This window comes from Mycobacterium paraseoulense, assembly GCF_010731655.1.
In the GTDB taxonomy this organism is placed as follows: domain Bacteria; phylum Actinomycetota; class Actinomycetes; order Mycobacteriales; family Mycobacteriaceae; genus Mycobacterium; species Mycobacterium paraseoulense.
Genome location: NZ_AP022619.1, coordinates 2748441 through 2806111, shown reverse-complemented (window position 1 = coordinate 2806111; position 57671 = coordinate 2748441). Strand labels below are relative to the sequence as shown.

46 protein-coding genes (2 of these 46 cut by a window edge) are annotated in these 57671 nt (G+C 68.7%); 28 read left to right on the top strand and 18 right to left on the bottom strand.

Features of this window, described 5'->3' with window-relative positions:
* A protein-coding gene (locus tag G6N51_RS12800; protein ID WP_083172127.1) for an HhH-GPD-type base excision DNA repair protein crosses the window boundary here: on the top strand, positions 1-253 show its 3' portion. Its footprint begins 320 nt before the window's first position; 253 of the gene's 573 nt are visible here — the last part of the coding sequence; its start codon lies beyond the left edge, outside the window; the stop codon is at positions 251-253.
* A gap of 29 nt (positions 254-282) precedes the next feature.
* Complete coding sequence (locus G6N51_RS12795) at positions 283-429, top strand: DUF1059 domain-containing protein (RefSeq protein WP_067277197.1); 147 nt, start codon at positions 283-285, stop codon at positions 427-429.
* 72 nt (positions 430-501) lie between these two features.
* Here the strand turns inward: G6N51_RS12795 and G6N51_RS12790 are convergent, their stop codons facing one another.
* Positions 502-1620, bottom strand: coding sequence for an Rv1157c family protein (locus G6N51_RS12790; RefSeq protein WP_142274979.1), 1119 nt, complete (start codon positions 1618-1620; stop codon positions 502-504).
* 35 nt (positions 1621-1655) lie between these two features.
* Complete coding sequence (locus tag G6N51_RS12785; protein ID WP_083172125.1) at positions 1656-2330, bottom strand: hypothetical protein; 675 nt, start codon at positions 2328-2330, stop codon at positions 1656-1658.
* 112 nt (positions 2331-2442) lie between these two features.
* Here G6N51_RS12785 and G6N51_RS12780 point away from each other — a divergent pair, with 112 nt between their 5' ends.
* Positions 2443-3744 carry a mannosyltransferase gene (locus G6N51_RS12780; protein ID WP_083172205.1) on the top strand — a complete coding sequence of 434 codons (1302 nt, stop codon included), beginning with the start codon at positions 2443-2445 and terminating at the stop codon, positions 3742-3744.
* Here G6N51_RS12780 and G6N51_RS12775 read toward each other — a convergent pair.
* The gene (locus tag G6N51_RS12775; RefSeq protein ID WP_083172124.1) at positions 3741-4025 is read right to left on the bottom strand and encodes a 4a-hydroxytetrahydrobiopterin dehydratase; all 285 of its coding nucleotides are present in this window, start codon (positions 4023-4025) and stop codon (positions 3741-3743) included. The two genes, G6N51_RS12780 and G6N51_RS12775, sit on opposite strands and share 4 nt — an antisense overlap.
* A gap of 24 nt (positions 4026-4049) precedes the next feature.
* Between G6N51_RS12775 and G6N51_RS12770 the strand changes: the two genes are divergently transcribed.
* From G6N51_RS12770 to G6N51_RS12740, 7 genes are all read left to right on the top strand, one after another.
* Positions 4050-4454 (top strand): (deoxy)nucleoside triphosphate pyrophosphohydrolase, encoded by a 405-nt coding sequence (locus tag G6N51_RS12770; protein ID WP_083172123.1) that lies wholly within the window; start codon positions 4050-4052, stop codon positions 4452-4454.
* A gap of 404 nt (positions 4455-4858) precedes the next feature.
* Positions 4859-8557, top strand: coding sequence for a nitrate reductase subunit alpha (locus G6N51_RS12765; RefSeq protein WP_083172122.1), 3699 nt, complete (start codon positions 4859-4861; stop codon positions 8555-8557).
* Positions 8558-8582: 25 nt separating this feature from the next.
* On the top strand, positions 8583-10205 hold the full coding sequence (narH, locus tag G6N51_RS12760; protein WP_083172121.1) for a nitrate reductase subunit beta: 1623 nt from the start codon (positions 8583-8585) through the stop codon (positions 10203-10205).
* Positions 10202-10867: a nitrate reductase molybdenum cofactor assembly chaperone gene (narJ, locus tag G6N51_RS12755; RefSeq protein ID WP_083172120.1), complete on the top strand. Its 666-nt coding sequence runs from the start codon at positions 10202-10204 to the stop codon at positions 10865-10867. Before narH ends, narJ begins: the two co-directional genes overlap by 4 nt.
* On the top strand, positions 10860-11591 hold the full coding sequence (narI, locus tag G6N51_RS12750; protein ID WP_083172119.1) for a respiratory nitrate reductase subunit gamma: 732 nt from the start codon (positions 10860-10862) through the stop codon (positions 11589-11591). The genes narJ and narI overlap by 8 nt, the downstream gene beginning before the upstream one ends.
* Positions 11592-11742: 151 nt before the next feature.
* The gene (typA, locus tag G6N51_RS12745) at positions 11743-13632 is read left to right on the top strand and encodes a translational GTPase TypA (RefSeq protein ID WP_083172118.1); all 1890 of its coding nucleotides are present in this window, start codon (positions 11743-11745) and stop codon (positions 13630-13632) included.
* A 51-nt stretch (positions 13633-13683) separates the two neighbouring features.
* Complete coding sequence (locus G6N51_RS12740) at positions 13684-15558, top strand: ABC transporter family substrate-binding protein (protein ID WP_276055452.1); 1875 nt, start codon at positions 13684-13686, stop codon at positions 15556-15558.
* Positions 15559-15586: 28 nt separating this feature from the next.
* On the opposite strand, the gene G6N51_RS12735 is transcribed toward G6N51_RS12740, so the two are convergent.
* Positions 15587-16201, bottom strand: coding sequence for a TetR/AcrR family transcriptional regulator (locus G6N51_RS12735; RefSeq protein ID WP_083172116.1), 615 nt, complete (start codon positions 16199-16201; stop codon positions 15587-15589).
* Positions 16202-16280: 79 nt separating this feature from the next.
* Here G6N51_RS12735 and mshB point away from each other — a divergent pair, with 79 nt between their 5' ends.
* The 4 genes from mshB (at position 16281) to G6N51_RS12715 (ending at position 21156) form a co-directional block, all read left to right on the top strand.
* A complete protein-coding gene (mshB, locus tag G6N51_RS12730; RefSeq protein WP_083172115.1) occupies positions 16281-17183 on the top strand; it encodes an N-acetyl-1-D-myo-inositol-2-amino-2-deoxy-alpha-D-glucopyranoside deacetylase in 903 nt (300 codons plus the stop codon).
* A 93-nt stretch (positions 17184-17276) separates the two neighbouring features.
* Positions 17277-17738 carry a hypothetical protein gene (locus G6N51_RS12725; RefSeq protein WP_083172114.1) on the top strand — a complete coding sequence of 154 codons (462 nt, stop codon included), beginning with the start codon at positions 17277-17279 and terminating at the stop codon, positions 17736-17738.
* A gap of 109 nt (positions 17739-17847) precedes the next feature.
* Positions 17848-20466, top strand: coding sequence for a bifunctional FO biosynthesis protein CofGH (locus G6N51_RS12720; RefSeq protein ID WP_083172113.1), 2619 nt, complete (start codon positions 17848-17850; stop codon positions 20464-20466).
* A gap of 30 nt (positions 20467-20496) precedes the next feature.
* Positions 20497-21156, top strand: coding sequence for a maleylpyruvate isomerase N-terminal domain-containing protein (locus G6N51_RS12715; protein ID WP_083172112.1), 660 nt, complete (start codon positions 20497-20499; stop codon positions 21154-21156).
* Positions 21157-21167: 11 nt separating this feature from the next.
* Here the strand turns inward: G6N51_RS12715 and G6N51_RS12710 are convergent, their stop codons facing one another.
* Entirely contained in the window at positions 21168-21500 is a 333-nt protein-coding gene (locus tag G6N51_RS12710; protein WP_083172111.1) for a hemophore-related protein, read from the bottom strand.
* A gap of 368 nt (positions 21501-21868) precedes the next feature.
* Between G6N51_RS12710 and fdxA the strand changes: the two genes are divergently transcribed.
* From fdxA to pks2, 4 genes are all read left to right on the top strand, one after another.
* Positions 21869-22195 carry a ferredoxin gene (fdxA, locus tag G6N51_RS12705; RefSeq protein WP_068096492.1) on the top strand — a complete coding sequence of 109 codons (327 nt, stop codon included), beginning with the start codon at positions 21869-21871 and terminating at the stop codon, positions 22193-22195.
* Between the two features lie 44 nt (positions 22196-22239).
* Entirely contained in the window at positions 22240-23325 is a 1086-nt protein-coding gene (dapC, locus tag G6N51_RS12700) for a succinyldiaminopimelate transaminase (RefSeq protein WP_142274976.1), read from the top strand.
* 89 nt (positions 23326-23414) lie between these two features.
* Positions 23415-25778 (top strand): APC family permease, encoded by a 2364-nt coding sequence (locus G6N51_RS12695; RefSeq protein ID WP_083172204.1) that lies wholly within the window; start codon positions 23415-23417, stop codon positions 25776-25778.
* Between the two features lie 271 nt (positions 25779-26049).
* Positions 26050-32382, top strand: a complete 6333-nt coding sequence (gene pks2 / locus G6N51_RS12690) for a sulfolipid-1 biosynthesis phthioceranic/hydroxyphthioceranic acid synthase (protein WP_163750706.1) — start codon at positions 26050-26052, stop codon at positions 32380-32382.
* 14 nt (positions 32383-32396) lie between these two features.
* On the opposite strand, the gene G6N51_RS12685 is transcribed toward pks2, so the two are convergent.
* Together G6N51_RS12685 and G6N51_RS12680 are read right to left on the bottom strand one after the other, a co-directional pair.
* A complete protein-coding gene (locus G6N51_RS12685; RefSeq protein ID WP_232078551.1) occupies positions 32397-33524 on the bottom strand; it encodes a PPE family protein, SVP subgroup in 1128 nt (375 codons plus the stop codon).
* A 136-nt stretch (positions 33525-33660) separates the two neighbouring features.
* Positions 33661-34866: a PPE family protein gene (locus G6N51_RS12680; RefSeq protein WP_083172955.1), complete on the bottom strand. Its 1206-nt coding sequence runs from the start codon at positions 34864-34866 to the stop codon at positions 33661-33663.
* Between the two features lie 1252 nt (positions 34867-36118).
* On the opposite strand from G6N51_RS12680, the gene G6N51_RS12675 reads away from it, so the two are divergent.
* From G6N51_RS12675 to G6N51_RS12640, 8 genes are all read left to right on the top strand, one after another.
* On the top strand, positions 36119-37594 hold the full coding sequence (locus G6N51_RS12675; protein WP_083172956.1) for an MFS transporter: 1476 nt from the start codon (positions 36119-36121) through the stop codon (positions 37592-37594).
* A 361-nt stretch (positions 37595-37955) separates the two neighbouring features.
* Entirely contained in the window at positions 37956-39383 is a 1428-nt protein-coding gene (locus G6N51_RS12670; protein ID WP_083172957.1) for an MFS transporter, read from the top strand.
* A gap of 56 nt (positions 39384-39439) precedes the next feature.
* On the top strand, positions 39440-40129 hold the full coding sequence (gene cysC / locus G6N51_RS12665) for an adenylyl-sulfate kinase (protein WP_083172958.1): 690 nt from the start codon (positions 39440-39442) through the stop codon (positions 40127-40129).
* A gap of 79 nt (positions 40130-40208) precedes the next feature.
* Entirely contained in the window at positions 40209-41468 is a 1260-nt protein-coding gene (gene sat, locus G6N51_RS12660; RefSeq protein WP_083172959.1) for a sulfate adenylyltransferase, read from the top strand.
* The gene (locus G6N51_RS12655; RefSeq protein ID WP_083172960.1) at positions 41465-41782 is read left to right on the top strand and encodes a DUF6955 family protein; all 318 of its coding nucleotides are present in this window, start codon (positions 41465-41467) and stop codon (positions 41780-41782) included. The genes sat and G6N51_RS12655 overlap by 4 nt, the downstream gene beginning before the upstream one ends.
* 554 nt (positions 41783-42336) lie before the next feature.
* Positions 42337-43272 (top strand): sulfotransferase domain-containing protein, encoded by a 936-nt coding sequence (locus G6N51_RS12650; protein WP_083172961.1) that lies wholly within the window; start codon positions 42337-42339, stop codon positions 43270-43272.
* 82 nt (positions 43273-43354) lie between these two features.
* On the top strand, positions 43355-44332 hold the full coding sequence (locus G6N51_RS12645) for a hypothetical protein (protein ID WP_083172962.1): 978 nt from the start codon (positions 43355-43357) through the stop codon (positions 44330-44332).
* 2 nt (positions 44333-44334) lie between these two features.
* A complete protein-coding gene (locus tag G6N51_RS12640; protein ID WP_083172963.1) occupies positions 44335-45672 on the top strand; it encodes a cation:proton antiporter in 1338 nt (445 codons plus the stop codon).
* Between the two features lie 4 nt (positions 45673-45676).
* Here G6N51_RS12640 and fadD21 read toward each other — a convergent pair whose 3' ends face one another.
* Complete coding sequence (gene fadD21 / locus G6N51_RS12635) at positions 45677-47416, bottom strand: fatty-acid--AMP ligase FAAL21/FadD21 (RefSeq protein WP_083172964.1); 1740 nt, start codon at positions 47414-47416, stop codon at positions 45677-45679.
* A 5-nt stretch (positions 47417-47421) separates the two neighbouring features.
* The gene (locus G6N51_RS12630) at positions 47422-49035 is read right to left on the bottom strand and encodes a PucR family transcriptional regulator (RefSeq protein ID WP_083172965.1); all 1614 of its coding nucleotides are present in this window, start codon (positions 49033-49035) and stop codon (positions 47422-47424) included.
* Between the two features lie 81 nt (positions 49036-49116).
* On the opposite strand from G6N51_RS12630, the gene pruA reads away from it, so the two are divergent.
* Complete coding sequence (gene pruA / locus G6N51_RS12625) at positions 49117-50748, top strand: L-glutamate gamma-semialdehyde dehydrogenase (RefSeq protein ID WP_083172966.1); 1632 nt, start codon at positions 49117-49119, stop codon at positions 50746-50748.
* Positions 50748-51710, top strand: coding sequence for a proline dehydrogenase family protein (locus G6N51_RS12620; RefSeq protein WP_083172967.1), 963 nt, complete (start codon positions 50748-50750; stop codon positions 51708-51710). The genes pruA and G6N51_RS12620 overlap by 1 nt, the downstream gene beginning before the upstream one ends.
* A gap of 124 nt (positions 51711-51834) precedes the next feature.
* Here the strand turns inward: G6N51_RS12620 and G6N51_RS12615 are convergent, their stop codons facing one another.
* The 9 genes in view from G6N51_RS12615 to G6N51_RS12575 are tightly spaced (at most 15 nt apart) and all read right to left on the bottom strand, a layout consistent with a single transcriptional unit that may run on beyond the window.
* On the bottom strand, positions 51835-52440 hold the full coding sequence (locus tag G6N51_RS12615; RefSeq protein WP_083173015.1) for a TetR/AcrR family transcriptional regulator: 606 nt from the start codon (positions 52438-52440) through the stop codon (positions 51835-51837).
* Positions 52440-52733, bottom strand: a complete 294-nt coding sequence (locus G6N51_RS12610; protein WP_232078365.1) for an MDR/zinc-dependent alcohol dehydrogenase-like family protein — start codon at positions 52731-52733, stop codon at positions 52440-52442. Before G6N51_RS12610 ends, G6N51_RS12615 begins: the two co-directional genes overlap by 1 nt.
* A 13-nt stretch (positions 52734-52746) precedes the next feature.
* Complete coding sequence (locus G6N51_RS12605; protein ID WP_083172968.1) at positions 52747-53916, bottom strand: lipid-transfer protein; 1170 nt, start codon at positions 53914-53916, stop codon at positions 52747-52749.
* A complete protein-coding gene (locus G6N51_RS12600; RefSeq protein ID WP_083172969.1) occupies positions 53913-54380 on the bottom strand; it encodes a MaoC family dehydratase in 468 nt (155 codons plus the stop codon). Before G6N51_RS12600 ends, G6N51_RS12605 begins: the two co-directional genes overlap by 4 nt.
* A complete protein-coding gene (locus tag G6N51_RS12595; RefSeq protein ID WP_083172970.1) occupies positions 54377-55489 on the bottom strand; it encodes an acyl-CoA dehydrogenase family protein in 1113 nt (370 codons plus the stop codon). The genes G6N51_RS12600 and G6N51_RS12595 overlap by 4 nt, the downstream gene beginning before the upstream one ends.
* A 9-nt stretch (positions 55490-55498) precedes the next feature.
* Positions 55499-55897, bottom strand: a complete 399-nt coding sequence (locus tag G6N51_RS12590) for a Zn-ribbon domain-containing OB-fold protein (protein WP_083172971.1) — start codon at positions 55895-55897, stop codon at positions 55499-55501.
* Positions 55897-56442 (bottom strand): FAS1-like dehydratase domain-containing protein, encoded by a 546-nt coding sequence (locus G6N51_RS12585; RefSeq protein WP_083172972.1) that lies wholly within the window; start codon positions 56440-56442, stop codon positions 55897-55899. Before G6N51_RS12585 ends, G6N51_RS12590 begins: the two co-directional genes overlap by 1 nt.
* Positions 56443-56457: 15 nt before the next feature.
* The gene (locus G6N51_RS12580; RefSeq protein WP_083172973.1) at positions 56458-57645 is read right to left on the bottom strand and encodes an acyl-CoA dehydrogenase family protein; all 1188 of its coding nucleotides are present in this window, start codon (positions 57643-57645) and stop codon (positions 56458-56460) included.
* Positions 57645-57671: the final stretch of a cytochrome P450 gene (locus G6N51_RS12575; protein WP_174814383.1), read on the bottom strand. 1131 nt of this gene lie beyond the right edge of the window; only the last 27 of its 1158 coding nucleotides appear in the window; the start codon falls outside the window, past its right edge — the gene reads right to left on this strand; it ends in the stop codon at positions 57645-57647. The genes G6N51_RS12580 and G6N51_RS12575 overlap by 1 nt, the downstream gene beginning before the upstream one ends.

The following is a 57671-nucleotide window of genomic DNA, read 5'->3' as shown; positions in this document are numbered from 1 at the left end:
CGACCCGGATGGCGCCGAGCTGCTGCGGCGCATCAAGGGGTTGCCCGGTTTCGGCGAGGTCAAGGCGCAGATCTTCCTGGCGTTGCTGGGCAAGCAGTACGGCGTCACCCCGAAAGGCTGGCGCGCGGCGGCCGGGCAGTTCGGCAAGGACGGCACGCACATCTCCGTCGCCGACATCGTCGACGCCCAATCGATGGGCAAAGTCCGGTCCTACAAGAAGCAGATGAAGGCAGCAGCCAAGACGGCGAAGTAGCTGGGTGACCAGAAGGGAAGGGCGGCAACGTGAAGACACACCTGACGTGTCCGTGCGGGGAAGCCATCGTCGGCAAGGATGAGGACGAGCTGGTCGAGCTGACCCAGGCTCATCTCGCCAGCGATCATCCGGGCCTCGAGTACGACCGCGACGCGATCCTGTTCATGGCGTACTAGCCGTTCGTCCGACGCGAGCGCGCGTGGCCCCGGTGGGGAACACGCGCGCTCAGGCAGGCAACAGTGGTGGCCCTACGGCACCACCGTGGAGCCGATGGTGGGCATGAACTGGCACTGCTTTTCCTTGGTGGTGACCTGCCCGAAAATGGTCGACATGATGCTGCCGGACCCGGTGTCGGCGATCGCGGTCAGCGTCGTCGGCCCGTCGGCGTTGATGTCGGTGCGCGGCTTGAGCGCGACCGTCCCCGACTTGCCCGTCGTCAGGTTCACCCACGTGACGTTCAACGGCAGCTTCTGCACCTCGGCGGGTCCGGGGGTGCCGACGGCGGTGAACACGTAGGCGGTCTGCCCGGGACCCGGGCCGGGCGTCGGGATCTTCGCCGGACCCGCCACCGACAGCGCGGTGGCGATCGCGGTGGTGCCGTCCGCCAGGCAATTGGTGCCGATCGAGGGATACATGAAGTCCTGGGTGGGCGGAGCATCGGGGCCGAATCCCGGAGCCGCCGCCGGTGCGGCGGCGGGCGCGGGAGCCGGCGCGGCGTCGGGCGCCGGGGTGGCGGCCGGTGCCGCCTCGGCGGGCGCCGGGGGTACCGGTGCGGGCGCCGCGACGGGAGCGATGGTGCCGGGCGCAGGCGCGGACGCGGGTGGGGCCGCGACCGGTCCCGGACCGGCGGCGTGTACGGGGTCGATGCCGGCCGGCAGGTGCGACTGGGCGCTCGGTTCGACGCCCGAGGCCGGCGGGGCCGCGACCGGTCCCGGACCGGCCGCGTGTGCGGGGTCGATGCCGGTCGGCAGGTGCGACTGGGCGCCCGGTTCGACGCCCGCCGCAGGCACGTGCGGCACGGGCGAGCCGTCCGGCAGGGCGGCGCCGGGCTCGGCCAGGAACTGGTTCACCGACGCGGCCACGTTCCGGGACTCGGTGGGGGCGCCCTGGTTGTGACTGAAAGCTTGCGCTGCGGCCATGAGCAGCTGGGTCGCCTGCCCGGGATTGCCGGCCGCTTGCTGAATGATCGGGCTCAGCTGCGATAGCGCCGGCAGGCCCGGGAGTTCTTGGGTCGAGCTCGGTTGCGGTGCCGCCGGGTCGGCTGCCGCGCTCGGGCAGAACCCGAACGCGGCAGCCGATGCCGTGACGACAGCGGCCAATCCTTTGGACAGATTCCAACTGGTTGCCACGGTGCGTCCTCCGGTCATTAGGTAGTGGCTGGCTTTGCTGTCTGGCTAACTACTCAGGGCAGGGCGGCGAGCAGCGGCGCCACCGGGTTGGCCCCGGTTGCCGGTGCGGCGGGTGCGGCCGGTGCGGCCGGTGCGGCCGGCGCCCCGGCCAGTGCCGGCAGGTCCTGCGGCAGGGTCATCTGCGCGGGCATGTTGACCGGCAGGTTGGGCAGGAACGCCGGCATGTCGACCTTGGCCTGCGGGAGCTGCGGGGTCGGCGGTGTGGCGGGCGCGGTCGGCGTCGACAGCCCCGGGATGGCCGGCAGTCCGGGAATGGACGACGTGGCGGGGGCGGCGGGCGCCGCGGGAGCCTGCTGCGTCAGGCCGGGAATCAGCCCCTGGAGACCCTGCGCGGCCGGGGCGGAAGGTGCCGAGGGCGTCGGCGCCTGGGCCAGGCCGGGAATCGAGGGGACGGCCGCCGTCGCCGGTGACGTTGCGGCGGCCGACGGAACTCCCGGGAACGTGATGCCGGGCGCGGCCGGCGCGGCTGGCGGGGTCGCACCGAGGGCGGTGGCGAGGTTCTGCAGGATCTGCGGCGCGTTGGCCGCCGAACTGATCAGCTGCTGCGGAATGTTCGGAATGGGCGGGGCCGGCACGGGGTCGGCGTGGGCGATACCGCCCGTGAGTAGGGCTGCGGACGAACCGACGACGACGGCCGCGGCACGCATGTAAGTCCAGATGGTTGGCATGACTCTCCCTGGTTGTGGAAAACGGGTCCGCCGCCGAAGTTACGTTGATACTGATGGGACTCAAGTGACACGTGTGGCATTTATTTGATCGTTACTGATACGAGTGACGGCGGTGACCGAACGCCCCGCGACCAGGCGCGCCGGGTCAGCGAGGTCCGCCCGGGCCGCGCGGCGCGCGTCCATCGCTAGAGTCGGGCGGATAGACACCACCTCGGCCGCCCCGGCGGCACCCCCGCACCGGCGCTACGCGAGCCTGATTCGGGCGGCGGCACCCGCGCTGCTGGTCGCCAGCGTCGCGGCGCGACTGGGCTGGACCTATCTGTCGCCCCACGGGGCGAACTTCGTCGACCTGCACGTCTACCTCGGCGGCGCCGCCGCGATCAACCACCCCGGCACCCTGTACAGCTATGTTTACGCCGACCAGACGCCGGACTTCCCGCTGCCGTTCACCTACCCGCCGTTCGCGGCGGTCGTCTTCTATCCGCTGAGCCTGCTGCCGTTCGGGCTGGTCGCCTTCGCGTGGCAGGTCGCGACGATGGCCGCCCTGTACGGCGCGATCCGGATCAGTCAGCGCCTGATCGGCATTGCGGCCGGCGCCGACGGCCGCCGCCTGGCCATGGCCTGGACGGCGGTCACCATCTGGATCGAGCCGCTGCGCAGCACGTTCGACTACGGGCAGGTCAACGTGTTGCTGATGCTCGGGGTGCTGTGGGCGGTCCTGACGACGCGGTGGTGGCTGTCGGGCCTACTTGTCGGCGTGGCGGCCGGCATCAAGCTGACGCCGGCGATCGCCGGCGTCTACCTGGTCGGCGTGCGCCGGTGGGCCGCGGCGGCCTTCTCGTTCGTGGTCTTCGTCGCCACCATCGGCGTGTCCGCCCTGGTGGTCGGAGACCAAACCCGCTACTACTTCACCAAGCTGCTGGGCGACGCGCACCGCGTGGGGCCCATCGCCACGTCGATCAACCAATCCTGGCGCGGCGGCATCTCCCGGATCCTCGGTTACGACGCCGGCTTCGGCGCGCCGGTGCTGGCCGCCATCGCCGTCACCGCGGTGCTGGCCGTCCTGGCGTGGCGGGCCCTGGACACCTCGGATCGGCTGGGCAGATTGCTGGTGGTCGAGCTGTTCGGGCTGTTGCTTTCCCCGATTTCCTGGACGCACCACTGGGTGTGGCTGGTGCCGTTGATGATCTGGGCGATCCACGGCCCGCTGCGCGAGCGTGCCGGCTCGCCGATCGTGGGCTGGGGCTGGCTGGCGCTCACCATCGTCGGCCTGCCGTGGCTGCTGCTCTTCGCGCAGCCGACCATCTGGCAGATCAGCCGCCCGTGGTATCTGGCCTGGGCCGGCCTGGTCTACATCGCGGCGGCCGTGGCGACCCTGGTCTGGATCGCCGCTGCCGGCCGATCGAAGGGCTAGCCGCCGACGATCTCGTCGATGTCGTGCGCCATCGCCACGTCCTTGTCCGTGATACCCCCCGCGGAATGCGTCACCAGAGCGAAAGTCACCGTCCGCCAACGGATGTCGATATCCGGGTGATGGTCCTTGCTCTCCGCGTGCTCACCCACCCGGCGCACCGCGTCGATGCCGGCGAGGAAACTGTCGAACTTGATCGACCGGCGCAGCGCACCGTCGACGCGCTCCCATCCGTTGAGATCGGGCAGTGCGGCGTCCACCTGCTCATCCGTTAACACAGCCATGAACCGACCGTATACCGTCTGGCCATGCCGACCCAGATCGTCGTCGCCGGGGCCGTCATCCGCGGGGCCAGGGTCCTGGTGGCGCAGCGCGTCCGGCCGCCGGAGCTGGCCGGTCGGTGGGAATTGCCCGGCGGCAAGGTCGCTCCGGGGGAGACCGAGCCCGGCGCGCTTGCCCGCGAGCTGGCCGAGGAGCTGGGACTGGCGGTCGGCGACGTTGCGGTGGGCGGCCGCCTGGGCGACGACGTCGCGCTGGACGGTATGACGCTGCGGGCGTACCGCGTGCACCTGCTCGGCGGCCAACCGCGTGCCCGTGACCACCGGGCGGTGCGCTGGGTGACGGCGGCCGAGCTGCCCGACGTCGACTGGGTGCCCGCCGACCGCGGCTGGGTCCCCGACCTGATGCGGACGCTGGCCGCATCGGCCTCATAACAAGTCCACAGCCTTCCCGCAGCTAACATTCAGCGCCGTGGAAGGTCGCGAAGGTGAACTTGGGATATAACAACGAAGCTTGTAATAACGACTTGACCTGGAAGCGCGCGCCGGACGCGATCCGTCGTCACGGCTTCCACGCCGGCTATGTCTAGGTCCGCAAAACCTATGCTGACCAGACCATATTTGATTGACGGCCCGCGCGCGGCGACGGTGATCGGCCGGTCCGCCGCACCGTATGCTGGTGCCCGATTGCTCCCCGGCCCGCGGGCCCGCCGACAACGACGGCATCGGCGTTCGGGGCCGGCGCGACCGATGACCCCGGTGTGCGACACGGGCGCACCTGCGGTCGAAAGAACGGCCCGGCTACGACTCGAGGCAGCACGGAGTAGAAGGGATACCTGTTGACTGTCACACCACACGTTGGTGGAGCGCTCGAGGAATTGCTGGAGCGCAGCGGACGGTTCTTCACGCCGGGCGAGGTCTCGGCCGACCGGCGGACGGTGACGCGTCGGGGCGGCCGCGAGGCCGACACGTTCTACCGCGACAGGTGGAGCCACGACAAGGTGGTGCGCTCGACGCACGGGGTCAACTGCACCGGTTCGTGCTCCTGGAAGATCTACGTCAAGGACGGGATCATCACCTGGGAGACTCAGCAGACCGACTACCCGTCGGTCGGCCCGGACCGGCCGGAATACGAGCCGCGCGGCTGCCCCCGCGGGGCGTCGTTCTCCTGGTACAGCTACTCGCCCACCCGGGTGCGCTACCCGTACGCCCGCGGCGTGCTGGTCGAGATGTACCGGGAGGCCAGGGCGCGGCTCGGCGATCCCGTGCTGGCGTGGGCCGACATCCAGGCGGACCCCGAACGCCGGCGCCGCTACCAGCGGGCCCGCGGCAAGGGCGGACTGGTTCGGATCACCTGGGCCGAGGCCACCGAGCTGATCGCCGCCGCTCACGTGCACACCATCAAGACCTACGGCCCCGACCGCGTCGCCGGCTTCTCGCCCATCCCGGCGATGTCCATGGTGTCCTACGCCGCGGGGTCGCGGTTCTTCGAGCTGATCGGCGCCCCGATGACGTCGTTCTACGACTGGTACGCCGACCTGCCGGTGGCCTCGCCGCAGGTGTTCGGCGATCAGACCGACGTCCCCGAATCCGGAGACTGGTGGGACGCGGCCTATCTGATGATGTGGGGCTCCAACGTGCCGATCACCCGGACCCCCGACGCGCACTGGATGGCCGAGGCGCGCTACCGCGGCACCAAGGTGGTGACCGTCAGCCCCGACTACGCCGACAACACCAAGTTCGCCGACGAGTGGATGCCGTGCGCGGCCGGCACCGATGGGGCGCTAGCGATGGCGATGGGGCACGTCATTCTCTCGGAATGCTATGTGCAGAAGGAGGTTCCGTTCTTCAGCGACTTCGCACGCCGCTACACCGACCTGCCGTTCCTGATCAAGCTGGAAGAGCGCGGCGACATGCTGGTGCCCGGCAAGAACCTGACCGCGGCGGACCTCGGGGAGGCTGTCGAGAACGCGGCGCTCAAGCCGGCGGTGCTGGACGAGTCCAGCGACTCGGTGGTGGTGCCCCACGGCTCGTTGGGATTCCGCTACGGCGAGGACGGCGTCGGCAAGTGGAACCTCGACCTGGGCACCCTGGTGCCGGCGCTGAGTGTGCGAAATGCCGACGGCGCCAACGGCGATGGCGACACCGCGGTGGTGCACCTGGCCAGCTTCGACACCCTCAACGGCGAAGGCAGCACCATCGCCCGCGGTGTCCCGGTGCGCCGCGTCGGCACGCACCGCGTGTGCACCGTGTTCGACCTGATGCTCGCCCAGTACGGGGTGGCCCGCCCGGGGCTGCCTGGCGAATGGCCCACCGGCTACGACGACCCGACCCAGCAGAACACCCCCGCGTGGCAGGAGGCGATCACCGGGGTGTCGGCCGCGCAGGCCATCCGCGTCGCCAGGGAATTCGCGCGCAGCGCGGAGGAATCCGGCGGCCGGTCGATGATCATCATGGGCAGTGGCATCTGCCAGTGGTTCCACGGCGACGCCATCTATCGGGCGGTGCTCGCGCTGCTGATGCTGACCGGCTCGATGGGACGCAACGGCGGGGGCTGGGCGCACTACGTCGGCCAGGAAAAGGTGCGGCCCCTCACCGGGTTTCAGACGATGGCGATGGCCACGGACTGGGTGCGCCCGCCGCGGCAGGTGCCGGGCGCGTCCTACTGGTACGCGCACACCGACCAGTGGCGCTATGACGGCTACGGCGCCGACAAACTGGCCAGCCCGCTGGGCCGGGGACGATTTGCCGGCAAGCACACGATGGACCTGCTGGCCTCGGCGACGGCCATGGGCTGGAGCCCGTTCTACCCCCAGTTCGACCGGTCCAGCCTGGACGTCGCCGACGAGGCGCGCACCGCGGGCCGCGACGTGGCCGACTACGTCGCCGAGCAACTTCGCGACCGCAAACTCAAGCTATCCGTCACCGATCCCGACAATCCGGTCAACTGGCCTCGGGTGCTTACGGTTTGGCGGGCCAACCTGATCGGGTCGTCGGGCAAGGGCGGCGAATACTTCCTGCGCCACCTGCTGGGCACCGATTCCAACGTGCAGGCCGAACCGCCGACCGACGGCGTGCCGCCCGCCGACGTGGTGTGCGAGGGGGACATCCCCGAGGGCAAGCTCGACCTGATGATGTCGATCGACTTCCGGATGACGTCGACGACGCTGGTCTCGGATATCGTGCTGCCGGCGGCGACGTGGTACGAGAAGGCGGACATCTCGAGCACGGACATGCACCCGTTCGTGCACGCGTTCAGCGCCGCGACCGACCCGCCCTGGGAGACCCGTTCGGATTTCGAGGCTTTCGGTGCGATCGCGCGCGCGTTCAGTGCGCTGGCCAAGCGTCACCTGGGCACCCGCAGCGACGTGGTCCTGACCGCGCTGCAGCACGACACGCCCGACGCGATGGCCTATCCCGACGGCACGGAACAAGACTGGCTGCACAGCGGCGCGACGCCGGTGCCCGGGCGGACCATGCCCAAACTCACCGTGGTGGAACGCGATTACGGCGCGATCTACGACAAATGGCAAACCCTGGGCCCGCTGGTCGACACGTTCGGGCTCACCACCAAGGGCGTCACCGTGCACCCGTTCCGGGAGGTCGAGGAGCTGGCGGCCAAGTTCGGGGTGATGAATTCCGGTGCGGCAGCGGGCCGCCCGGCCATCACCACCGCCGCGCGGATGGCCGACGTGCTGCTGCTGCTGTCCGGGACCACCAACGGCCGGCTCGCCGTCGAGGGCTTCCGCGAGCTGGAAAAGCGGACGGGCCAGCGGTTGGCGCACCTGGCCGAGGGCAGCGAAGACCGGCGCATCAGCTACGCCGACACCCAGGCGCGTCCCGTCCCGGTGATCACCAGCCCCGAGTGGTCGGGCAGCGAGGCCGGCGGGCGCCGCTACGCGCCGTTCACCATCAACATCGAAAACCTGAAGCCGTTCCACACGCTCACCGGGCGGATGCACTTCTATCTGGCCCACGACTGGGTCGAGGAACTCGGCGAGCACCTGCCGGTGTTCCGCCCGCCGCTGGACATGGCGCGGCTGTTCGGGCAGCCCGAGCTCGGTCCCACCGACGACGGGATCGGGCTGACCGTGCGGTATTTGACGCCGCATTCAAAGTGGTCGTTCCACTCCACCTACCAGGACAACCTCTACATGCTGTCGTTGTCACGGGGCGGACCGACGATGTGGATGAGTCCGGGCGACGCGGCCAAACTGCAAGTGCGCGACAATGATTGGGTCGAGGCGGTCAACGCCAACGGCATCTACGTGTGCCGGGCCATCGTCAGCCACCGGATGCCCGACGGCGTGGTCTTCGTCTACCACGTGCAGGAGCGCACGGTCGACACACCCCGCACCGAAACCAACAACAAGCGCGGCGGCAACCACAACGCGCTGACCCGCGTCCGCATCAAGCCCAGCCATCTCGCCGGGGGTTATGGCCAGCACGCGTTCGCCTTCAACTACATGGGACCGACCGGCAACCAGCGCGACGAGGTCACCGTGGTGCGCCGTCGCAGTCAGGATGTGACGTACTGATGCGCGCACGGGAAGCGAGGCCCTCATGAAAGTCATGGCGCAGCTGGCGATGGTGATGAACCTCGACAAGTGCATCGGCTGCCACACCTGCTCGGTCACCTGCAAGCAGGCCTGGACGAACCGCCCCGGCACCGAGTACGTGTGGTTCAACAACGTCGAAACCCGCCCCGGCCAAGGCTATCCGCGCACTTACGAAGACCAGGAGCGGTGGCGCGGTGGCTGGATTCGCGACAAGAAGGGCCGGTTGCGGCTGCGCGACGGCGGCCGCATCCACAAGCTGTTGCGCATCTTCGCCAACCCCCGGCTGCCCATCATCGACGACTACTACGAGCCCTGGACCTACGACTACGAGAACCTGACCACCGCGCCCGCGGGTGACACGTTCCCCACGGCCGCGCCGAAGAGCCTCATCACCGGCGAACCGATGAAAATCTCGTGGGGACCGAACTGGGATGACAACTTGTCCGGGTCGCCGGAGATCCTGGCCGGCGACCCGATCCTGAAGAAGGTCAGCGAGGACGTCAAGCTCGCGCTCGAAGAGACCTTCATGTTCTACCTGCCCCGGATCTGCGAGCACTGCCTCAACCCCTCCTGCGTGGCGTCGTGCCCGTCGGGCGCGATGTACAAACGCAGCGAGGACGGCATCGTCCTGGTCGACCAGGACCGCTGCCGCGGCTGGCGGATGTGCGTCTCCGGATGTCCTTACAAGAAGGTGTATTTCAACCACAAGACAGGCAAGGCCGAGAAGTGCACGCTGTGCTACCCGCGGATGGAGGTCGGCCTGCCGACCATCTGCTCGGAGACGTGCGTGGGCCGACTGCGGTATCTGGGCCTGGTGCTCTACGACGTCGACCGCGTGCTGGAGGCGGCGTCGGTGGAGAACGACACCGACCTGTACGAGGCGCAGTGCCGAATCCTGTTGGATCCCAACGATCCCGAGGTGATCACCGCCGCCCGCGCGGAGGGCATCTCCGACGAGTGGATCGAGGCCGCACAGCGCTCGCCGGTGTACGCGCTGATCAACGACTACAAGGTCGCGCTGCCCCTGCACCCCGAATACCGCACCATGCCGATGGTCTGGTACATCCCGCCGCTGTCGCCAGTGGTCGACGCGGTCAGCCGGGACGGCCATGACGGGGAGGAGCTGGGCAACCTCTTCGGCGCGCTGGACGCGCTGCGCATCCCCATGCAGTACCTGGCCGAACTGTTCACCGCCGGTGACACCGCTGTGGTCGAGGGCGTGCTGCGGCGGCTCGCGGCGATGCGTTCCTACATGCGCGACATCAATCTCGGGCGCGAAACCCAGCCGCAAATCCCGCATTCGGTGGGGATGACCGAAGAGCAGATCTACGAGATGTACCGGCTGCTGGCGATCGCGAAATACGAAGAACGGTACGTCATTCCGACCGCGTTCGCCCCGCAGGCCCGTGACCTCGAGGACATGGGTTGCTCGTTGACGGGCGACGGCGGCCCGGGCATGTACGAGTCGGGCGAACCGGTGCCCGTGTCCGTGGAGACGTTCCACGCGCTCAAGCGGCCGGGCGGCGAGGAGCCGGTCAACGGTCACCGGTCCGCGCGGGTGAACCTGCTGAACTGGGACGGCCGCCAGGTGCCCGCGGGGATGTTCCCCGAAGAGCAGAAGCGATGAGGCTGCTGGCCGGGCGCCGGGGACGCGCCGACATCCTGCAGGACCGGCTGGTGTGGCAGGCCGCATCGCTGCTGCTGGCCTACCCGGACGACGAGTTGCCGGGTCGGCTGGACACCGTCGAGGAGCTGCTCAGCCACATCGGCGGGCCCGCGGCGGCGCTGCTCGCGCAGACGCTGGCCGCGCTGCGCGCTCGCGAACCCATGGCCGCCGCGATGGACTACGTCGCCACGTTCGACATGCGGCGCCACTGCACGATGTACCTGACGTACTGGACCGCCGGCGACACCCGCAACCGCGGCCGGGAGATGGTGGAGTTCGCCGCCACCTACCGGGAATCGGGGGTGCAGCCCCCGCACGCCGAGGCGCCCGACCACCTGCCCGTCGTGCTGGAATTCGCCGCCACCGTCGATCCCGGGGCCGGGCGGCGGCTGCTGGCCGAGCACCGCGTCCCGATCGACGTGTTGCGGGGCGCGCTCGCCGACGCGAAGTCGCCCTACGAGCCCACCGTGGCGGCGGTGTGCGCGACGCTGCCGGCCGCGACCGATCAGGACGTGCGCCGCGCGCAGCGCCTGGCCAAGGCCGGGCCGCCCGCGGAAGCCGTTGGGCTGCAACCCTTCAACTTGACCGTGCCGCCCCGACGCGAAGGAGCGCCAGGTGTTTAGCAACGTGTTGTTCTGGGACATCGCGCCCTACGTCACGCTGACGGTGTTGATCGTCGGCACCTGGTGGCGCTACCGCTACGACAAGTTCGGCTGGACCTCCCGCTCCTCGCAGATCTACGAGTCGCGGCTGCTGCGGATCGCCAGCCCGATGTTTCACTTCGGCATCCTGGCGGTCTTCGCCGGGCACGTGATGGGGCTGTTCATCCCGCCGCGGGTGACGCACCTGCTCAAGGTGAGCGACCACGCCTATCATCTGCAGGCGGTCATCGCCGGGTCGGTGGCGGGGATTGCCACCCTGGCCGGCATCGGGTTGCTGATCTACCGGCGGTTCACCCGCCCGGCGGTGTCCATGGCCACCACCCGCGGCGACAAGGTGATGTACGTGGTGCTGGTGCTGGCCATCGTGGTGGGCCTGTACTGCGACCTGATCGGCACCGGCCCGCACGGCGGCGAGTTCCACTACCGCTACACGGTCGGCCTGTGGTTCCGCCGGATCTGGATCTTCCAGCCACACGGCGAGGTGATGATCAACGCGCCGCTGGACTACCAGCTGCACGCCCTGATCGGCATGGTGCTGTTCACCCTGTTGCCGTTCACCCGGCTGGTGCACATGTTGAGCGCGCCGGTCGCCTACCTGTTCCGGCCCTACATCGTCTACCGCAGCCGCGACGAGGCGACCAAGGGCGAATTGGTCGGCACGGCGCCCCGCCGCAGGGGCTGGTAGCGGGCCGGCCACCGAGTGTGCGGCCCGGGCTTTCGGTGTGCGGCCACGGCGCCGACACGCCGTGCCGGGCCGCCCTGCACGCACACCGGACCGCGGCCCCGGGCGCCTGCCAGTTCGCTTTGTACGGCCCTCCGCTGCCACAATCACCGACGTGCCATTCCGTAACGTCGCCATCGTCGCCCACGTCGACCACGGCAAAACGACCCTGGTGGACGCGATGCTGCGGCAGTCCGGGGCGCTGCACCACCGCGGTGACGACACCCAGGAACGCATCATGGACAGCGGTGACCTCGAGAAGGAAAAGGGCATCACCATCCTGGCCAAGAACACCGCCGTGCATCGCCACAACCCGGACGGAACGGTCACGGTCATCAACGTGATCGACACCCCGGGCCACGCCGACTTCGGCGGTGAGGTGGAGCGCGGGCTGTCGATGGTGGACGGGGTGCTGCTGCTGGTCGACGCGTCCGAGGGGCCGCTGCCCCAGACGCGGTTCGTGCTGCGCAAGGCGCTTACCGCGCACCTGCCGGTGATCCTCGTCGTCAACAAGACCGACCGGCCCGACGCGCGCATCGCCGAGGTGGTGGACGCGAGCCACGACCTGCTGCTGGACGTCGCATCGGACCTCGACGACGAGGCGGCCAAGGCCGCCGAGCACGCGCTGGGCCTGCCGACGCTCTACGCGTCCGGGCGGGCCGGCGTGGCCAGCACCACCCAGCCGGCCAACGGCGAGATTCCCGACGGCGACAACCTCGACCCCTTGTTCGACGTCCTGATGGAGCACATCCCCGCGCCGGCAGGGGATCCCGAGGCGCCGCTGCAGGCGCTGGTGACCAACCTCGACGCGTCGGCCTTCCTCGGAAGGCTCGCCCTGATCCGCATCTACAACGGCAAACTGCGCAAGGGCCAGCAGGTCGCCTGGATGCGCGAGGTCGACGGGCTGCCCGTCATCACCAGCGCCAAGATCACCGAGCTGCTCGCGACCGAGGGCGTCGAGCGCAGCCCCACCGAGGAGGCGATCGCCGGTGACATCGTGGCGGTGGCCGGCCTGCCCGAGATCATGATCGGTGACACGCTGGCCGACCCCGACCACGCCCACGCGCTGCCGCGGATCACCGTCGACGAGCCGGCGATCTCGGTGACGATCGGCACCAACACCTCGCCGCTGGCCGGGAAGGTGTCGGGCCACAAGCTGACCGCGCGCATGGTCCGCGGCCGGCTCGACCAAGAGCTGGTCGGCAACGTGTCGATCCGGGTCGTGGACATCGGCCGGCCCGACGCGTGGGAAGTGCAGGGCCGCGGCGAGCTCGCGCTGGCGGTGCTGGTCGAGCAGATGCGCCGGGAGGGCTTCGAGCTCACGGTCGGCAAGCCGCAGGTGGTGACCCGCACGATCGACGGCAGGCTGCACGAGCCCTTCGAGGCGATGACGATCGACTGCCCAGAAGAGTTCGTCGGCGCGATCACCCAGCTGATGGCGGCCCGCAAGGGCCGCATGGAGGAGATGACCAACCACGCGGCCGGCTGGGTCCGGATGGATTTCATCGTCCCCAGCCGCGGCCTGATCGGCTTCCGCACCGATTTCCTGACGATCACCCGGGGCACCGGCATCGCCAACGCCGTGTTCGACGGCTACCGGCCGTGGGCCGGGGAGATCCGGGCCCGCCACACCGGGTCGCTGGTCTCCGACCGCGCCGGCACCATCACGCCGTTCGCCCTGATTCAGCTCGCCGACCGTGGCCAGTTCTTCGTCGAGCCCGGCCAGGACACCTATGAGGGCATGGTCGTCGGAATCAACCCGCGCGCCGAGGATCTCGACATCAACGTCACCCGGGAGAAGAAGCTCACCAACATGAGGTCGTCGACCGCGGACGTCATCGAGACCCTGGCCAAGCCGCTCGAGCTCGACCTGGAACAGGCCATGGAGTTCTGCGCGCAGGACGAGTGCGTGGAGGTGACCCCGGAAATCGTCCGGGTGCGCAAGGTCGAGTTGGACGCCACGACCCGGGCGCGCAGCCGGTCGCGCGCCAAGGCACGGGGTTAGCCGCGCGTGCTCGGGCGGGCCGCCGGGCGGCTGCTCGATACCCTGATCGGCATGCCGACGCGTGCCCGCCGCTTGTTTATGACGGTCGGCGTGGTCGTCTCGCTGTCCGGACTGGCGCTCGCGGCGTGCACGGTCAACCCCCCGCCGGCGCCGCAGAGCACGGACACGCCGCACAACTCGCCGCCGCCGCCGCCGCGGCCGACGCAGATCATCATGGGCATCGACTCGATCGGCGCCGGCTTCAACCCGCACCTGCTGTCCGACCTGTCCCCGGTGAACGCGGCGATCAGCGCGCTGGTGCTGCCCAGCGCGTTCCGGCCGGTGCCCGACCCTGGCACGCCGACCGGTTCCCGCTGGGAAATGGACCCGACCCTGCTCGACTCCGCCGAGGTCACCAGCCAGAACCCGTTCACGGTGACCTACAAGATCCGGCCGGAGGCGCAGTGGACCGACAACGCCCCGATCGCCGCCGATGACTTCTGGTACCTGTGGCGGCAGATGGTCAGCCAGCCCGGCGTCATCGACCCGGCCGGCTACGACCTGATCACCGGCGTGCAGTCGCTCGAGGGCGGCAAGCAGGCGGTGGTCACCTTCGCCCAGCCGTATCCGTCGTGGAAAGAGCTGTTCAGCAACATCCTTCCGGCGCACATCGTCAAGGACGTGCCGGGCGGGTTCGCGTCCGGGCTGGCCCGGGCGCTGCCGGTCACCGGCGGCCAGTTCCGCGTGGAGAGCATCGATCCGCAGCGCGACGAGATCCTGGTGGCCCGCAACGACCGCTACTGGGGATCACCGGCCAAGCCCGCGCTCATCCTGTTCCGGCGCGCCGGAGCGCCTGCGGCGCTGGCCGATTCGGTCCGCAACGGCGACACCCAGGTGGCCCAGGTGCACGGCGGATCGGCGGCGTTCGCGCAGCTGTCCGCCATCCCCGACGTGCGCACCGCCCGGATCGTGACGCCCCGGGTCATGCAGCTGACGTTGCGGGCCAACGAGCCCAAGCTGGCCGACGCGCAGGTGCGCAAGGCGATCCTGGGGCTGCTCGACGTCGACCTGCTGGCGGCGGTGGGCGCGGGCAGCGACAACACGGTCACGCTCGACCAGGCCCAGATCCGCGCGCCCAGCGACCCGGGCTACGAACCGACCGCACCGCCCGCGATGACGACGCCGGCGGCGCTGGGGTTGTTGGAGGGATCCGGTTACAAGGTGGAGGGCAACTCGTCGGCGTCGCCGGCGCCGACCCCGGCGAACAACGGGCCGCCCGAAGTAATCCGCGGCCGGATCAGCAAGGACGGCCAACAGCTGTCGCTGGTCATCGGAGTGGCGGCCAACGACCCGACGTCGGTGGCCGTGGCCAACACCGCGGCCGACCAGTTGCGCAATGTGGGCATCGCCGCCAGCGTGCTCGCGCTGGACCCGGTGACGCTGTATCGGGACGCGCTGAACAACAACCAGGTGGACGCGATCATCGGCTGGCACCAGGCGGGCGGGAGCCTGGCGACGCGCCTGGCGTCGCGGTACGGCTGCCCGGCGCTGCAGGCGACGCAGGTACCGACGTCGACGGGGCCGACCACCACCCCGTCCTCGCCGACCACCACCGCGCCCGCCACCTCCGCCACGACACCGACCTCGACCCCGCCCAGCCGCCCGGCGGACCCCAACGCGCTGGTGCAGGCGCCGTCGAACCTCACCGGGATCTGCGATCGCAGCGTGCAGTCGAACATCGACGCCGCGCTCAACGGCACCAAGAACATCAACGACGTGATCACCGCGGTCGAGCCGCGACTGTGGAACATGTCGACCGTGCTGCCGATCCTGCAGGACACCACGATCGTGGCCGCGGGCCCCAGCGTGCAGAACGTCAGCCTCTCGGGTGCAGTGCCGGTCGGGATCGTCGGCGACGCCGGCCAATGGATCAAGACCGGGCCCTGAGCCGGCCTCGCCGGTCTGTGGTCGCGCCCTAGTCGGAGGCCGCCCGCGCCTTGCGCGGCGGTATCACCGCGTCGACGATGAGCGCCAGCTCCCGGCGGTTCGGCGGCGATCCGGTCAGCAGGAAATGCTGGTTGATCAAGGCCGGGCCGATGCGTGCGGTCAGCGGGGTGATCATCTCCGGATCGAGGTCACCCTCCGCCACGGCGGCCTGCAGGATCGATTCGACGATCTGCAGGCGCGGGGCCACCACGGCGTCGGCGAAGATGGCGCGCATCTCCGGTTCGTGCAGGAGCTGGTTGACGGTGGCCATGCCCGGGAAAGCGGTCTTCCCGGCGCAGACGTCGCGGTGGGCGGTGAACACCGTCAGCAGGTTCTCCCGGGCCGAGCGGCCGGGCCGGGCCTCGGGCACGGGCGGCAGGGTGTGGACCAGGGCGGCATGCACCAGCTCGCACTTGGTGGTCCAGCGCCGGTACAGGGCCGCCTTGCCGGTGTGGGCGCGCGCCGCGATCCCCTCCATCGTCAGACCGCCGTAGCCGACCTCGGCCAGTTCGGCCAGAGTGGCCTCGTAGAGCGCCCGTTCGAGGACCTCGCCCCGACGGCGGCTCCGGCCGCCGGCCGGGGCGGTCTGGGTTAGCTGCGGCATCCCTCGATAGTAGCCGTATGCGTTCCTATCGGCTGCGACGAGACCGTCGACGCCGGGCGCCGCGCGGTAGGGTGCGTCCATGCCCGAGACGCCACGGCTGCTGTTCGTCCACGCGCATCCGGACGACGAGAGCCTCAGCAACGGCGCCACCATCGCCCACTACACCGCCCGCGGGGCGGACGTCCGCGTCGTCACCTGCACGCTCGGCGAGGAGGGCGAGGTGATCGGCGATCGCTGGGCGGAGCTGGCCGTCGATCGCGCGGATCAGTTGGGGGGCTACCGCATCGGCGAGCTCACCGACGCGCTGCGTGCGCTGGGCGTCGGCGCACCCCATTACCTGGGCGGCGCGGGGCGCTGGCGCGACTCGGGCATGGAGGGCACGCCCGGGCGGCGGCGCCGTCGGTTCATCGACGCCGACGAGCGCGAGGCCGTCGGCGAGCTGGTCGCCGTCATTCGCGAGCACCGCCCGCACGTCGTCGTGACCTACGACCCCGGCGGCGGCTACGGCCACCCCGACCACGTGCACACCCACACCGTCACGACGGGCGCCGTGGCCGCCGCCGGCTCCGGCGACTTTCCCGGCGAGCCGTGGACCGTGCCGAAGTTCTACTGGTCGGTGTTCGCGACGAGCGCCTTCATGGCGGGGCTGCACGCCCTGACCGGCGAGGATCTGCTGCCCGGGTGGACCATCCCGCCGGAGGAGGAGTTCGGCTTCGGGTACGTGGACGCCGACATCGACGCCGTCATCGAGCCGGCCCCCGAGGCGTGGGCGGCGAAGAGGGCGGCGCTGGCCGCCCACGCCACGCAAGTGGTCGTCGGGCCCACCGGCCGGGCCTGTGCCCTGTCGAACAATATGGCGCTGCCGATCCTGGCGGAGGAGCACTACGTGCTGGCCGCCGGCGCAGCGGGGGAGCGCGACGGGCGGGGCTGGGAAACAGATTTGCTTGCCGGGCTTGATTTCACCCCGGTCGTCACGCGGTAGGCTTGCCAATCAGGCAGCCACGGAAGGATTTCGCATGGACCCCGACCTGGACCCTAATCAGCAGCATTGGCAGGACCGGCTCGACAGCCTGCAGTGGGTTATCGGCTCGATTCTCTCCAACATCGACAGCGTTCCGACCTGACCGCAACAAAGCCGCGCGCCGCGTCCCTCGAAGACGGCGGCGCGACGGACCCCGCGATCCGTTTCGTGGTCCTGGCGCTGCTCGCCGTCGACGGAGTCCTCTCCGCACTCGCCGGGGCCCTGCTGCTGCCTTCCTATATCGGGGCGGTTCCGTTTCCCATCAGCGGATTGATTTCGGGTCTGGTCAATGCCGCACTGGTCTGGGCCGCCGGCCGGTGGACCACGTCGTCGCGGCTGGCCGCGCTGCCGCTGTGGACCTGGCTGCTCACGGTGGCGGCGATCAGCATGGGCGGCCCGGCCGACGACGTCATCCTGGGGGGTCGTGGGCTGATGGCCTACGGGGCCCTGCTGCTGATCGTGCTGGGTGTCGCCCCGCCGCTCTGGGTGCTGTGGCGGCGCGGCCACCCGTCCTGACGTTCGTGCGCCCCTCGGGGCCGGGACGTCCCCGCTCGCCGGGGTGGACCTGCCGCTACTGTTGACTGTTGCGCAGACCGGGCCCGCACGGGTCGGAAGAAAATTTCACATGTTGGGACACGCGGATGAAATTCGATCGTGGGGAAGTTACACGAAGGTGCCGCTGACTCCGGGCGAGGAGCCTACCGCTCTTCCTAATCCTGTGGTTTTGCCGAAGACCAGCGCCTCGGCGTTGCGGCGGGTGCTGCGCCGCGCCCGAGACGGCGTTGCGCTCAACGTCGATGAGGCCGCGGTCGCGATGACCGCGCGCGGCGAGGACCTCGCGGATCTGTGCGCCAGCGCCGCGCGGGTGCGCGACGCGGGGTTGGTGTCGGCCGGCCGGCGCGGCCCCGGCGGCGGGTTGCCGATCACCTATTCGCGCAAGGTGTTCATCCCGGTCACCCATTTGTGCCGCGACACCTGCCATTACTGCACCTTCGTCACGGTGCCGGGCAAGCTGCGCGCGCAGGGGTCGGGCATGTACCTCGAACCCGATGAGATCCTCGACATCGCCCGCCGCGGAGCCGAATTTGGTTGCAAGGAAGCACTTTTCACTCTCGGCGACCGGCCCGAGGATCGATGGCCGGAGGCGGGGCAGTGGCTCGGCGAACGGGGGTACGACTCCACGCTGTCCTACGTGCGGGCCATGGCCATCCGGGTGCTCGAAGAAACCGGGCTGCTGCCGCACCTGAACCCCGGCGTGATGAGTTGGTCGGAGATGGCCCGGCTGAAGCCGGTGGCGCCGTCGATGGGGATGATGCTCGAGACGACGTCGCGACGGCTGTTCGAGACGAAAGGCCTTGCGCACTACGGCAGCCCGGACAAAGACCCGGCGGTACGGCTGCGCACGCTCACCGATGCGGGCCGGCTGTCCATTCCGTTCACGACCGGCCTGCTGGTCGGCATCGGCGAGACGCTGACCGAACGTGCCGAGACCTTGCACGCGATCCGCAAGTCGCACAAGGAGTTCGGGCACGTCCAAGAGGTGATCGTGCAGAACTTCCGGGCCAAGGAACACACCGCGATGGCCGCCGTTCCCGACGCGGGGATCGAAGATTACCTGGCGACGGTGGCGGTCGCACGGTTGGTGCTGGGCCCCGGCATGCGCATCCAGGCGCCGCCCAACCTGGTCTCGGGCGACGAGTGCCTGGCGCTGGTGGGTGCCGGGGTCGACGACTGGGGCGGGGTGTCGCCGCTGACGCCCGATCACGTCAACCCGGAGCGGCCGTGGCCCGCGCTGGACGAGCTGGCCGAGCTGACCGCGCGGGCCGGATACGAACTGGTTCAGCGCTTGACCGCCCAGCCCAAGTACGTGCAGGCGGGGGCGGCGTGGATCGACCCGCGGGTGCGTGGACACGTGCTGGCGCTGGCCGACCCGGCGACCGGCCTGGCCCGCGACGTCAACCCGGTGGGCCTGCCCTGGCAGGAGCCCGACGACGTCGCGTCGGCCGGGCGCATCGACCTCAACGCCGCGATCGACACCGAGGGCCGCGCCACCGAGGCGCGCAGCGATCTGGACAGCGCCTTCGGCGACTGGGAATCGATCCGCGCGCACGTGCACGAGCTGACCGCGCGGGCCCCCGAGCGCATCGACACCGATGTGCTCGCCGCGCTGCGGGCCGCCGAGCGCGATCCCGCCGGCTGCACCGACGGTGAGTATCTGGCGCTGGCGACCGCCGACGGGCCGGCGCTGGAAGCCGTTGCCGCGCTGGCGGACTCACTGCGCCGCGACGTCGTGGGTGACGACGTGACGTTCGTGGTGAACCGCAACATCAACTTCACCAACATCTGCTACACCGGGTGCCGGTTCTGCGCGTTCGCTCAGCGCAAGGGCGACGCCGACGCGTACTCGTTGTCCACCGGGGAGGTGGCCGACCGCGCCTGGGAGGCGCACGTCGAGGGCGCCACCGAGGTCTGCATGCAGGGCGGCATCGACCCGGAGCTGCCGGTCACCGGCTACGCCGATCTGGTCCGCGCGGTCAAGGCGCGGGTGCCGTCGATGCACGTGCACGCCTTCTCGCCGATGGAGATCGCCAACGGCGTGACCAAGAGCGGGCTCAGCGTGCGCGAGTGGCTGATCAGCCTGCGCGAGGCCGGGCTGGACACCATCCCGGGCACCGCCGCGGAGATCCTCGACGACGAGGTGCGCTGGGTGCTGACCAAGGGCAAGCTGCCGACGTCGGAATGGATCGACATCGTGACCACCGCGCACGAGGTGGGCCTGCGGTCGTCGTCGACGATGATGTACGGGCACGTCGACAGCCCGCGGCACTGGGTCGGCCACCTCAACGTGCTGAGGGGCATTCAGGACCGCACCGGCGGGTTCACCGAGTTCGTGCCGCTGCCGTTCGTGCACCAGAGCTCACCGCTGTACCTGGCCGGCGCGGCCCGGCCCGGGCCCACCCACCGCGACAACCGTGCCGTGCACGCGTTGGCGCGAATCATGCTGCACGGCCGCATATCCCAGATCCAGACCAGTTGGGTCAAGCTGGGTGTCGAGCGCACACAGGTGATGCTCAACGGGGGGGCCAACGATCTGGGCGGCACGCTGATGGAGGAGACCATCTCGCGGATGGCCGGGTCGGAGCACGGGTCGGCCAAGACCGTCGAGGAGCTGACCGCGATCGCCGAGGGCATCGGGCGCCCGGCGCGCCAACGCACCACCACGTACGCGCCGCGGGCGGCTTAGCGGCTGGAGGCGGCGGGTATACCCGATGCCGTGAACCGACGGATCGACTCCGACCGGTTCCCGGAGTGGGGGCCGTTCGCCGACGCGGTGCAGCGGCGACGGCCCGATGCGGGCACCTGGTGCGACGCCTGGACGGTGCGCGACATCGTCGTCCATCAGGCCGGAAACGCCGAGGAACTCGCCCGAGTGCTGGCCGCCCACCTGGAAGGCGAAGCCATCGGCACCCGGGGTTTCGACGAGCGCGAGGGCCCGCTGCGCGCTTTGAACGACGCGGACCTGTGGGACGCGCTGCTCGAGCGGATGGCCGGCCTCGGCCGCGTCGCGGCGGCGGCCGACGAGGTGCCCCGGGACACCGATGTCGCCTGGACGGGCCGCACGATGAAGGTGCCCTGGTTCGCCGAACACATGCGCGAAGAACTCGTGCTGCACGGTTGGGACATCACCGGGGACGACGCGGCGGCCCGGGCGCGGGTGCGGGCTCCCGGTACCGAAGACGTCGTCCTCGGCGCGGAAGCCGGCACTACCACGATCGAACTCGCCGAGCCCGAAGGCGCCGCCACGCTGGAGACCGATCCGGCCGCCCACGTCCTGCTGCTATGGGGCCGTAAGCCCGCGGACCCGTCGCGAATCCGCAGCCGCGTCGGACCGGAGACGCTCGGCCGCGTGCGCTGCCTGCTCAGCGGTTACTGAACCGCGTCGACTCAGAAGTTGTTACAGGTGACCGCGACCTGGTTGATGTCGTCGTAGTACTTCATCGCCGACGGCATGGCCTGGATCTGCTGGGCCATCTGCTGGCGCTTCGGCGGCGGCGAGGCCAGGAAGCTGCGGATGTAGGACTGCGCCATCGGCGAGCTGTTCAACTGCGCGGCGGCCGCCGGATCGGCGGCGTTGAGCGCGGCGATGACCTGCCCGTAGTTGCACGTGGTGTTGATGATCGCGTCCGACGGATCCGCGGCAGCGATTCCCGCGCCGGCGGTCAGCGCCACGGCCGCACTACCGACGGCAACGGTCAATTTGGTCAACGACAGCCTCATGGTGGACACCTTCCCCGATTAATGCACCGCTACAAAGGCGACGACATCTGCCAGCGGCTGCCGTCCGAATCGAGATTACCAGGCGCCGCGAGTGTGCTTCCAGCGCAATGACTATCGGTGGGCCTCGCTGGGGCGTGACTTTGTGCAGGTCAGGGGTCCGTGGCGACCGTTCGCCCTCGGCGAAACGGACCCCGGTCGCGGCACCCGAGACTGGCAGTCTTAAATCGTCAGTTTAACGGGCGTGCCAAGTGGTTGACGTGTATGTGCAACGTCTAGTATCAGTAACCGAAAGCTTTGTCTGGAGCGGCCGGTGCACCGGGCGCGAGCCGAAGAGCAGCCCACCGAAGTAGTACATGGAGGAGACGTCTGTGACCTACACGATCGCCGAGCCCTGTGTCGATATCAAAGACAAGGCTTGTATCGAGGAGTGCCCGGTCGATTGCATCTACGAGGGCGCGCGGATGCTGTACATCCACCCCGACGAGTGCGTCGACTGCGGGGCCTGCGAACCGGTCTGTCCCGTCGAAGCGATCTACTACGAAGACGACGTGCCCGAGCAGTGGAGTCAGTACACGCAGATCAACGCGGACTTCTTCACCGAGCTGGGATCGCCGGGCGGTGCGGCCAAGGTCGGCATGACCGAGAACGACCCGCAGGCAGTCAAGGACCTGCCGCCCCAGGGCGAGGGCGACTGAGCGGGCCGGTGCTCCATGAGCCCGGGGTAAGGCCGCGCCGACGGGTGTCGGCGTCCCTGCCGGAGTTCCCCTGGGACACCCTGGCCGACGCGAAGGCACGGGCCGGCGCCCATCCCGACGGGATCGTCGACCTGTCGGTCGGTACGCCGGTCGACCCGGTCGCGCCCGTGATCTCCGAGGCGCTGGCCGCCGCCGGGTCCGCGTCCGGGTATCCGGCCACCGCCGGCACCCCGCGACTGCGCGAATCCCTGGTCGCCGCGCTGGCCCGCCGCTTCGGCATCAGCGGTCTCACCGAGGCCGACGTGCTACCCGTGATCGGCAGCAAGGAGCTCATCGCCTGGCTGCCGACGCTGCTGGGGTTGGGGCCCGCCGACGTGATCGTGGTGCCCGAGCTGGCCTACCCGACCTATGACGTCGGGGCCCGGCTCGCCGGGGCGCCGGTGCTGCGCGCCGATTCGCTCACCCAGATTGGCCCACGAACGCCGGCGCTGGTCTACCTCAACTCGCCGAGCAACCCGACCGGCCGCGTGCTGGGCGTCGACCACCTGCGCAAAGTGGTCGGCTGGGCGCGCGACCGCGGCAGTGTCGTGGCATCCGACGAGTGCTATCTGGGCCTGGGCTGGGAGGCGCAGCCGCTGTCGATCCTGCATCCGTCGGTCTGCGACGGCGACCATGGCGGCCTGCTCGCGATCCACTCGCTCTCGAAGAGCTCGTCGTTGGCCGGTTACCGGGCCGGGTTCGTCGCGGGAGACCACGAGCTGGTCGCCGAGCTGCTGGCGGTGCGCAAACACGCCGGGATGATGGTGCCGACGCCGGTGCAGGCGGCCATGGTCGCCGCCCTGGACGACGACGCCCACGAGCTGGCGCAGCGGGAGCGGTACGAGCGGCGGCGGACCGCGCTGCTGCCGGCGCTGCGCTCGGCCGGGTTCGCCGTCGACCACTCCGAAGCCGGCCTGTATCTGTGGGCCACCCGCGGCGAGCCTTGCGGCGACAGCGTCGCGTGGCTGGCCGAACGCGGCATCCTGGTGGCGCCCGGCGCCTTCTACGGCCCGGGCGGCGCGCAGCACGTGCGCGTCGCGTTGACGGCCACCGACGAGCGGATCGCCGCGGCCGTGCAGCGGCTCGCCTAGCTCGGCGACGACCGTTCGCCGCCGGAGCGGCGGCGAACGTGCACAATGCATCGGAGGTGTTTCCCCCGCTCAGGTTAAGGACGGTGGTCGTGACCACTTCGGCCGGCAAGGTGCGCATCCCCCTTTCGGTCGGCGACGTCGTCAAGCGAGTGTTTCTGGGCAAGCCCCTGATCACCGAGGACATCGCTTCCGAAAAGCTGTCGAATCCGGTTGCCCTGGGCGCGCTTTCGCCGGACGCGGTCTCATCCGTGGCGTACGGTCCGGAGCAGATCCTGATCGAACTGCTGCCGCACGCCGGGCTGGCCGCCTTCCTGCTGTTGCTTCCCATCACCGGCGTCATCCTGCTCATCCTGGTGCTGGTGGCCGCCTCGTACCGGCAGGTCGTCATGGCCTACACCCGGGCGGGTGGCTCCTACATCGTCGCGCGGGACAACTTCGGGCCCCGGGTGGCGCAGATCGCCGCCGCCGCGCTGCTGATCGACTACGTGGTCACCGTTGCGGTGCAATCGGCGGCCGGGACGGTTGCGGTGGTCTCGGCGTTCCCCGCGCTGGGTCCCTACAGCCTGGAGTTCACGGTCGTTGTGGTGCTTGCCATCTGCTACGCGAACCTGCGCGGGTTGAAGGAGGCGGGCCTGCCGTTCGCGGTGGCGACTTACTCCTTCATCGCCATGGTCGGCCTGACCATCGTGGTGGGCGTGATCCGCGCAATCGCCGGGGACCTACCGATTTACGATCCCGCGCGCATGGCCGGAACCGTGCCGGTCCACCAGGGCAACGGGCTGGTGCTGGGCGCCACTGTTCTGGTGTTGCTGCGCGCATTCGCCAACGGAGGTTCGTCCCTGACGGGGGTCGAGGCCATCTCCAACACGGTCGACTACTTCCGAAAGCCCCAGGGCCGCAACGCACGCCGCGTGCTCACCGCCATGGCCACCATCCTCGGCCTCCTGCTGGCCGGCGTCGCCTACCTGGCGCACGTCACCCACGCAACGCCGTATCTCACCGAATACCCGTCGGTGCTGTCGCAGATCGGCCGCGCCGTCTTCGGCAACGGCGTCATCGGCGACGTCTTCTACATCCTGGTTCAGGCTTCGACCGCCGCGATCTTGTTCACGGGCGCGAATACCAGTTTCAACGGATTCCCGGCCCTGGCCAGTTTCGTCGCCGACGATCGCTTTCTGCCGCGCCAGCTCACCAAACGCGGTCACCGGCTGGTCTTTTCGAACGGCATCATCACCCTGACGGCACTGTCGGTGCTGCTGCTGGTGGTGACCGGCGGCTCGGTCAACGCGCTGGTTCCCTTCTATGCGATCGGCGTGTTCACCGGCTTCTCGATGGCCGGCTACGGAATGACCAAACACCATCTGAGGCAGCGCGAACCGGGATGGCGACGCCGCCTGGCGATCAATCTCTCCGCGGCGATCCTGTCGACGATCGTGGTGGGCATCTTTGCCGTGGCGAAATTCACCGAGGGCGCGTGGCTGGTGGTCGTCGTCTTCCCGCTGCTGGTGTTCATGCTCATGCGGCTCAACCGCGAATACCGCGCCGAGGCGGCCATTCTCGAGATGTTCCGCACCGACCGACCGGAGTTGGTGAAGTACGCGCGGCACCGGGTGTTCGTCCTCGTCGATTCCGTCGACCTGGCCGTTATCGAAGCGCTGCGCTACGGCAGGGGACTACGGGCCGACGAGCTGACCGCGGTGCACTTCATGGTCGACCCCGCCCACGCCGCCCAACTGCGAAAGCGCTGGGATCACTTCGATCTCGACACCCCGCTGCGGGTGGTGGACTGCCCGGACCGGCGCATCAGCCGGGCCGCCCAGCTACTGGTCGCCAAGGCGCGCGAGGAACAACCGCACACCAATGTGACGGTGCTGCTGCCGCGCCGAACGTTCGCGCGGCTGCTGGGCCGGCTGCTGCACGACCGCACCGCCGACAAGATCGCCCGCGCGGTGAGCATGGTCCCGGATGCGGCGGCGACGATCGTGCCCTACGACGTGGAATCGCGCATCAAAGAGGCCTACCCCGACACCTTCGAGCAGCGGATCGCCCAGGAGATCGACAAGCTCGAAGCCTGGGTGTCCAAGGGCGAGGACCAGGAGTTGGACTCCTACGAGCACCCCGAGCGGCCGGCGTCGGTGATCCTGGTGGCCGGGCTGATCTCGGGGCAACGGGCCACCGTCGAAGGACGGGTCAACGAAGTCGAGGACGTCACCGAGCGCGGGCGGACCTTCCGGCGGGTCGTCGTCGGGGACAGCAGCGGGGAAATGACGGTCACCTTCCGGCCCGGCCACGGGGGCGCCGACATTCAGCCCGGCCAGCTATTGCGGCTCAGCGGGAAGGCCCGCCAAACCGGCAACCGGCCCATTTCGATGGTCGATCCGCTCTATCACGTGATCGAGGACCCCGCGAAGTCCGCCGACGCCGGCGAAGCCGAAGAAACCAGCAAAACGTAATGCTCCGCCGACCAACGGCATAACCGCGCGCGGGCAAATCTCGCCACGCGGACACCCCGCCGCCCAAAGGATCCGGAGAATCAGCGAATCCATATGGCGCGCACGCGCTTTCGCCTGTTGCCGGTGGATCCCACCTTGCGGGTGGAATCGACGGGCCGAGCGCCCGGCGGAGCCGGAAACGGGATGAGGTGCGCGCCGACGGAGTTCGGGTCGGTAAGCTGGCACCCGCACGACTGCGCAACGCCGTTGGGGGAGAACAGGGGACTGCACATTGCGTGCCGCAACCGCCGCACCCGTTGCTGTCATCGGTATGGCCTGCCGACTTCCCGGTGGAATCGATTCCCCGCAACAGCTGTGGGAAGCGTTGCTGCGCGGCGATGATCTGGTGGGCGAGATCCCCGCCGACCGGTGGGACGCGGACCTGTACTACGACCCCGAACCCGGCGTGCCGGGCCGCTCGGTGACGCGGTGGGGGGCCTTCCTGGACGACGTCGGCGGCTTCGACTGCGACTTCTTCGGCATGACCGAGCGCGAAGCCACCGCGATCGACCCGCAACACCGCCTGCTGCTGGAGACGTCGTGGGACGCCATCGAGCATGCGGGCCTCGATCCCGCGCGGTTGTCGCACTCGCAGACCGGCGTCTTCGTCGGACTGACCCATGGCGACTACGAGCTGTTGTCGGCCGACTGCGGCGCCGCCGAGGGGCCGTACGGATTCACCGGCACCAGCAACAGCTTCGCGTCGGGACGCGTCGCGTACACGCTGGGATTGCACGGGCCGGCGGTCACCGTGGACACCGCCTGCTCGTCGGGCCTGATGGCCGTCCACCAGGCCTGCGGCAGCCTGAACAGCGGTGAAAGCGACTTCGCCCTGGCCGGCGGCGTCGTCGTGACCCTGGAACCGCGTAAGTCCGTCTCGGGCTCGCTGCAGGGCATGCTGTCGCCGACCGGCCGCTGCCACGCCTTCGACGCGCAGGCGGACGGATTCGTGTCCGGCGAGGGCTGCGTCATGCTGCTGCTCAAGCGGCTCGACGACGCGCAACGCGACTCCGATCGCATCCTGGCGGTGGTCCGCGGCACCGCCGCCAACCAGGACGGCCGCACCGTGAACATCGCGGCGCCGTCGGAAACCGCCCAGGTGGCCGTCTACCGGAAGGCCCTGGAGACGGCCGGTGTCGACGGCACGACGGTGGGCTTCGTCGAGGCGCACGGGACCGGGACCCCGGTCGGGGACCCGATCGAATACGCGAGCCTGGCGGCCGTGTACGGCACCCAGGGGCCGTGCGCGCTGGGCGCGGTGAAGACGAACTTCGGCCACCTGCAGTCGACCTCCGGCCCGTTGGGCCTGATGAAGGCGATCCTCGCGCTGCAGCACGGCACGGTGCCCCCCAACCTGCACTTCACCCGCCTGCCCGAAGAGATGGCCCGGGTCAAGACCGAACTGTTCGTGCCGCAGGCCAGCACGCCCTGGCCCACCGACGGCCGGCACCCGCGGCGCGCCGCGGTGTCGTCCTACGGGATGTCGGGCACCAACGTGCACGCCGTCCTCGAACAAGCACCAGAGCAGGCCCCCGTGGAGACGGCCGAAAGCCAGGCGGCCGCGCCGACCGCCGACGGGCCGTTGTTATTTCCGGTGTCGGCCACGTCCGCGGAGCAGTTGCGCGCCACCGCGGCCCGCCTCGCGGCCTGGGTGGATGAGCACACGGGCGGCGCCGGCACGGCGGGCCTCCGGGACCTCGGCTACACCCTGGCGCGACGCCGCGCGCACCGGCCGGTGCGCGCGGTGGTCTCGGCGAGCGACTTCGGCGAGCTGAGCGCGGCGCTGCGCGACATCGCCGGCAGCGACATCCCCTACGAGCCCGCCGTCGGGCAGGACGACCTGGGGCCGGTGTGGGTGTTCTCCGGGCAGGGGTCACAGTGGCCGGCGATGGGCGCCGAACTGCTGGCCACCGAGCCGGTGTTCAACGCCACGATCGCCGGGTTGGAGCCGTTGATCGCCGCGGAGTCGGGGTTCTCGGTCACCGCGGCCATGTCGGCGCCGGAGGTGGTGACCGGAATCGACCGGGTGCAGCCGACGATCTTCGCCATGCAGGTCGCGCTGGCCGAGACGATGAAGTCCTACGGGGTGCGTCCCGGCGCCGTCATCGGGCATTCGCTCGGTGAATCGGCGGCGGCGGTCGTGGCGGGCGGGCTTTCGCTGCGCGACGGGGTGCGCGTCATCTGCCGCCGCTCGAAACTGATGGCGCGGATCGCGGGTAGCGGCGCCATGGCGTCGGTCGAGCTGCCCGGCCAACAGGTGTTGTCGGAGCTGTCCATTCGCGGGATCTCCGACGTCGTGCTCTCCGTGGTGGCGTCGCCGACATCCACGGTCGTCGGCGGCGACGCGCAGGCGATCCACGAATTGGTCGCGGCCTGGGCAGAGCAGGACGTGATGGCGCGGGAGGTGGCGGTGGACGTGGCCTCGCACTCGCCGCAGGTGGAGCCGATCCTCGACGAACTCCTCGAGGCCCTCGCCGATCTCGAGCCGTTGGAGCCGGACGTTCCCTACTACTCGGCCACGCTGTGGAACCCCCGCGAGCGGCCGTCGTTCACCGCCGACTACTGGGCCGAAAACCTGCGCTACACGGTGCGATTCGCCGCGGCGGTGCAGGCCGCCCTCAAGGACGGCTACCGCGTCTTCGGGGAACTGGCGCCGCATCCGCTGCTCACCCACGCCGTCGAGCAGAACGCCGGCAGCCTGGACATGCCCATCGCGGCGCTGGCCGTCATGCGCCGGGAGCAGGAGCTGCCGGTCGGCTTGCGGGGCGTCGTCGCCGACGTGCACAGCGCCGGTGCGGCGGTGGATTTCTCGGTGCAGTACCCGACCGGGCACCTGGTGGACGCCCCGCTCCCGACGTGGACCCACCGCAGGCTGATGCTCAGCCGGGAGGCGACCGAGCAGGCGCACGGCGCCTCGGTCCAGGCCGTCCATCCGCTGCTCGGCGCGCACGTGCACCTGCACGAGGAACCCGAGCGCCACGTCTGGCAGGGCGACGTCGGCATCGAGGCGCACACCTGGCTCGGCGACCACCGAATCCACCACGTGCCCGCACTGCCCGGCGCCGCGTACTGCGAGATGGCGCTGGCGGCCGCGCGCGCGGCCCTCGGTGAGCGGTCCGAGGTTCGCGACATCACGTTCGAGCGGACGCTGCTGCTGGACGACCGGACGCAGGCGTCGTCGGCGGCGACGGTCGTCGCGCCCGGGGTCCTCGAGTTCACCGTGGACACCCACGACGAGGGCGAACGCGTTCGCCGGGCGGGTGCGGTCCTGCATGGCCCCGAGGCACCGGACGGGTCCGGGCCGCCGCAGCCGCCCGCCCACGACATGGCCACCCTGATCGCCAACCACCCGTCCGCCATGGACGGCGCCGAATTGCGAAAAGCCTTCGACACCATCGGGATTCAGTACGGTCCGGCGTTCTCGGGTCTGGCCGCGGCGCGCGTCGCAGACGGGGACGCCGGCACGGTGCTCGCCGAGGTCGCGCTTCCCGGAGCGATCCGCTCGCAACAGTCGGGCTACGACATCCACCCCGCCCTGCTGGACGCGTGTTTCCAGTCGGTGGTCGTCCATCCCGAGGTGCAGCGGGCGGGCGCGGGCGGTCTGCTGTTGCCGGTCGGCGTGCGCAGGTTGCGCAGCTATTCCTCGACGCGCAACGCGCAATACTGCCTGGCCCGGGTTACGTCGTCGCGGCCCGGTGAGTGCGAGGCGGACCTCGACGTGCTGGACCAGGCCGGAACCGTGCTGCTGACCGTCGAGGGGCTGCGGCTGGCGGGCGGGGCCACCGAACACGAGCGGGCGGACCGATTGCTCAACGAGCGGTTGCTCACCATCGAATGGGAGCCGCGGCAACTGCCGGATCCATCCGGGGGCGAGCCGGGATCGTGGCTGTTGCTCAGCGCGTGCGAGGTGACGGATCCGCTGACGGCTCAGCTGGGTGAGGCATTCAATTCCGATGGCTCCCAATGCACCACGGTGTCCCTGCCGCTCGGCTCGGTGGAGTCCGCGCGGCTGCGCGCACTGCTGTCCGGCGGCGGCCTGACCCCATCGAACGGGCATGGGGCGCTCAAGGGCATCACCGGTGTCGTCGTGGTGACCGCGCCGCCGGCCCGCGCCGGCGAGACCCGCCGCGGCCGGGACTACGTCGCGCACCTGGTGGGCATCGCGCGCGAGCTCTCCGAGCTGCCCGGCGAGTCGCCCCGGCTTTTCGTGCTGACCCGCAACGCCGCGAACGTGGCCGCCGGCGATGTGGCCAACCTCGAGCAGACCGGGCTGCGCGGGCTGCTGCGGGTGATCGATTCCGAGCACCCGCATCTGAGTGCCACCCAGATCGACATCGACGCGGCGACCGAACCCAAACATGTTGCGCTGCAGTGCAAGAGTGGGTCGGAAGAGGACGAGACCGCCTGGCGCGACGGTCAGTGGTACACCGCGCGGCTGCGGCCGGCACCGCTGCGGCCGGACGAACGGCGGACCGCGGTCGCCGATCACGAGCGCGACGGCGTGCGCCTGCAGATCCGCACCCCGGGTGACCTCGAATCGCTGGAGTTCGTCGCATTCGACCGCGTCCCGCCCGGGCCGGGGGAGATCGAGGTCGCGGTGACCGCATCCACCATCAACTTCGCCGACGTGCTGGTCGCCTTCGGTCGCTATCCCACCTTCGAGGGCTACCAACAGCAGCTGGGTGGCGACTTCGCCGGTGTGGTGACCGCCGTCGGGCCAGGCGTCTGGGCGCACAAGGTCGGCGACCGGGTCGGCGGCCTGTCCGGCAACGGATGCTGGGGCACCTTCGTCGTCGCCGACGCCCGGCACGCGGTCGCCCTCCCACCCGGCATGCCCCTCGAGGACGCCGCCGCGGTGCCCACCGCCTCGGCGACCGCCTGGTACGGCCTGCACGAACTGGCCCGCATCGCGCCGACCGACAAGGTGCTCATCCACTCCGGCACCGGCGGCGTCGGACAGGCGGCCATCGCGATCGCCCGGGCCGCGGGCTGCGAGATCTACGCGACCGCGGGCAGCCCGCAGCGCCGCCAGTTGCTGCGGGACATGGGGATCGAGCACGTCTACGACTCGCGCGGCACGACGTTTGCCGACGAAATTCGCCGGGACACCGGCGGATACGGCGTCGACGTGGTGCTCAACTCGCTGCCCGGGGCCGCGCAGCGCGCCGGGATCGACCTGCTGGCCTTCGGCGGGCGGTTCGTCGAGTTGGGCAAGCGCGACATCTACCGCGACACCCACCTCGGGCTGTTCCCGTTCCGCCGCAACCTGTCCCTGTTCGCGGTCGACCTGGCGTTGCTGACCTTCAGCCACCCCGAGACCGTCCGACGTCTGTTGACGACCGTGTACCAACACACCGCCGACGGTGAACTGCCGCTGCCGCGGACGACGCACTACCCGATTCACGAGGCGGCCGCCGCCGTCCGCCTGGTCGCGACCGCCGGGCACACCGGCAAGGTGGTGCTCGACGTGCCGCGCGCGGGCCGCAGCGTGGCCGCGGTCCCCCCGGAGCGGGTGCGGCCGTTCCGCGCCGACGGTGCCTACATCGTCACCGGGGGGATCGGCGGCCTGGGGCTGTTCCTGGCCGGCGAGATCGCCGCTCGAGGGGCCGGGCGAATCGTGCTCAATTCCCGCTCGGCGCCCAATGAGCAAGCGCACCAAGCCATCGAGCGCCTCCGCGCCGGTGGGGCCGACATCGCGGTGGAGTGTGGCGATATCGCCGAGCCGGGCACGGCCGAGCGGCTGGTCGCGTGCGCCGGCGCGACGGGACTGGCGGTGCGCGGGGTGCTGCACGCGGCGGCGGTCGTGGAGGACGCCACGCTGACCAACGTCACCGACGAACTGATCGACCGGTGCTGGGCGCCGAAGGTGTACGGCGCCTGGAACCTGCATCAAGCTACCGCCGGGCAGCCGCTGGACTGGTTCTGCGCGTTCTCGTCGGCCGCCGCCCTGGTCGGCTCCCCGGGACAGGGCGCGTACGCCGCGGCGAACAGTTGGCTGGACGCGTTCGCGTACTGGCGACGCGCCCAGGGGTTGCCGGGCACCGCGATCGCCTGGGGCGCCTGGTCCGAGGTCGGCCGCGCCACGGCCCTGGCGCAAGACGCCGGCATCGCGATCAAGCCGGCGGAGGGTTACCACGCATTCGACACCCTGCTGCGCTACGACCGCCCGTACTCCGGCTACGCGCCGATCATGGGAACCCCCTGGCTGACCTCCTTCGCGCAACGCAGCCGCTTCGCCGAGGCGTTCCGGTCGTTGGGCCACGGCCGGCCGGACACGGGCAAATTCCTGGCCGAACTCAAGGGCCTGCCCCGCGATGAATGGCCCACCGCCATCCGTCGACTCGTGTCCGGCCAGATCAGCCTATTGCTTAGGCGCACAATCGATCCCGATCGTCCGTTGTCCGACTATGGACTGGACTCGCTCGGCAACCTGGAGCTGCGGACCCGCATCGAAACCGAGACGGGTGTGCGCGTCAGCCCCACCAAGATCACGACGGTGCGTGAGCTGGCCGAGCATTTGTGCGACGAGCTGGCCGCGTCGGAAAGCGCACCGTCGGCATCGTGACCGCGGCCCGGAGGTCATCCGCCGTAGAGGGGGCGGGGCATCGTGAATGCGCGTCGCCCGTTGCGCAGGACGGGGACCCCCGCGGCTCGATCTGCAGTGCGTGCGGTCGGTATTCCGCCCAACGTGTTGGTCGATGGGTGCGCTTCGGCTGCGGGGACGGCTCGAAACCCGTTCCCCGGCAACGGTTGTGGTCCACTGGTGATGCTGGCCGCGGGATTTGCTCCTGCCCAGTTCGGCGGGACGGACAGTCTTCCGACAGTGGCCGCACGGCCAACGCCAACGCTCGCCGAACTGCGAAGACCCCCTGTCCCCAACGCGTTGGCACCGCCGGTAGCGGCCTTAGCCGCACCCTTGGCCGCCTGTATGCCGGCTAGTCGAAGTCCGGTGCCCATGCTCCCCGCCGAGGTAGCGGTGCGACTTGCCTGTCCGCCCAGGTTTGCCGGCCCGGTAAGGGTATTGAAGTTCTTGAACATGCTGAGCAGCGATGACGTCCCCGTTGACGAGGACCCCGTCGAAGAATTGCCCGAAGAGCCGCCGCTGGCCGCGGCCTGCGTTTGTTGTGGCAGAGCGGACATCGTCTGCGACACCACTGGTTGCGCCTGTCCCGTCGTCGAGGCTTCGGATTGAGCCACGGCGGCGTTTTGGGTGAATGATCCACTGGCGTTTGTGGTCTGCGGCGGCGGCTTGAACGGCGTCAGGTCGCTCGCGGCCGACGAGGACGCAGCATAGCCGTACATGGCGGCGGCATCCTGGGCCCACATCTCGGCGTACGCGGCCTCGGTGGCCGCGATCGCCGCCATGTTCTGTCCGAAGAAGTTGGTCGCGATCAGTATCGCGAGCTGGGTGCGGTTTGCCGTGACTACCGATGGCGGCACTGTTGCGGCGAAAGCCAGCTCATAGGCGGCCGCCGCCGCGCCGGCCTGGGCAGCGGATTGCTCAGCCAGCGTCATGGTCGCAGCCGCCCATGCCACATACGGTGCCGCGGCGGCGGCCATCGCCATCGCCGCTCCGCCGGCCCAGCTCTGACCCAGATCGGCGATCACCGAGGAGTATCCGACCACGTATAACTCCAGCTGTGCGGCCAGCGCGTCCCATGCCGCCATGGCCGCCATCATCGGTCCCGATCCCGGCCCGGAATACATTCTGGCCGAGTTGATCTCGGGCGGTATTGCGCCGAAATCAAGCATCGGGGTTCCTTTCTCGGCCGCGTGACGGCCGTCGCGCGCAGCAACGAAGGGTGCCGCGGTCCTGTCGCGGGTTGCGCGGTGAGATTGGCGGCTAGCCGCCGACCGAAGGACGGGGCATCTTGAATTGGCGCGGCGTTACCCGCAGCACGTTGTTGACCGAGGGGCGCGATAACAGCCCGGACGACGATTGGCCCGTGCCCGCGGTCGGCACACCGTTCCACACGCTGGTCGCGGGGCCTTCGTGCCAGGATGGACCGCCTTCGAGTTCTGCGTCGGACAACCAGTGCGGCTCAGCAACCGTGGTCGCCGCAGGATTGGTCGCCGCCCAGCTTTGGGGCACGGTCAATTTGCCCACGCTCGTGGCGTTACCCGCATTCGCGAGTACCGGACCGCCCAGACCTGCTGGACTCGCCGCGGTGCTTGCCGCCTTGGCCGCGCCTGCGGCAGCCTTGGCAGCCCCGCTGCTCGCCTGGATGCCGGACCGGTAAGCGCCGGTGATGAAGCTCCCCGCCGACGTCCCGGTCCGGCTGAAGTTCGAAGCCAAACCCGCGGGACCGGTAACCGTATTGAAGTTGCTGACCTCACTCAGTAGCGACGACCCCGATGCGGCCGACGAGCTCGACGAGCCCGAAGATCCGCCCGCCGCAAGGGTCTGCAACTGTTGTGGCACGGCCGACATCGCCTGCGACAGGCTTGTCTGCGCGGTCCCGGCGGTTGAGGTCCCCGTGGCTTGCCCCACCGCGGCGGCTTGAGCGGACGGGCCGGCGGCGTTGGTGGTCTGCGGCGGCTCATTGAACTGCGTCAGTGTGGTGATAGCCGACGAGGACCCGGCGTAGTTGTACATCGCAGCGGCATCCTGGGCCCACATCTGTTCGTATTCGGCCTCGGTCGCCCCGATCATCGCGGTGTTCTGCCCGAAGACGTTGGTCGCCACCAGCGCCTGCAGCTGGACGCGGTTGGCCGTCACGAGTGCCGGCGGAACGGTGGCGGCGAAGGCGGTCTCGTAGGCCGCCGCGGCCGCGCGCGCCTGACCCGCGGCCTGCTCGGCGCTCACGCCCGCGTTGATCACCCAGGCCACGTAGGGTGCGGCGGCGCTGGCCATCGCGGCTGAGGCGCTGCCAGACCAACTTTCGCCTTGCAACTGCGAAATGACCGCGGCGTAACCGCGCGACGCCGACTCCAACCCATTGGCCAAGACGTCCCACGCCGCGGCGGCCGTCAGCATCGGCCCCGCGCCGGCACCGGAATACATTCTTTCCGAATTGATTTCCGGCGGCAGCGCCCCGAAATCAAGCATGTTCTTCCCCCTTTGTCTACAGGCCGCGTGCGAAGCTGGCGCGGCATGCCGGTCGGGCGAACCGGCTCAGACCACCGCCGTTCTCTTGGAAACCCTGGATCGCCGTGTGCTACCTGTCGGGGGCAGCGGGGCATTCGTGAGGAGGTCGAGGCGGCGGTCGCGCGCCCCAGGCGTGGACGAAAAACAACGCGTCATTTTTCCTCCGTGTCACGGGCTGTCACACAAATGACAGCCAGGTACTGGTCTGTTTTGAAGGGACCATTGGCCGTCGGCGATGACGTGCAAATTGTGGCGGGTCCCGCCGCCATCACGCATTGCATCTTGCGGTAATGCCGCATAAGCAACGCAGTTATCTACTTGACAGTCAAACTGAATAGTGCCCATTCGACAACGCGAAATCGCTGATGTACAGCAGATTTCCAGCTAACCTCACCGGTACGTCCAGCTAGGTGTGACAAGTGTTGCGTGACTGCGGATTGTGGCGCCCGCACCTCACTGCGGCCGCCGGTTCGCTCGGGGACCGCCGCGATGGTTGACGAAGATCGCCTGGCAGCGGGCGCGACCCGAGCCCGCATCGGTCTCACGCCGCGATCCCATGCCTGCGCTCGGACGACGCGGTGCAAACACCAATGCTGGTGACAGCTAACGGGTCGTGCGGTCAGCACCGGCGCGGAGGGACCGAGCCGGGGCGAGGCGGCGGCCACCGCTTGCACGGTCGAGCGCCTTATCTTGCCGGGCTTCGGGGTTGGGCCGAATTGACATGCACGCCAACTGCCATGGGGTAGGCCGCGTGAATTTTTAACGGTCGTTCTTGTATTAATGGGCGGCCGGTCAATTGCTAGCTGGACGTACCGGTGAAATCGGCTGGAAATGTCCTGTAAATCGGTGATTCGAGTTGTCGAACGAGCAGAATGGGATTTGACTACCACTCGGTCGGCCATACCCCGTTGGCGCCGGCGCGCACCAGCAGGTTGCTGCGGGTGCCGGTGCTGGACCGTGTCGATTGCCCGTCGCCGTGGACGGTCAATGGTTCTGTTGGAAGCGATTGAGTGTGGCCGGCCATCGCGGATGCTCCGATGCGAATGGGCCCCAACAGGATTAGGGCCACATCAGCATGCATAGTCGGACAGCTGCGAAAAGAGTTGGTGGCAATGGGGTGTGACCGTTCACCCCTGAATCATCAACCTCGCCAATGCAACCGGGCGCTACTGCAGCGACGGTTGCCGACCAAGTCGGTGAAAGGTAACAAGGCATGACGCGTAGCCAACGCATCTCAGATTGGGACCCAGAGGACGTCGCAGCATGGGATGTCGGCAACAGGGCCATCGCCCGGCGTAACCTGATCTGGTCGATCGCCACGGCGCATGTCGCCTTCTCCATTTGGTACCTGTGGTCGGTGATGGTGCTGTTCATGCCCGTGTCGACCTACGGATTTTCGACCGGGGACAAGTTATTGATCGGCGCCACCGCGTCTTTGATCGGGGCGGTCGCGCGCATCCCTTACGCGATGGCGGGCGCGAGGTTCGGTGGACGTAACTGGGCAATGTTCTCGTCGGGCATACTGCTGATTCCCACCGCCGGCACCATCGTGCTGCTGAATCATCCCGGGCTGCCGTTGTGGCCGTACCTGGTCTGCGCAGCGCTGACCGGATTGGGTGGCGCCAATTACTCCGCCTCGCTGTCCACCGCCGAGGCGTTCTTCCCGCAGCGGCTGAAGGGCTTCGCGCTGGGCTTGACGGGCGGAATCGCAAACCTCGGCTCGGCGGTCATCCAGGCCGTCGGTCTGTTCGTGCTTGCCACCGTCGGTCACGAGGCGCCGTACTGGGTCTGCGCGGTCTACCTGGTGCTGCTGGCCGTCGTAGGCGTGGGCGCCGCGGTGTTCATGGACAACCTCCACTACCGCATCGATATGAGCCACCTCAAAGAGGTCCTCAAGGTGCCCGACGCCTGGGGGATCGCTTTCCTCTACCTGTGTTGCTCCGGTTCGTTTCTCGGTTTCGCGTTCGCCTTCGGCCAGGTGCTGCAACACAACTTTTTCGTCGGTGGGCAAAGCCACGCGCAGGCATCGCTGCACGCCGCCGAGGTTGCCTTCACCGGACCGCTGCTGGGATCGGTGGCGCGGGTGGTCGGCGGCAAGCTGAGCGACCGCTTCGGCGGTGGGCGCGTCAGTGTTGCTCTGTTGATCTGCATGATCGTGGGCGGCGGGTTTCTGGTCGTCGTCAGCACCCACGACGACCTCGCCCGCGCCGCGGGGAAACCGGTGACGCTGTTCACCGTGGTGGGTTACATCGTCGGCTTCATCGCCCTGTTCATATGTTCCGGCGCGGCTAAGGGCTCGGTGTACAAGCTGATCCCTTCGGTCTTCGATGCGCGCAGCAGGGAACTGAACGCCGATGACACCGAACGCCGGCAGTGGGCGCGTATCAGATCGGGGACTTTGATCGGATTCGCCGGTGCGTTCGGGGCGCTCGGCGGCGTGGGCATCAACCTATCCCTGCGGCAGTCCTACGACAGCACCGGCACCGAGACACCGGCATATTGGATCTTCCTCGCGTGTTACGTCGCGGCCGCTGTGCTGGCCTGGATGCGCTACGCGCGTCCCCAGGCCATGTCCGCACCACGGCCGCCGCGGCTGATCGAGGAGGCGCCCGTTCCCACCTCGCCGATCGGTGCGCAGCCGGGGATTGACCCGGCGCATCCTGTCGACGTGCCGGTGGTGCGTTCTTGAAGCGACATCGGGCTTTTTGAGCTGAGTGGAAGGGGCGAAGCCAACTTATCCTGTAAATCTCCTGTAAGTTGACCATCTTAAGTTGTAAAGTGTCCGCACCGGCGTTTTACTCGATGAAGGATGCCAAGACGCGCAGCCGTACGTGACCTGGAGGACGACAAGTGGCCGTCGATGTTTCGCCGAGGCTTGCGATCGGCCGCCCAGCCGTCCTGCCCTGCGACGAAAGCGCAACGGCTGCAAGCTGTTCGGAATGGCAAGCACTGATTTGTTGATGGGTCCGACCGGGCCCGACTCCCTGAGTGGCCAGGGCGGGGGCCCGGTGAGGGGCGGTACAACAACGTCTGCGAAAGGTAGATGTCGCGTGGCGCGTTCGCATCGCATCGCGGTCTGGGACCCGGAGGACGCCGCGGCCTGGGACAACGGGAATCGCGCCATCGCCCGCCGGAATCTGTTCTGGCAGGTCGTGAACGTCCATGTCGCCTTCTCGATTTGGTACCTGTGGTCGGTCATGGTGCTGTTCATGCCGCAATCGGTCTACGGCTTTTCGACCGGTGACAAACTGTTGATCGGTGCCGTCGCGTCCCTGGTTGGTGGGCTGGCCCGCATCCCCTACGCGATGGCCGCGAATTGGTTCGGCGGACGAAACTGGACCATGTTCTCGGCGGCCGTGCTCCTGATCCCCACCGCAGGCGCGATGGTGCTGTTGGCCCACCCCGGGCTTCCCCTGTGGCCCTACCTGGTGTGCGCTGCGCTGACCGGGTTGGGCGGGGGCAACTACTCCGCGTCGCTGGCCAAGGTCGATGGCCTGTTCCCGCAGCGGCTCAAGGGATTCACGCTCGGCCTCATCGGCGGGATGGCCAACCTCGGGTCGGCCAGCATTCAGGCCGTCGGACTGGTGGTGTTGGCCACCGTCGGGCACGAGGCGCCGTACTGGGTGTGCTCGATCTATCTGGTGCTGCTGGCGGTCGGTGGTCTCGGTGCCGCGCTGTTCATGGACAACGTGGTGGCGCACCGCACCGGGCTGTCGCTGCACAACGTGCGCTCCATCATGTCAGTGCCCGACTCGTGGGCCATCTCCTTCTTCTACATGTGCGCGTCAGGGTCGTTCCTCGGTTTCGCGTTCGCGTTCGGCCAGGTGCTGGCGCACAACTTCACGGCGGCCGGGGAAAGCCACGGCCAGGCGTCGCTGCACGCCGCCGAAATAGCATTCATCGGGCCCCTGCTGGGGTCGGTGGCGCGGATAGTCGGTGGCAAGGTGAGTGACCGCTTCGGCGGCGGCCGCGTCACCCTGGCGGTCTTCGTCGCCGCCATCGCTGCCGGTGCGCTCCTGGTCGGGGTCAGCCTGCAGGCCGACGCCGCGAAGGATCGCGGTGCCGACGTGACCGGGCTGACGCTGGCGGGTTACATCGTCGGCTTCATCGCGCTGTTCATCTTCTGTGGAGCGGCCAAAGGGGCGGTGTACAAGCTGATCCCGTCGGTATTCGAGGAGCGAGCGCGTGTGTTGGGCCTCGGCAACGGTGAACGCCACCACTGGGCCCGGGTCCGGTCGGGGGCGCTCATCGGATTCGCCGGGGCCTTTGGCGCGCTCGGCGGGGTCGGAATCGACCTGGCGCTGCGGCAGTCCTATGACACCGAAGGCACCGAAACCCCGGCGTTCTGCATCTTCTTGGCGTGTTACGTCGCGGCGGCGGTGCTGGTCTGGGCGCGCTATGTGCGACCCCAGCGCAAGCACGCGTCGATCCCGGCTGTTCCGCGTGAACGAACGGCGGAGGAGACGGTCACGACGTGAAGGCATACCTGCATGAGATATCCACGGTCCGTTCACATCCCGACGAGGAGCTAGCAATGTCTGACAACATCACGTGGCACGAACACAACATCAGTCGCGGCGAACGCGAGAAACTCAATGGCCACCGGGGATGCGTCATTTGGTTCACCGGGTTGAGCGGCAGTGGGAAGAGCACGGTCGCGAACCTTGTCGAACAGAAGCTGTACGAGCGTGGAGTCCGGAGCTTTCTGCTGGACGGCGACAACGTCCGTTACGGGCTCAACGCCGGGCCGGGGATCCTCGAAGAGCGTCACGGGATCGAGTTCGCCCAGCGGTTCGGGCTGGGCTTCTCGGCCCAAGATCGGGAAGAGAACATCCGGCGAATCGGCGCGGTGTCGAAACTGTTCTGCGAGGCCGGCGTTATCGCCTTGACGGCGTTCATCAGCCCCTACCGCCGCGACCGCGATGCGGTGCGCGCGACGCTGAACGACGGGGACTTCCTGGAGGTCTTCATCGATACCCCCATCGAGGTGTGTGAACAGCGCGATCCCAAGGGGCTCTACAAGAAGGCCCGGGCCGGTGAAATCAAGGGCTTCACCGGGATCGATGATCCCTACGAGGCGCCGGCGCGACCGGAATTGCGGCTCGAAGGCGGCGAAAAGCCGGCGGAGACGCTGGCCGAGGAGGTCGTTCTCCATCTCGAGCAGGTGGGCGTGATACCCGTGCGTGATCGCACCCCGAAACCCGAAGGAATGGTTGAAGTTTGACAAGCGGCACTGGTCGGCGCCCGCTGAGGGCGCCGAAGCAAGAAATCGTCGAGTACCCAGCCGAGAGAACGAGGTCATCATGAATTACAAGGGGCACAATGGAAATCCCATTGTGGAACGGATATCCACCGAGAACGCCGCGGGTCAGATCCAGGGAATGCCGCGGATTCCCATCTCGAAGGCCACCGCGCACGAAGTCATCAGCCTGTCCTATGGATTCTTCACTCCGCTGACGGGATTCATGGGGCGGCAGGAGGTCGACGGAACCCTCGACAACATGCAGCTTCCAGACGGAACGCTGTGGAGCATACCGATCGTCTTCGACATGTCCGCCGACGAGATCGCCAGGCTGAACATCAAGGTGGGCGACCGCGTCGTCCTCGAATACCTCGACGCCCCCATGGCGATCTTCGACATATCCGAGATATACGAATATGACCTTGCCCGGATGGCCGAGAAGACGTACGGCACTTCGGATCCCCGGCATCCCGGCGTGAAGAAGACGCTGGCCTACCAGAACCGGTTCATCGGGGGCGACATCACGCTCATCAACGAGCCGGTCTTCAACGAGCCGTTCAAGAGCTTTTGGCTCACGCCCAAGCAGCACATGGAAGCGTTGGCCGAGCGGGACTGGAAGCACGCGGTGGCGCACCAGACCAGGAACGTGCCGCATACCGGCCACGAAGCGTTGATGAAGCAGGCCTGGCTGGCCGCGAACGAGGACATGCCCGTCGACAACCTCAACACCGGTGTGCTGGTGAACGCCATCATCGGCCAGAAGCGCGTGGGCGACTACATCGACGAGGCGATCCTGTTGGCGCAGAACGCGCTGAGGACCAGCGGGTATTTTCGCGACAACGTCCACATGGTGTCCTTCACGCTGTGGGACATGCGGTATGCCGGACCGCGGGAGGCGATCTTCCACGCGATCCTGCGGACCAACCTGGGATGCACCCATCACATGTTCGGGCGCGACCACGCCGGCGTAGGGGACTTCTACCATCCCTACGATGCCCAGAATCTGCTCAAGCAGCACAGAACCGAGCTGGGCATCAAACCGGTGTTCCTGAGGGAGAACTGGTACTGCCCGGAATGCTTGGAGGTCACCAACTCCGCCCTGTGCGGCCATGACTCCAAGGCGCAGAGCTTCAGCGGCAGCCTGATCAGGAGCATTCTGACCGACGAGGTGAAGCCGACGCAGAAGGTGATGCGGCACGAGGTTTTCGAAGTTGTCATGGAGTCGGCCGCCAAGTACGGAGAGGGTTCACCCTTCGTGACCGAGGAGTACCTCAAGACCCGGCGACCTGTCTTCACGCTCAAGCAATTGGAGGAGTCATGAGCACCGCGGAGGCAAGGATCAAGGTCAACGTCTGGATCAACGAGGAGAGACTCGAGGCTCTGCAGCGGGCCGGGATGGCGGATGCGGCCAAGGAAGCTTTCGCCGGCATGAAGTTGCTGGAAATCTACACGACCGAAGCGCAGAAGGATGTGGTGCTGCAGCGCTTCCCGGGAGCCAAATACGACTCCGCGACCACGAAGTCGATCGAACTGCTTCCGAAGAAGGCGAAGGACAGGCTGCTCGAACTGTCCATCGACATGCATTCGACCGGTCCCGACGTGATGGGCCGCTTCCTCGAGGAGGCGCGGGCCTGAATTAGGGCCGCACCGGCCGCGCAAAATACCAGACGATAACGAGCGCCGACCGGCGATTGGGGTGGACCAGTCGCCGGTCGGCGCTTTCGCGTGACGACTTGTTTCGTTGCTGGTGGCCCGGCCCCCGGGGCGCAATGCCCGACGGGTGTCGCGGTGGCTCAGCATCTCCTCGCGCATTCAGGGGCAGGTGATGCGGTCGCCCTCGCTTTGCTGGCAAAAGGACAGCAAGGGTCCAACTACAGCACAGGAAGTTGCCAGCTCCCCACCCCATAATTTGAATCATCGCGAGTTTAAATAGGCGCGGACGGCACGCAGGCCCACTGCACCGCCGGATGTGACTTGCCGACTCGAGGTCGGGGCGCCGTCCTTCCACGGGCGACGCTCACGACCCGTTCGACCAACTGGATAGCAGCTCACTTGTCGAGCTCGCGTGACGCGAGTGCGGGGTTTCGGAGCAGGAGTCTTTCCGAAGCCGACCGGTCAGGACGTGTTGTTGTCCCGCGCGTGTCCCCACGCGTTTTCGCAAAACTGTTCCTACGGAAGGCACATTCACGGTGGAAAACCAACTTCTCGCTCCGACCAGAGTCCTGCGCGACTACCTCTCGGATTCCCGGGTCTGGGAGGACTTCCTGGCCCAGGGTGGCTTCGTCGAAAGCGACATCGTCGTCGCGGACCCGTTCAAAGCCGGCACCACCTGGACGCAGCGAATAGTCCAGCAGATTCTGCACAACGGCGAGGAGCCGGAGGGCGGGCTCTCGGACACCTCGCCGTGGCTCGACTCCAGTTGGGGTGACCACGCCGGGATGCTCAAGGTGCTCAAGGAGCAACGCGAGGCCGGAATGCGGCGGGTGATGAAATCGCACCTGCCCGCCGACGCCCTGCCGATCGCTCCCGAGGCCCGTTATGTCTTCGTCGGGCGGAACGGCAAAGACCTCGGCATCAGCTTCCACAACTATCTCTACAACTTCAATCCGAAGACGATGGAGACGATCAACCAGATCCACGCCGAATGGTCTGGCGACCCAACGCCTTTGGTGATCCCCGAGGACATGCAGGAGTTCTTCGACCTCTGGCTGGACACCAACGGCTACCAGTGCTGCGATCTGCTCGACATCATGCAGTCGTGGTGGGCGCTGCGGAACGAGCCGAATGTGCTGTTGCTGCATTACGGGGAACTGAAGCGGGACCTTCGGGGTCAGATCGCCCGGCTCGCGGAATTCTTCTCCATCGACCCGGCGTCGCTGCGAATGGACGTCATCGTCGAGCACTGTTCCTTCGACTACATGAGCGAGCGCGCGGAGAAGATGGCGCCGTTCGGGGGATCGCACATGTCCAGCGCCAAGGCCTTTTTCCACAAGGGGCTCAAGCGCGACCACCGCAACGAGCTGAGGCCGGACCAGGTCGAGCGCTTCGACCGCGTCGCCCTCGAGAAGCTCGGCCCGGAGTGCGCCCACTGGCTGGAAAAGGGCGAAATCCTGTCGGCCGGCTGATTCAGCGCGCAACGACGTCAACGTGTCGCGGGACTACGCCGTAGCGCGGAGTCCCGCGATGCGACGACAAGGCGCAGCGTCTATGGCTGATCAAGGCCCTGTACTCCGAGATCGCCTCCTCATGGAGGGAATCGCCCTGGCATACATCGTGCTGGCGGCGCACTTCGACGGCCGGCACTACCTGCTGTTCCCCGGGTTGGCGGCGCTCTCCTACGACGTGCTGACCCGGCCATCGGGAAAATGGGCCCGTCAGCCGGGGCGGCTCGTTGTCACACCGGTGGCGGGAGCCGTCATCGGCGTCCTGGTCACGCGGGTGCTGCCGTTCGGCGCGCTCGCGATTCTGCTGATCGTCACCTCGTGCCTGGTTCTTCTGGCGCTGCTCAAATCCGCGGTCGCCCCGGGGATCGCCGCCGGGGCGCTGCCGCTTTTCCTGGGGATCAAGAGCTGGCTCTATCCGGCTTCCATTGCGCTGAGCCTGGTCGTCCTCGTGGCGATTCTCGTTCCGTGGCAACGGTATTGCCGGCAGAAATATTCGCAGCGTGACATTGCGACGCCGAGCGTCGACGACGTGCTCGAGTCGCCGGCCACCGGAAACGCTTGGCTCCTGCCATTCTTCGCGTTACTGACGGTGCTGGCGTCGTGCGCCGCGGCGACGGGCTGGCGGCTCGTCCTGTTTCCTCCGCTCATCGTCATCGCCTACGAGATGTTCGCCCACCCCACGGTGTGTCCGTGGGCCGGAAAGCCGCTCGCTCTGCCGGGCGTGTGCGTCCTCAATGCGGTGGCGGGATGGGGCGCGGTCAGCCTGTTCGGCGGTGGCGCCGTCGCGGCGGCCTGCGCGATGGCGTTCGGCATTCTCGCGCTTCGTCTCCTGCGGCTGCGCATGCCGCCCGCGCTCGCGGTGGGACTCCTCCCTCTGGTGATGAATGCGCCCAGCTTCACATACCCGATTTCCGTGGCCATCGGGGCCGGAGCGATGACGCTCGCTTACCAGTTTTACCAACGTTGGGTCACCGGCCATGGCCGCGCTGGCCGGAATGTTCCCAATAACACGAGGAGTTGATAGTGTCGAATTCCCAACTGACGGCGGTCATTTGCGTCCTCTTCGCACTGGTCGGCCTAGCCCAGTTGCTGGGGTATGTGTTCCTCAAGCTCGGTCAGCCGAAAGTCGTCGGGGAAATCCTCGCCGGTATCGTGCTCGGCCCCGCACTGCTCGGCCGGCTGCACTTCGTCGAGCATCTCGTCGGCACCGCCAGGCACAACACCCAGATTCTGAGCTTCGTCTACTGGCTCGGCTTACTGCTGCTGATGTTCGTGTCCGGCGCGGAAGTGCAGCAACTGTTCGGAAAGGGTGAACGGCGGACGGTGAGTTGGCTGGTGATCGTGGGCACCGGCATCCCGTTCCTGCTGGGGCTGGCCTTCGGGCCCCAGCTGATCCGTCCGAGCCTGGCCGGACCGCACGGCAACCGCGTGTCCCTCGTCATCATCCTGGCGGTCGGCGTCGCCGTCACCTCCGTGCCGGTGGTCTCCAAGATCTTCGCCGACCTCAAGATCCTCGACACGCGTTTCGCGCGGCTGATCCTCGGGGTCGCGGTGCTGGAGGACATCGTGTTGTGGTTGGCGCTGGCGATCGCGACTTCGATCGCCGCGAAATCGCACCTGCATCCGTGGCAGATGGGCTTGCACCTGCTGATCACGGTGGCCTATTTCGCGCTCGGCCTCACGGTGGTTCCGCGCATGATCAAGGCCTTCAACACGGCGCGCTGGAACGTTCTCGCACACCACTCGCCCACCGGTTATGCCATCGCGATCCTGCTGGCTTACTGCGCGGTCGCCGGGGCGCTCGATGTCAACCTCGTCTTCGCGGCCTTCCTCGCGGGCTTCGCGCTCGTGGACAACGAACGCGCGATCTTCGAGGACTCGATCGACGCGATCAGCAAAGTCTCGTTCGCCTTCTTCATTCCGGTCTATTTCGCGATCGTGGGTCTGAAGCTGGACCTCGTCCGCGGCGTCTCACTGCCGATGATCGTCATCTTCCTCGTCGGCACCTGCGTGGTGAAGATGCTGTCGGTGGCGCTCGCCGGGCGGTTCGCCGGGTTCCGGGGCCTGGAGTTGATCAACCTCGGGATCACCACCAACGCCCGAGGCGGCCCCGGAATCGTACTCGCCAGTGTCGCTTTCGACGCCGGCATCATCAGCTCGAAGTTCTACACGACGCTGGTGGTCGCGGCCGTGCTCACGTCGCAGTTGGCGGGCGCCTGGCTCGATTACGTTCTGCGTAAAGGCTGGCCGCTGCTGAAAACCGCTGCGCCCGAGGAAGCCTCACCTGTCCCGGCTCAGGAGCCCCCAGCGGCCGAACCCGTCGCCGCCGCGCCCGATGACCGGACCACCCGGGCGTCGTAGGGGCTCAGGCGTCCAACCGGGTGAACAGCTGCCGGCGGTACTGTTCGACGCAGGCGGCCCGCCGGATCTTGCCGCTCGTCGTGGTGGGGATGGAACCCGGGGGCACCAGCACGAGGTCGGCGACATTCAGGCCGTGTGAACTGGAAATCGCCGCGGTCACGTCGTTTTTGACGGTGTCGAGCCGGCGCGAGGCCTCCTCGTCGGAATCGCCGCGCTTCTTCCATTCGATGATGGTCACCAGCTTTTCGGACTCGTCCACCGCGACGGAGATCGCCGCGACCCGGCCGCCGGTGATCTCGTGGACCGTCGACTCGATGTCTTCGGGATAGTGGTTGCGCCCGTAGACGATCAGCAGGTCCTTCATCCGTCCCACGATGAACATCTCACCGTCGGAGACGAAGCCGAGATCACCGGTGCGCAGCCAGGGCGCCTCGGGCGTACCCGGCGACGGGTCGGCCACGACGCCGCCGAAGGTGCGCTCGGTTTCCTCCGGCTTGCGCCAATAGCCGTCGGCCACGTTCTCGCCGTGGACCCAGATCTCGCCGACCGTTCCCGGCGGGCATTCCCTGCCGGTGTCCGGGTCCACGATCCGCACGGTCGGCGACCTCGGCATCCCGTAGCTCAGTAGTGGCGAGCCGGCCTGCGTCGAACACCGATGCGCGGTGCCCTCGGACAGCCGCTCAGGTTCGAAGTGAACGACCTCCGGGGCGCCGCCCTTGGTGCGGCTGGCGACGTAGACGGTCGCCTCGGCCAGGCCGTAGGAGGGACGCATCATGTGATCGCGGAAGTTGTACGGGGCGAACCGTTTACAGAACCGGTCCAGCGTGGCGGGGTGGATGCGCTCGGCGCCGCTGACGATGCCCAGCACGTCGCCCAGGTCGATGCCTTCCAGGTCGGCATCCGACGTCTTTCGGGCGGCCAGCTCGAACGCGAAGTTGGGCGCCGCCGACATCACCGGTCCGCCGTTCGCCATCGCGTGGATCCACCGCGCCGGCCGCTGCAGGAAGGCGACCGGGCTGGTCAGGTCGCCGCGATAGCCGCCCAGGATCGGCGCGATGACGCCGAGCACAAATCCCATGTCGTGATAGAACGGCAGCCACGACACCACGGCCGTGTCGCGCGGCGGCACCCCGTTGGCCTCGGCGAAATAGTCGGCCATCAGCTGCTGGAAGTTCACCTGAAGATTGCGGTGCGAGATCATCACCCCGGCCGGAAGCCGCGTCGAGCCGGACGTGTACTGCAGGTACGCCGTCGCGGGCGCGCCGCCGACCCGGGCGCTGGGCGCGCTCGTGTCGTCCCAATCCAGCGCGTCGACGGCGACCACGGCCGGGAGGGTCGGCGAGCCGGGCTGCGTCAGGTGCTCGGTGATGGTTCCGGCGGCCGCTGACGTGGTGAGGACGACGGTGGGCGTGGTGTCGGCGAGTACGGCGCTCACCCGTTCGTCGTGCGAGCCGGCCGCCGGCACCGACAGCGGCACCGCGATCAACCCGGCCTGCATCGCCCCCAGGAACGCCACGATGTAGGCCAGGCCCTGGGGAGCGAGGATCACGGCGCGGTCCCCGACGGCGCCGTGCCGCCTGACCTCGTGCGCGACGTTCAGGGTCCGCCGGTACAGCTGCGCCCACGTCAGCGCCTCGGTGACGCCCGCCCAATCCTGGTCGTAGTCGGTGTACCGGAACGCCACGTCGTCGGGCTGCAACCCCGCGCGTTCACGCAGCAGGGCGACCACGGACGCATGCGGCATGGCCGTTACGTTACCGCCTTCCCCTCGGGTCCACCCGGCAGTCGCAAGCCGATCGAAAACAGCAGCCGCACCTCGGGATCGGCCAGCGAGGCTGACAACAGCTTCTCGATGCGCCGCACGCGGTAGCGAACCGTGTTGGGGTGCACGTGCAGCGACTGCGCGGCGGCCGCGATGTCGCCGAAGCCGTCCAGATAGACCCGCAGGGTCTCGGCCAGCACCGGCTCCCGGGCGCGCAGCTCGACGATCCGCGGATCGACCAACCGGTCGTCGCGGCCGACCAGCGTGAGGATCTCGTCGAGCAGGACGGTGGTGCGCGCCTCCGCCAGCGAGGTCACCTGCGGGAGCGAAATGGGATGGCGCGCAGCGCTGTCCAGCACGCGGTCCAGCTCGGCGCGCGCCGCGGCGATCCCGGCGAGGCCGGCGATGGGAGCCGCGACGGCGGCCCGCAGCTGCACGCCGAGTTCGGCGCGCATCGCCGCGACGGTGCCGCGGACCCACGAGGTGACCGGGCGGGTCTGCGTCTGGGGCAGCAGCACATAGATCCGCGATCCCCGCGTGCCCACCTGGGCATCGCGTCGAAAGGCGCTCGCGCTCAGCGCCATCACGTCGGCCAATCGCGCCTGGCGGGGCGCGCTGTCGGCCGCGGCGTCCGCGGTGTCCCAGCCGACCAGCGTCGCCTCGCCGTCGGCGGAGAGGCCCAGTTCGCGGGCAACGGCGGCCACGTCGGGCTCGCCGTCTACCAGGCCCAACAGCTGCTGCACCCGCCGCGCGTGTGTGGACGGCCGGGCCGCCAGCCGCGCCATGATGCGCGCGGCCAACACCGCGGCACCGCGCAACATCTGCTCGGCGTCGTCGGCCAGCGGTTGTGCGCCCTGCTGCACCCAGATGGTGCCGGCGAACGCCGGCGGTCGCCGCGCGTCCACCGCGGGCTGGTAGATCCCGACGGCCAGCCGCGGCCGCAGGCCCAACTCGGGACGCTCGGCCACGCGCACCACCTGGTCGCCGGCCCGCAGTGCATCGAAAATGCCCCACTGGCCGATCCATTCCAGATGCTCGGGCGGCCCCGCCCTGCCCAGGATGGAAAGGCGCCGCAGCTCGTCGGCTTCGTCGTTGGAGGCCGAGTACGCCAGCACGTGCGACTGCGCGTTCTCGATGCTGACCATGCCGTGGATGCGATCGGCCAGCGACTGCGCCAGGCCGAACAAGTCGGTGCCCGAGTCCTCGGTCTCGTCGGCGCGGTCCCCGTGATGTTCGAGGACGTGATTGACCAACTGGTAGAGCCGCTCCCAACGGGCCCGCGGCTCGACGGCGACCACCGCGGAGCCGGCCCCGACCGCCGCGCTCACCAAAGCGCTCGACGGCTCCTTGGCGAAGATCGCCACCGGAACGCGCTCGCGGGCCTGCTTGGCCATCCACCGCAGCGCCTCGTCGTCGGCCACCCCCAGCAGGAAGAACACATCGGCCGAGCCCGCGGCCGCCGCGAGGCCGAGCCGCACGTCGTCGCTGTCGATCAGCGCCGCCGAACCCACCGGAAGGTCCAGGCCCCGGGGCGCCTCGACCAGGCTGACCAGGGTCGCGTCCAGCGCCAGCAACAGTTGCCCCAGCCCCACACCGGCCATTGTCCGATCGTACTATCGAAAGGCTGAAGTCCTGTCCGATCGGCTAAGTCGGCGGGCCGGTGTGGCGAGGATCCTGGCAGGATGGACGCGATAACCCAGGTGCCGGTGCCGGCCAACGAGCCGGTCCACGACTACGCGCCGCAATCCCCGGAACGCGACCGGCTACGCGCCGAACTGGCCGCCCTGGCCGATCACCCGATCGAACTTCCCCACGTCATCGGCGGCCGACACCGCATGGGCGACGGTGCGCGCATCGACGTCGTCCAGCCGCACCGGCACGCCGCCACGCTGGGCGTCCTGACCAACGCGGTGCACGCCGACGCCACGGCGGCCATCGACGCCGCCATGGCCGCGAAAGGCACGTGGGCGGCAATGCCTTTCGACGAGCGCGCGGCGGTCTTCCTGCGGGCCGCCGACCTGTTGGCCGGGCCGTGGCGGGAGAAGATCGCCGCCGCGACGATGCTCGGCCAATCCAAGTCGGCCTACCAGGCCGAGATCGACTCGCCCTGCGAGCAGATCGACTTCTGGCGCTTCAACGTGGCGTTTGCCCGCCAGATCCTGGCGCAGCAGCCGATCAGCGGGCCCGGGGAGTGGAATCGCAGCGACTACCGCCCGCTGGACGGATTCGTCTATGCGATCACGCCGTTCAACTTCACCTCCATCGCCGGCAACCTGCCGACCGCGCCGGCGCTGATGGGCAACACCGTCGTGTGGAAGCCCTCGATCACCCAGACGCTGTCGGCCTATCTGACGATGCGGCTGCTCGAGGCCGCGGGGCTACCGTCCGGGGTCATCAACCTCGTCACCGGCGACGGGTTCGCGGTTTCCGACGTGGCGCTGGCCGATCCGCGGCTGGCCGGCATCCATTTCACCGGGTCGACGGCCACCTTTCAACGGCTGTGGCAGCAGGCGGGCGCCAATATCGGCCGTTACCACAGCTATCCGCGGCTGGTCGGCGAGACCGGCGGCAAAGACTTCGTGGTGGCGCACCCGTCCGCCCGGCCGGATGTGCTGCGCACCGCGCTGATCCGCGGCGCGTTCGACTACCAGGGCCAGAAGTGCTCGGCGGCGTCCCGCGCCTTCATCCCGCAGTCGGTGTGGCGGCGCATCGGCGACGACTTCCTGGGCGAGACCGCCGCGCTGCGCTATGGCGATGTCACGGACCTGACCAACTATGGTGGGGCACTGATCGACGAGCGGGCGTTCGCCAAGAACGTCAACGCCATCGAGCGGGCGAAGAGCGCCGCCCACGTCACCATCGCGGTGGGGGGCGAATACGACGACAGCCTCGGCTATTTCGTCCGCCCCACGGTGTTGCTGTCCGACGATCCGGCCGACGAAGCCTTCGCCGTCGAGTATTTCGGTCCGCTGCTGTCGGTGCATGTCTACCCCGACGGCGACTACGAGCGAATCCTCGGCGTGATCGACACCGGCTCGCGCTACGCGCTGACCGGCGCCGTCATCGCCGACGACCGCGACGCGGTGCTGACCGCGCAGGAGCGCCTGCGCTTCGCCGCCGGAAACTTCTACGTCAACGACAAACCCACCGGCGCCGTCGTCGGGCGCCAGCCCTTCGGGGGTTCGCGTGGCTCGGGCACCAACGACAAGGCCGGGTCGGTGCTGAACCTGTTGCGCTGGACCTCGGCCCGCACCATCAAGGAGACGTTCGTCCCGGCGACCCACCACGCGTATCCGCACATGGCGGCCGACTGATGACCGGCGTGTTCGCCAGCACCCTTCGGCCGGCCATCATGGCCGCCAGCCGGCGACCGGGACTGCGCCGGGCCGCCGAGGGCCTGCCGATCACCCGTCGCGTGGTGCACCGCTTCGTGCCGGGTGAGACGATCGACAGCGCACTGGGAAGCGTTGCGGCGCTTCGTGATTCGGGTCGGTGTGTCAGCCTCGACTACCTCGGTGAAGACGTGACCGACGCCGACGCCGCCGACGCGGCGGTTACGGTGTACCTCGACCTGATCGACCGCCTGGCCGGGCTTGGGGATCGCGCCGCCGCCCGTCCGCTCGAGGTGTCGCTGAAGTTGTCGGCCCTGGGGCAGTCGCTCGGTCGCGACGGCGAGCGGATCGCCCGGGAGAACGCCTTGACGATCTGCGAAGCGGCCCGGCGGGCCGGCGTGTGGGTGACCGTGGACGCCGAAAACCACACGACGACGGACTCGACGCTGACGATCGTGCGCGATCTGCGGCACGACTTTCCCTGGCTGGGTGTGGCATTGCAGGCTTACCTGCGACGTACGCTGGACGATTGCCGGGAATTCGCGGCGACCGGCGCGCGGATCCGGTTGTGCAAGGGTGCCTACGACGAACCGGCGGCGGTGGCCTACCGCGACCCCGCCGCCGTCACCGATGCCTACCTGCGCTGCCTGCGGGTGTTGATGGCCGGCTCGGGGTATCCGATGGTGGCCTCCCACGACCCGGAGGTCATCGGCAAGGTACCCGCCCTGGCGCGCGAAGCCGGACGGGCCGCAACCGATTTCGAGTACCAGATGCTGTACGGCATCCGCGATGACGAGCAGCGGCGGCTGGCCGCATCCGGCAACCGGGTCCGCGTCTACGTGCCCTTCGGCACCCAGTGGTACGGCTACTTCATGCGCCGGCTGGCCGAGCGGCCCGCCAACCTGACGTTCTTCCTGCGGGCGCTGGCGCAGCGCGGTCACTGAGTGTGCGGTCACGGCTTTGCGTGTGAGCCCACGGCGGGAATTTCACCGGAATCCCGCCCTGAACGCACACTCAAAGCCCACGATGCACACTCGACGGCAGAAGGTCCTCAGCGGCAAGCGCCGCCTAGCCGCGCCTGGGCCGAGCGCGCTCGCTGGCGAACCCCCGCACCGCGAACGCGCGCACGAACTCGGCCACCGCCTTGGGATCGTCCATGTCCAGCGTCGAGGACGGCGTGCTGAAGAGTGAGAACAGGATGCGCGCAAACCATTCACCGGCGGCTTCGACGTCGAGATCCTTGCGCACCTCCCCGGTGAGCTTCGCGGCCGACAGGTGGGGCGCGAAGAAGTCGACGCACTCGCGCAGCAACACGGCGGCATCCTTGGTCAGCAGCAGGCTGATCGCATCCTCGTCGAAGTACTTCTCCGACGCGATGGACCGCCGGGCCTGGGTCACGAAAACGGCGGCCTGGCTCAGCTTTTCCTCGAGCGATCCGCCCCGGCCCATGGCCGTGGACATCTCCCGATAGAACCGTTCGGAAGCGTGCTCGGCGCACGCCTCGATGATGGCCGCCTTGTCGGCAAAGTACTCGTAGATGGTGCTGCGGGAAACACCGGCCGTCCGGGCGATGTCGACGATCGTCGCCCTCTGCAGTCCCTGCTTGCGAAAGCAGGCGTACGCGGACTCCACGATCAGCTCGCGGGTGTCGATGGTCTGGGCCGCTTGAGTCATCACGGCACCAACGCACCCCGGGGCACCAGCCCCGCATCGGCCGAGGCGGAGGCGGCGTTCACGTCGGCCAGGTGGAAGGGGTCGGGCATCGGACGGTCGAACGGAAAGCTGGTGCGCTGCAGGAACGTCAGGCCGATCGCCAGCGTCACCGGATCGTAGAGCATGACGCCGCGCACGGATTTGTTGCCGTAGACCAGCGCGCTCGGATCCAGTTCGAACGTCCGCCCCACTCTCACGTTGCCGACCTCGGGCAGCGTGCCGCCGCGGGCGGTCAGCAGGGCGAGCTTCGGCATGGTGATGCCCCCTTCAGTCGGCGGGCGCCAGGATGAGCCCGCTGGTGGGTACCCCGGTGCCCGAGGTGACCAACACGTGTTCGACGTTGTCGACCTGGTTGTAGGACGTGCCGCGCACCTGGCGCACCCCCTCGGTGATGCCGTTCATGCCGTGGATGTAGGCCTCGCCGAGCAGGCCGCCGTTGGTGTTGATCGGCAGCTCCCCACCCAGCGACAGCCGCTCGATGGTGGCGAAGTCCTTGGCCTCGCCGCGCCCGCAGAACCCGAGCTCTTCGAGCTGGGTGAACACGAACGGCGTGAAATGGTCGTAGATGAAGGCGGTTTGGATGTCTTGCGGCTTGAGACCGGAGTCGCGCCACAGCCTGCTGGCGACCACGCCCATCTCCGGCAGGCCGGTGATGTCGTCGCGGTAGTAGCTGGTCATCATCTCGCCGTTGGCGGCCGCGCCCTGGGCGGCCGCGGTGATGATCGCCGGCGGCTGGCGCAGGTCGCGCGCGCGCTCCGCGCTGGTGACCACGAGCGCGACCCCGCCGTCGCTTTCCTGACAGCAATCCAGCAGGCGCAGCACCGGTTCGACGATCCAGCGCGAGTTTTGGTGGTCCTCCAGCGTGATCGGGCGTTGGTAGAACCACGCGTCGGGATTACGCGCCGCGTGCGCGCGGTCCACGACGGCGATGCGGCCGAAGTCCTCGTTGGTGACCCCGTACGTCGACATGTAGCGCTGCGCGTGCATCGCGACCCACGCCGCGGGGGTGAGCAAGCCGAACGGTGAGTAATGCGCCAAGAACAACGGTGTTTCCGCCATGCTGCGCCCGCTGCCGCCGAACCGAAAACCGGAGCGTTCGTTGAAGGCCCGCCAGCACACCACCACGTCGGCGACACCCGTCGCGACGGCCATCGCGGCGTGCACGACGGTTCCGGCGGCCGCGCCCCCGCCGTGGTGCACGCGGGAGAAGAAGCTCAGATCGCCGATGCCCACATTGCGCGCGATGTCGATCTCGTCGCTGGCATCCATGGTGAAGGTGACCATGCCGTCGACGTCGCCGGGTGCCAGGCCGGCGTCGTCCAGCGCGGCGCTCACCGCCTCGCATGCCAATTGCAATTCGCTGCGGCCGGATTCCTTGGAGAACTCGGTCTGGCCGATCCCGGCGATGGCCGCGGCGCCGGGCAACGAGCTGCTCACGCTTGGCTCGTTTCGGACGCCCCGTCGAGCAGGCTGAGGATCGCGGTGCCCGAGACGTGATCGCCCAGGCTGTTGGAGCCCTTGAACGTCACCTCGACGAAGTTCTCACCCGCGGTGCCTTCGCTCTTCCCGGTGACGCTGCCGGTGAAGCGCAGCGGATCGTCCGGAAAGCACGGCACGCCGAGGCGGATCGACAGCTTCTTGACCATCGCCTCGGGCCCGGCCCAGTCGGTGAGGAATCGCACGCAGTAGCCGTTGGTGGTGAGGATGTTCATGAACAGATTGGGTGAGCCCTGCTTGTTGGCGTAGTCCCGGTCGTGGTGCACGGGCATGAAATCGCGGGTGGCGATCGCGCCGGCGACGATCATCGTTGTGGTGATCGGGATCTCGAGCGGGGTCACGTCGTCGCCGACGGAGATGTCGGCCCAGCGCAGGGTGGTGGTGCGGCTCGCGATGGTCGTCATTCCTGTCCTTCCGAATACGTTGCGCCGAGCTGGGCCAGCTGCGCCGCAGCCGGGCCGAGCGTGAGCTCGTTGTGCTTGGCCCACAAGAAGTAGCGGTGCAGCGGATAGGTGATGTCGATGCCGATCCCGCCGTGGACGTGCTGGGCGGTGGCGGCGACCCGGGCGCCGGCCTCGGCGGCCCAGAACTTCGCGATGCGGGCGGCGCGCTCGGCCGGGCGCCCGTGCGCGAGCAGCCACGCTGCGTGCCACGTGGTCCACCGGATCGCCTCGACGTCGATGAACGCGTCGGCCATGCGCTGCTGCACGGCCTGAAAGCTGCCGATGGGCCTGCCGAATTGTTCGCGGCCCGTGGTGTATTCGGCGGCGATCCGCAGTGCGCGCTCCACGACGCCGAGCTGAACCGCGCACAGGGCGACCAGCGCGCGGGTATACAGCGAGTCGATCAGCTCTGCCCCGACGATCAGGTCGGCGTCGGATACCGTTGCGCCGTCGAGGTATACGTCGGCGTGTGGTTCGTGGTTGGTAGTCGGCGCGGGCCGGATCTCGATGCCGCGGGCGTCGGCCGCCACCAGGAACAGGCCGGCCTGCCCGTCGTCCATCGACGCCGGGATCAGCACCGTGTCGGCGAGCTGGGCGGCCGGAACCAGCTCCTTGGCGCCGTCGAGCCGCCAGCAGCCGCCGTCGCGCCGTGCGGTGGTGGCGGGAGCCGTCGCATCGGAGCGGCCCGGCTCGGCCAAGCCCGCGGTCAATATGCGGTTTCCGGCGACTAGCCCCGGCAGAAAGCGCTGCCGCTGTTCATCATTGCCGTGCCGCGCGATCGGGTCGGCTCCCAGGGCCAGTGTCGCGTACACCGGCACCGGTGCGACCGCCCAGCCCACCTCGGCAAGTAACACCCCGAGCTCGACGAAGCCGCCGCCGTTACCGCCCACCGACTCCGGCAGCGCGGTGCCCAGCAGGTCGACTGCCGCCAGCTCTTTCCACAGCGCGTCGTCGAAGCGAACGTCGCCGGCCTCCAACTCGGTCAGGCGCTCCGGCGTGGCGCGGCGCTCGAGGACCTCGCGGGCGAGCTTGGAGATGGTCTCCTGCTCTTCGCTGAAACTGAAGTCCATGAGCCCCTCCTAGCCCGCCGGCCGGAACTGATGCAGCACCAGGTCGTTATCGAAACCCTGGTAGTACACCTCGACCGGCATTCCGGTGGTCACGTCGGCCGGGTCGATGCCGGTCAGGTTGGACACCAGCCGCACGCCCTCGTCCAGTTCCACCAGCACGACCACGTAGGGATACTTGAAGAACGGAAACTTCGGCTCGTGCGGCATCACGTAGCTGTAGACGGTGCCGCGGCCCGATGACTCGACGGTGTCCCAGTCCAGGGAGCGGCAGTGGGGGCACATCGGGCGGGGCGGGTGGCGCAGCCGCCCGCATCGGCCGCAGCGCTGGATCAGGAGCTTGTTGTCCCGCAACCCGTTCCAGAAAAACTCGGTGTCCTTGGTGATGGCGGGCGCCAGCCGGGTCGCCATCAGCGCTCCGGCCTGAATCGCAGCACCCGGAATCGCTGTCTTCCCAGGACCTCCCCGTTCTGGTCGGTGTAGGTCGTCAGCCAGGTCAGGAAGAAGCCGGTGCCCAGCGCCGTCTTCTTTTCCTCGGAGACCGATTCATACACGGTCGTCGCGCTGATGACGTCGCCCAGTCGTGGGTAGCGCTCGATCTCGAACTCGGAGTTGGTCGCCACTGTGCTGGTGTAGCCGGCCTCGTCGAGGAATGCCGTTGGATTGCTTTTGATTTCGATGGGAGCGCCACCGCGCTCGCCGATGCCTTCCAGGATCGGCGACGGCATGGTCCAGGTCTGCAGCATCACCGGCGGCGACACGATGCCGCCGAACCGCGACTTCTCCGCGAACTCCGGGTCGAGGTAGACGGGGTTCATGTCGGCCATCGCGTACGCCCAGTGCCGGATCATCGGCTGGTTGACCGGATCCGGGGCCAGCGAGGGCTTTCCGGTGCCGCCGGTCGGGTGACCGACGAGGGCGCGCACCTTGGCGCTGACGGTTTCTGAGTCGGTCACTTTACGGCTGTCCTCCTATTTTGCGGTGGCGCGAAGGTCGCGGGGAGCCCGTGGCATGCCCAATCCGGCCATGGCGATGATGTCACGCTGAATCTCGTTGGCGCCGCCGCCGAACGTGTTGATGACCGCCTGGCGGTACGCGGTCTCCAGCGCGCCGCGCAGGGGCGCGTCGGCACCGCGGCGCACGCCGTTGCCGTCGAGCACCTCGAGCAGTTGGCGGGCGACCTGCTGGGTCAGCTCGGTGCCGAAGACCTTGGCCGCCGAGGCTTCCCCCATGCTGAGCACGCCCTTGGTCATCGCGGCGTTGACCCGCAGGTTGACCAGTTTGTAGGCGGCGACCTGAGCCTCGACCCGGGCCAGCGCCAGCTGCACCCACGGCTGGTCGATGACGCGGCCGCCGTCCAGTTCGGCGGCGGTGGCCCACTGCAGCGTGCGCTCGAACAGCGGTTCCAGCGCGCCGAGGTTGCCGAGGGCGGCCCGCTCGAAGTTCAGCTGGGTGGTGATCAGCTGCCAGCCCTGGTTCTCACCGCCCACCAGCGCGCTGGCCGGGACCCGCACGTTGTCATAGAACGTGTAGAAGGTGGAGATGCCCGGCATCGTGCGCAGCGGCTGCCAGGAGAACCCGGGCGACGAAGTGGGCACGATGAGGATCGAAATGCCCTTGTGCTTCTTGGCATTCGGATCGGTGCGGGCGGCCAGCCAGACGTAATCGGCGTATGCCGCGCCGCTGGTGAACATCTTCTGCCCGTTGATCACGTACTCGTCACCGTCCCGGACCGCCGTCGTCCGCACCGACGCCAGATCGCTTCCCGCCCCGGGCTCGGAGTACCCGATCGCGAACTCGACGCTGCCGTCCAAAATCGCCGGCAGGAACTTCTGCTTTTGTTCCTCGGTGCCGCACTGCATCAGCGTCGGACCGACCGTGTTGAGCGTCACCAGCGGGACCGGGGCGTTGACGCGCCGCGCCTCCTCGGAGAAGATGAACTGCTCGATCGCCGAGAACCCGCGTCCCCCATACTCTTTGGGCCAGCCGACGCCGAGCAGGTTTGCGGCGGCCAAAGCCCGCACACATTCCCGCACGGCCGGCCCGCCCTCGATGTTCTCACCGATCGCGGCGACACGCTCCGGCGTCATCACCTGTTCCAGTGTCGCGCGGATCTCGGCGCGCAGCCGCTCCTGCTCCGGCGAGTACTCCAGATCCATCAGGCCCCCAGCCGCACCGGCATGCG

Excerpts from the sequence above, each read along its gene's own strand:
- cysC (WP_083172958.1), top strand. The coding sequence starts at position 39,440 with ATGTCTGACAACATCACGTGGCACGAACACAACATCAGTCGCGGCGAA.
- G6N51_RS12710 (WP_083172111.1), bottom strand. The coding sequence starts at position 21,500 with ATGAGGCTGTCGTTGACCAAATTGACCGTTGCCGTCGGTAGTGCGGCC.
- G6N51_RS12735 (WP_083172116.1), bottom strand. The coding sequence starts at position 16,201 with ATGCCGCAGCTAACCCAGACCGCCCCGGCCGGCGGCCGGAGCCGCCGT.
- G6N51_RS12645 (WP_083172962.1), top strand. The coding sequence starts at position 43,355 with ATGGCTGATCAAGGCCCTGTACTCCGAGATCGCCTCCTCATGGAGGGA.
- narJ (WP_083172120.1), top strand. The coding sequence starts at position 10,202 with ATGAGGCTGCTGGCCGGGCGCCGGGGACGCGCCGACATCCTGCAGGAC.
- G6N51_RS12770 (WP_083172123.1), top strand. The coding sequence starts at position 4,050 with ATGCCGACCCAGATCGTCGTCGCCGGGGCCGTCATCCGCGGGGCCAGG.
- G6N51_RS12580 (WP_083172973.1), bottom strand. The coding sequence starts at position 57,645 with ATGGATCTGGAGTACTCGCCGGAGCAGGAGCGGCTGCGCGCCGAGATC.
- G6N51_RS12680 (WP_083172955.1), bottom strand. The coding sequence starts at position 34,866 with ATGCTTGATTTCGGGGCGCTGCCGCCGGAAATCAATTCGGAAAGAATG.
- G6N51_RS12675 (WP_083172956.1), top strand. The coding sequence starts at position 36,119 with ATGACGCGTAGCCAACGCATCTCAGATTGGGACCCAGAGGACGTCGCA.
- G6N51_RS12600 (WP_083172969.1), bottom strand. The coding sequence starts at position 54,380 with ATGACGACCATCGCGAGCCGCACCACCACCCTGCGCTGGGCCGACATC.
- G6N51_RS12785 (WP_083172125.1), bottom strand. The coding sequence starts at position 2,330 with ATGCCAACCATCTGGACTTACATGCGTGCCGCGGCCGTCGTCGTCGGT.
- pruA (WP_083172966.1), top strand. The coding sequence starts at position 49,117 with ATGGACGCGATAACCCAGGTGCCGGTGCCGGCCAACGAGCCGGTCCAC.
- G6N51_RS12720 (WP_083172113.1), top strand. The coding sequence starts at position 17,848 with ATGTTGGGACACGCGGATGAAATTCGATCGTGGGGAAGTTACACGAAG.
- narH (WP_083172121.1), top strand. The coding sequence starts at position 8,583 with ATGAAAGTCATGGCGCAGCTGGCGATGGTGATGAACCTCGACAAGTGC.
- G6N51_RS12790 (WP_142274979.1), bottom strand. The coding sequence starts at position 1,620 with ATGACCGGAGGACGCACCGTGGCAACCAGTTGGAATCTGTCCAAAGGA.
- G6N51_RS12610 (WP_232078365.1), bottom strand. The coding sequence starts at position 52,733 with ATGCCGAAGCTCGCCCTGCTGACCGCCCGCGGCGGCACGCTGCCCGAG.
- G6N51_RS12620 (WP_083172967.1), top strand. The coding sequence starts at position 50,748 with ATGACCGGCGTGTTCGCCAGCACCCTTCGGCCGGCCATCATGGCCGCC.
- G6N51_RS12615 (WP_083173015.1), bottom strand. The coding sequence starts at position 52,440 with ATGACTCAAGCGGCCCAGACCATCGACACCCGCGAGCTGATCGTGGAG.
- G6N51_RS12590 (WP_083172971.1), bottom strand. The coding sequence starts at position 55,897 with ATGGCGACCCGGCTGGCGCCCGCCATCACCAAGGACACCGAGTTTTTC.
- G6N51_RS12740 (WP_276055452.1), top strand. The coding sequence starts at position 13,684 with ATGCCGACGCGTGCCCGCCGCTTGTTTATGACGGTCGGCGTGGTCGTC.
- G6N51_RS12775 (WP_083172124.1), bottom strand. The coding sequence starts at position 4,025 with ATGGCTGTGTTAACGGATGAGCAGGTGGACGCCGCACTGCCCGATCTC.
- G6N51_RS12630 (WP_083172965.1), bottom strand. The coding sequence starts at position 49,035 with ATGGCCGGTGTGGGGCTGGGGCAACTGTTGCTGGCGCTGGACGCGACC.
- fadD21 (WP_083172964.1), bottom strand. The coding sequence starts at position 47,416 with ATGCCGCATGCGTCCGTGGTCGCCCTGCTGCGTGAACGCGCGGGGTTG.
- G6N51_RS12685 (WP_232078551.1), bottom strand. The coding sequence starts at position 33,524 with ATGTATTCCGGGCCGGGATCGGGACCGATGATGGCGGCCATGGCGGCA.
- sat (WP_083172959.1), top strand. The coding sequence starts at position 40,209 with ATGAATTACAAGGGGCACAATGGAAATCCCATTGTGGAACGGATATCC.
- G6N51_RS12595 (WP_083172970.1), bottom strand. The coding sequence starts at position 55,489 with ATGGACTTCAGTTTCAGCGAAGAGCAGGAGACCATCTCCAAGCTCGCC.
- mshB (WP_083172115.1), top strand. The coding sequence starts at position 16,281 with ATGCCCGAGACGCCACGGCTGCTGTTCGTCCACGCGCATCCGGACGAC.
- G6N51_RS12655 (WP_083172960.1), top strand. The coding sequence starts at position 41,465 with ATGAGCACCGCGGAGGCAAGGATCAAGGTCAACGTCTGGATCAACGAG.